This window comes from Arthrobacter pascens (assembly GCF_017052465.1).
In the GTDB taxonomy this organism is placed as follows: Bacteria; Actinomycetota; Actinomycetes; order Actinomycetales; family Micrococcaceae; genus Arthrobacter; species Arthrobacter pascens.
Genome location: NZ_JAFHKT010000128.1, coordinates 57,672 through 114,032, shown reverse-complemented (window position 1 = coordinate 114,032; position 56,361 = coordinate 57,672). Strand labels below are relative to the sequence as shown.

At 64.5% G+C, this 56,361-nt stretch carries 56 protein-coding genes and 1 tRNA gene (2 of these 57 running past the window's edge); 43 read left to right on the top strand and 14 right to left on the bottom strand.

The window, feature by feature from the left end:
• From JYA52_RS08910 to JYA52_RS08895, 4 genes are all read right to left on the bottom strand, one after another.
• Window positions 1-872 carry the 5' portion of an NUDIX hydrolase gene (locus tag JYA52_RS08910; RefSeq protein ID WP_205652824.1) on the bottom strand. It extends 100 nt beyond the left edge of the window, so the window shows 872 of its 972 coding nt (coding positions 1-872); its start codon is at window positions 870-872; its stop codon lies off the left edge, out of view.
• 9 nt (window positions 873-881) lie between these two features.
• Window positions 882-3,131 (bottom strand): RNA degradosome polyphosphate kinase, encoded by a 2,250-nt coding sequence (locus tag JYA52_RS08905; protein ID WP_205652823.1) that lies wholly within the window; start codon window positions 3,129-3,131, stop codon window positions 882-884.
• 104 nt (window positions 3,132-3,235) lie between these two features.
• Window positions 3,236-4,207 carry a mycothiol synthase gene (gene mshD, locus JYA52_RS08900; RefSeq protein WP_205652822.1) on the bottom strand — a complete coding sequence of 324 codons (972 nt, stop codon included), beginning with the start codon at window positions 4,205-4,207 and terminating at the stop codon, window positions 3,236-3,238.
• Window positions 4,208-4,442: 235 nt separating this feature from the next.
• Window positions 4,443-5,144 carry a winged helix-turn-helix transcriptional regulator gene (locus JYA52_RS08895; protein WP_205652821.1) on the bottom strand — a complete coding sequence of 234 codons (702 nt, stop codon included), beginning with the start codon at window positions 5,142-5,144 and terminating at the stop codon, window positions 4,443-4,445.
• 382 nt (window positions 5,145-5,526) lie between these two features.
• Here JYA52_RS08895 and JYA52_RS08890 point away from each other — a divergent pair, with 382 nt between their 5' ends.
• The 6 genes from JYA52_RS08890 to JYA52_RS08865 all read left to right on the top strand — a co-directional run bounded on the left by JYA52_RS08890 (window position 5,527) and on the right by JYA52_RS08865 (window position 10,964).
• Window positions 5,527-6,306: a permease gene (locus JYA52_RS08890; protein WP_240460115.1), complete on the top strand. Its 780-nt coding sequence runs from the start codon at window positions 5,527-5,529 to the stop codon at window positions 6,304-6,306.
• A 169-nt stretch (window positions 6,307-6,475) separates the two neighbouring features.
• Entirely contained in the window at window positions 6,476-7,105 is a 630-nt protein-coding gene (locus JYA52_RS08885) for a nitrobindin family protein (protein ID WP_205652820.1), read from the top strand.
• 12 nt (window positions 7,106-7,117) lie between these two features.
• On the top strand, window positions 7,118-7,840 hold the full coding sequence (locus JYA52_RS08880) for a flavodoxin family protein (RefSeq protein WP_205652819.1): 723 nt from the start codon (window positions 7,118-7,120) through the stop codon (window positions 7,838-7,840).
• Between the two features lie 85 nt (window positions 7,841-7,925).
• Window positions 7,926-9,011 carry a CAF17-like 4Fe-4S cluster assembly/insertion protein YgfZ gene (gene ygfZ / locus JYA52_RS08875; RefSeq protein ID WP_205652818.1) on the top strand — a complete coding sequence of 362 codons (1,086 nt, stop codon included), beginning with the start codon at window positions 7,926-7,928 and terminating at the stop codon, window positions 9,009-9,011.
• Window positions 9,008-9,430 carry an ankyrin repeat domain-containing protein gene (locus JYA52_RS08870; protein WP_205652817.1) on the top strand — a complete coding sequence of 141 codons (423 nt, stop codon included), beginning with the start codon at window positions 9,008-9,010 and terminating at the stop codon, window positions 9,428-9,430. The genes ygfZ and JYA52_RS08870 overlap by 4 nt, the downstream gene beginning before the upstream one ends.
• A gap of 4 nt (window positions 9,431-9,434) precedes the next feature.
• Window positions 9,435-10,964: a DHA2 family efflux MFS transporter permease subunit gene (locus JYA52_RS08865; RefSeq protein ID WP_205652816.1), complete on the top strand. Its 1,530-nt coding sequence runs from the start codon at window positions 9,435-9,437 to the stop codon at window positions 10,962-10,964.
• Window positions 10,965-10,974: 10 nt separating this feature from the next.
• Here JYA52_RS08865 and JYA52_RS08860 read toward each other — a convergent pair whose 3' ends face one another.
• From JYA52_RS08860 to JYA52_RS08840, 5 genes are all read right to left on the bottom strand, one after another.
• The gene (locus JYA52_RS08860) at window positions 10,975-11,691 is read right to left on the bottom strand and encodes a GNAT family N-acetyltransferase (protein WP_205652815.1); all 717 of its coding nucleotides are present in this window, start codon (window positions 11,689-11,691) and stop codon (window positions 10,975-10,977) included.
• A 140-nt stretch (window positions 11,692-11,831) separates the two neighbouring features.
• Complete coding sequence (locus JYA52_RS08855; protein ID WP_205652814.1) at window positions 11,832-12,857, bottom strand: 6-phosphofructokinase; 1,026 nt, start codon at window positions 12,855-12,857, stop codon at window positions 11,832-11,834.
• 194 nt (window positions 12,858-13,051) lie between these two features.
• Window positions 13,052-13,306 (bottom strand): PspC domain-containing protein, encoded by a 255-nt coding sequence (locus JYA52_RS08850; protein ID WP_205652813.1) that lies wholly within the window; start codon window positions 13,304-13,306, stop codon window positions 13,052-13,054.
• A gap of 3 nt (window positions 13,307-13,309) precedes the next feature.
• A complete protein-coding gene (locus JYA52_RS08845; RefSeq protein ID WP_240460114.1) occupies window positions 13,310-13,612 on the bottom strand; it encodes a hypothetical protein in 303 nt (100 codons plus the stop codon).
• A 1-nt stretch (window position 13,613) separates the two neighbouring features.
• Window positions 13,614-15,209, bottom strand: a complete 1,596-nt coding sequence (locus JYA52_RS08840; protein ID WP_205652812.1) for a PspC domain-containing protein — start codon at window positions 15,207-15,209, stop codon at window positions 13,614-13,616.
• A gap of 124 nt (window positions 15,210-15,333) precedes the next feature.
• Between JYA52_RS08840 and JYA52_RS08835 the strand changes: the two genes are divergently transcribed.
• Window positions 15,334-16,797, top strand: coding sequence for an ATP-binding protein (locus tag JYA52_RS08835; protein WP_205652811.1), 1,464 nt, complete (start codon window positions 15,334-15,336; stop codon window positions 16,795-16,797).
• Window positions 16,794-17,483, top strand: a complete 690-nt coding sequence (locus tag JYA52_RS08830; protein WP_205652810.1) for a LuxR C-terminal-related transcriptional regulator — start codon at window positions 16,794-16,796, stop codon at window positions 17,481-17,483. Before JYA52_RS08835 ends, JYA52_RS08830 begins: the two co-directional genes overlap by 4 nt.
• 204 nt (window positions 17,484-17,687) lie before the next feature.
• On the opposite strand, the gene JYA52_RS08825 is transcribed toward JYA52_RS08830, so the two are convergent.
• The gene (locus JYA52_RS08825) at window positions 17,688-18,905 is read right to left on the bottom strand and encodes a pyridoxal phosphate-dependent aminotransferase (RefSeq protein WP_205652809.1); all 1,218 of its coding nucleotides are present in this window, start codon (window positions 18,903-18,905) and stop codon (window positions 17,688-17,690) included.
• Between the two features lie 295 nt (window positions 18,906-19,200).
• On the opposite strand from JYA52_RS08825, the gene JYA52_RS08820 reads away from it, so the two are divergent.
• The 5 genes from JYA52_RS08820 to rplA all read left to right on the top strand — a co-directional run bounded on the left by JYA52_RS08820 (window position 19,201) and on the right by rplA (window position 22,074).
• Window positions 19,201-19,273, top strand: a tRNA-Trp gene (locus JYA52_RS08820).
• Window positions 19,274-19,353: 80 nt separating this feature from the next.
• Complete coding sequence (secE, locus tag JYA52_RS08815) at window positions 19,354-19,638, top strand: preprotein translocase subunit SecE (RefSeq protein ID WP_205652808.1); 285 nt, start codon at window positions 19,354-19,356, stop codon at window positions 19,636-19,638.
• Window positions 19,639-19,751: 113 nt separating this feature from the next.
• Entirely contained in the window at window positions 19,752-20,612 is an 861-nt protein-coding gene (gene nusG / locus JYA52_RS08810) for a transcription termination/antitermination protein NusG (protein WP_205652807.1), read from the top strand.
• A 131-nt stretch (window positions 20,613-20,743) separates the two neighbouring features.
• Window positions 20,744-21,175 (top strand): 50S ribosomal protein L11, encoded by a 432-nt coding sequence (gene rplK / locus JYA52_RS08805; RefSeq protein ID WP_003803853.1) that lies wholly within the window; start codon window positions 20,744-20,746, stop codon window positions 21,173-21,175.
• A gap of 191 nt (window positions 21,176-21,366) precedes the next feature.
• Window positions 21,367-22,074 carry a 50S ribosomal protein L1 gene (gene rplA, locus JYA52_RS08800; RefSeq protein WP_205652806.1) on the top strand — a complete coding sequence of 236 codons (708 nt, stop codon included), beginning with the start codon at window positions 21,367-21,369 and terminating at the stop codon, window positions 22,072-22,074.
• Between the two features lie 497 nt (window positions 22,075-22,571).
• On the opposite strand, the gene JYA52_RS08795 is transcribed toward rplA, so the two are convergent.
• A complete protein-coding gene (locus JYA52_RS08795; protein WP_205652805.1) occupies window positions 22,572-22,997 on the bottom strand; it encodes a hypothetical protein in 426 nt (141 codons plus the stop codon).
• Window positions 22,998-23,091: 94 nt separating this feature from the next.
• Between JYA52_RS08795 and JYA52_RS08790 the strand changes: the two genes are divergently transcribed.
• The 4 genes from JYA52_RS08790 (at window position 23,092) to rplL (ending at window position 26,748) form a co-directional block, all read left to right on the top strand.
• Complete coding sequence (locus JYA52_RS08790) at window positions 23,092-24,174, top strand: GNAT family N-acetyltransferase (protein WP_240460127.1); 1,083 nt, start codon at window positions 23,092-23,094, stop codon at window positions 24,172-24,174.
• Window positions 24,175-24,264: 90 nt separating this feature from the next.
• Complete coding sequence (locus JYA52_RS08785) at window positions 24,265-25,380, top strand: GNAT family N-acetyltransferase (protein WP_205652803.1); 1,116 nt, start codon at window positions 24,265-24,267, stop codon at window positions 25,378-25,380.
• A 324-nt stretch (window positions 25,381-25,704) separates the two neighbouring features.
• A complete protein-coding gene (gene rplJ / locus JYA52_RS08780; protein WP_205652802.1) occupies window positions 25,705-26,292 on the top strand; it encodes a 50S ribosomal protein L10 in 588 nt (195 codons plus the stop codon).
• Window positions 26,293-26,370: 78 nt separating this feature from the next.
• On the top strand, window positions 26,371-26,748 hold the full coding sequence (gene rplL, locus JYA52_RS08775; RefSeq protein WP_091251969.1) for a 50S ribosomal protein L7/L12: 378 nt from the start codon (window positions 26,371-26,373) through the stop codon (window positions 26,746-26,748).
• Between the two features lie 137 nt (window positions 26,749-26,885).
• Here rplL and JYA52_RS08770 read toward each other — a convergent pair whose 3' ends face one another.
• On the bottom strand, window positions 26,886-27,398 hold the full coding sequence (locus tag JYA52_RS08770) for an aminoacyl-tRNA deacylase (RefSeq protein WP_205652801.1): 513 nt from the start codon (window positions 27,396-27,398) through the stop codon (window positions 26,886-26,888).
• Between the two features lie 14 nt (window positions 27,399-27,412).
• Window positions 27,413-28,612, bottom strand: coding sequence for an acetyl-CoA C-acetyltransferase (locus JYA52_RS08765; RefSeq protein ID WP_205652800.1), 1,200 nt, complete (start codon window positions 28,610-28,612; stop codon window positions 27,413-27,415).
• Window positions 28,613-29,022: 410 nt separating this feature from the next.
• Between JYA52_RS08765 and rpoB the strand changes: the two genes are divergently transcribed.
• The 8 genes from rpoB to JYA52_RS22790 all read left to right on the top strand — a co-directional run bounded on the left by rpoB (window position 29,023) and on the right by JYA52_RS22790 (window position 46,009).
• Window positions 29,023-32,529 (top strand): DNA-directed RNA polymerase subunit beta, encoded by a 3,507-nt coding sequence (gene rpoB, locus JYA52_RS08760; RefSeq protein WP_205652799.1) that lies wholly within the window; start codon window positions 29,023-29,025, stop codon window positions 32,527-32,529.
• A 106-nt stretch (window positions 32,530-32,635) separates the two neighbouring features.
• On the top strand, window positions 32,636-36,535 hold the full coding sequence (locus JYA52_RS08755) for a DNA-directed RNA polymerase subunit beta' (RefSeq protein ID WP_205652798.1): 3,900 nt from the start codon (window positions 32,636-32,638) through the stop codon (window positions 36,533-36,535).
• Window positions 36,536-36,945: 410 nt separating this feature from the next.
• The gene (gene rpsL, locus JYA52_RS08750; RefSeq protein WP_003803830.1) at window positions 36,946-37,320 is read left to right on the top strand and encodes a 30S ribosomal protein S12; all 375 of its coding nucleotides are present in this window, start codon (window positions 36,946-36,948) and stop codon (window positions 37,318-37,320) included.
• A gap of 1 nt (window position 37,321) precedes the next feature.
• Window positions 37,322-37,792 (top strand): 30S ribosomal protein S7, encoded by a 471-nt coding sequence (gene rpsG, locus JYA52_RS08745; RefSeq protein ID WP_011692813.1) that lies wholly within the window; start codon window positions 37,322-37,324, stop codon window positions 37,790-37,792.
• Window positions 37,793-37,861: 69 nt separating this feature from the next.
• Window positions 37,862-39,976, top strand: coding sequence for an elongation factor G (gene fusA, locus JYA52_RS08740; protein WP_205652797.1), 2,115 nt, complete (start codon window positions 37,862-37,864; stop codon window positions 39,974-39,976).
• Window positions 39,977-40,241: 265 nt separating this feature from the next.
• Window positions 40,242-41,432, top strand: a complete 1,191-nt coding sequence (tuf, locus tag JYA52_RS08735; RefSeq protein WP_102973690.1) for an elongation factor Tu — start codon at window positions 40,242-40,244, stop codon at window positions 41,430-41,432.
• A gap of 163 nt (window positions 41,433-41,595) precedes the next feature.
• Window positions 41,596-45,819 carry a hypothetical protein gene (locus JYA52_RS08730; protein WP_205652796.1) on the top strand — a complete coding sequence of 1,408 codons (4,224 nt, stop codon included), beginning with the start codon at window positions 41,596-41,598 and terminating at the stop codon, window positions 45,817-45,819.
• A gap of 64 nt (window positions 45,820-45,883) precedes the next feature.
• Window positions 45,884-46,009 carry a hypothetical protein gene (locus JYA52_RS22790; protein WP_276208554.1) on the top strand — a complete coding sequence of 42 codons (126 nt, stop codon included), beginning with the start codon at window positions 45,884-45,886 and terminating at the stop codon, window positions 46,007-46,009.
• 11 nt (window positions 46,010-46,020) lie between these two features.
• Here the strand turns inward: JYA52_RS22790 and JYA52_RS08725 are convergent, their stop codons facing one another.
• Window positions 46,021-47,469 carry a GH1 family beta-glucosidase gene (locus JYA52_RS08725; protein ID WP_205652795.1) on the bottom strand — a complete coding sequence of 483 codons (1,449 nt, stop codon included), beginning with the start codon at window positions 47,467-47,469 and terminating at the stop codon, window positions 46,021-46,023.
• 389 nt (window positions 47,470-47,858) lie between these two features.
• Between JYA52_RS08725 and rpsJ the strand changes: the two genes are divergently transcribed.
• From rpsJ to rpsE, 18 genes are all read left to right on the top strand, one after another.
• Complete coding sequence (gene rpsJ / locus JYA52_RS08720; protein ID WP_003803825.1) at window positions 47,859-48,167, top strand: 30S ribosomal protein S10; 309 nt, start codon at window positions 47,859-47,861, stop codon at window positions 48,165-48,167.
• Window positions 48,168-48,184: 17 nt separating this feature from the next.
• Window positions 48,185-48,835, top strand: coding sequence for a 50S ribosomal protein L3 (gene rplC, locus JYA52_RS08715; RefSeq protein ID WP_056626643.1), 651 nt, complete (start codon window positions 48,185-48,187; stop codon window positions 48,833-48,835).
• A gap of 4 nt (window positions 48,836-48,839) precedes the next feature.
• Window positions 48,840-49,460, top strand: a complete 621-nt coding sequence (gene rplD, locus JYA52_RS08710; protein WP_205652794.1) for a 50S ribosomal protein L4 — start codon at window positions 48,840-48,842, stop codon at window positions 49,458-49,460.
• Window positions 49,457-49,762 (top strand): 50S ribosomal protein L23, encoded by a 306-nt coding sequence (rplW, locus tag JYA52_RS08705; protein WP_011692807.1) that lies wholly within the window; start codon window positions 49,457-49,459, stop codon window positions 49,760-49,762. Before rplD ends, rplW begins: the two co-directional genes overlap by 4 nt.
• A gap of 29 nt (window positions 49,763-49,791) precedes the next feature.
• Window positions 49,792-50,631: a 50S ribosomal protein L2 gene (rplB, locus tag JYA52_RS08700; RefSeq protein ID WP_205652793.1), complete on the top strand. Its 840-nt coding sequence runs from the start codon at window positions 49,792-49,794 to the stop codon at window positions 50,629-50,631.
• A gap of 12 nt (window positions 50,632-50,643) precedes the next feature.
• Window positions 50,644-50,925: a 30S ribosomal protein S19 gene (gene rpsS, locus JYA52_RS08695; RefSeq protein ID WP_011692805.1), complete on the top strand. Its 282-nt coding sequence runs from the start codon at window positions 50,644-50,646 to the stop codon at window positions 50,923-50,925.
• 38 nt (window positions 50,926-50,963) lie between these two features.
• Complete coding sequence (gene rplV, locus JYA52_RS08690; RefSeq protein ID WP_003803798.1) at window positions 50,964-51,329, top strand: 50S ribosomal protein L22; 366 nt, start codon at window positions 50,964-50,966, stop codon at window positions 51,327-51,329.
• A complete protein-coding gene (gene rpsC / locus JYA52_RS08685) occupies window positions 51,330-52,172 on the top strand; it encodes a 30S ribosomal protein S3 (protein ID WP_205652792.1) in 843 nt (280 codons plus the stop codon).
• On the top strand, window positions 52,173-52,589 hold the full coding sequence (gene rplP / locus JYA52_RS08680; protein WP_003803795.1) for a 50S ribosomal protein L16: 417 nt from the start codon (window positions 52,173-52,175) through the stop codon (window positions 52,587-52,589). It begins immediately after the preceding gene.
• A gap of 2 nt (window positions 52,590-52,591) precedes the next feature.
• A complete protein-coding gene (gene rpmC, locus JYA52_RS22785; protein WP_205652791.1) occupies window positions 52,592-52,927 on the top strand; it encodes a 50S ribosomal protein L29 in 336 nt (111 codons plus the stop codon).
• Window positions 52,924-53,232: a 30S ribosomal protein S17 gene (rpsQ, locus tag JYA52_RS08670; protein WP_205652790.1), complete on the top strand. Its 309-nt coding sequence runs from the start codon at window positions 52,924-52,926 to the stop codon at window positions 53,230-53,232. Before rpmC ends, rpsQ begins: the two co-directional genes overlap by 4 nt.
• A gap of 386 nt (window positions 53,233-53,618) precedes the next feature.
• The gene (gene rplN, locus JYA52_RS08665; protein WP_003803789.1) at window positions 53,619-53,987 is read left to right on the top strand and encodes a 50S ribosomal protein L14; all 369 of its coding nucleotides are present in this window, start codon (window positions 53,619-53,621) and stop codon (window positions 53,985-53,987) included.
• 3 nt (window positions 53,988-53,990) lie between these two features.
• Entirely contained in the window at window positions 53,991-54,350 is a 360-nt protein-coding gene (rplX, locus tag JYA52_RS08660) for a 50S ribosomal protein L24 (protein WP_205652789.1), read from the top strand.
• The gene (gene rplE / locus JYA52_RS08655) at window positions 54,350-54,931 is read left to right on the top strand and encodes a 50S ribosomal protein L5 (RefSeq protein ID WP_205652788.1); all 582 of its coding nucleotides are present in this window, start codon (window positions 54,350-54,352) and stop codon (window positions 54,929-54,931) included. The genes rplX and rplE overlap by 1 nt, the downstream gene beginning before the upstream one ends.
• A gap of 82 nt (window positions 54,932-55,013) precedes the next feature.
• Window positions 55,014-55,412: a 30S ribosomal protein S8 gene (gene rpsH, locus JYA52_RS08650; RefSeq protein WP_056626622.1), complete on the top strand. Its 399-nt coding sequence runs from the start codon at window positions 55,014-55,016 to the stop codon at window positions 55,410-55,412.
• Window positions 55,413-55,430: 18 nt separating this feature from the next.
• The gene (gene rplF, locus JYA52_RS08645; RefSeq protein ID WP_028269576.1) at window positions 55,431-55,967 is read left to right on the top strand and encodes a 50S ribosomal protein L6; all 537 of its coding nucleotides are present in this window, start codon (window positions 55,431-55,433) and stop codon (window positions 55,965-55,967) included.
• 2 nt (window positions 55,968-55,969) lie between these two features.
• A complete protein-coding gene (gene rplR, locus JYA52_RS08640; RefSeq protein WP_091251989.1) occupies window positions 55,970-56,353 on the top strand; it encodes a 50S ribosomal protein L18 in 384 nt (127 codons plus the stop codon).
• Window positions 56,350-56,361, top strand: partial view of a 30S ribosomal protein S5 gene (rpsE, locus tag JYA52_RS08635; protein WP_205652787.1) — the beginning only. It continues 717 nt past the right edge of the window; only the first 12 of its 729 coding nucleotides appear in the window; its start codon is at window positions 56,350-56,352; its stop codon lies off the right edge, out of view. Before rplR ends, rpsE begins: the two co-directional genes overlap by 4 nt.

The window sequence follows — 56,361 nt, the reverse complement described above, 5'->3', positions numbered from 1 at the left end:
TCGGCCACGGGGAGCACGCCCTTCAGCCTTGCGCTCATGGAGTCACTGAGCTGCTTCAGGACGGTGGGCAGCGCCGGACGGTGCGTGCACAGCACCACGGCCCGCTGCTTGTCGAACAGCGCCTCAACGGCCGCCGCCGTCTTCTTCGGGTTCCGCGCGTGCCGGTGCTCGGTCAGGGCGTCCACGAGCTTCACCTTCGCGTCGTAGGCCTTGGCATAGGGCGCGATGGTGGAGACGCACCGCCGCCACGGGCTGCTGACCACACGCATCGGCTTCCAGGCCCGCAGGAGCCTGCGGACGGCCTGGGCCTGCCGGACGCCCGTGGCAGCGAGGGGACGTTCGCCTTCCGCCTTGGTCCAGGAGGACCGCGGCTTGGCCTTGGCGTGGCGGACGATGACCAGCGGCCAGGTGTGCAGCTCTTTCCTCGCATGCGCAGCGGCCAGGAACTCAAGGGGCACAACGTCGGTTGGATTGGACAGCAGGGACGCCGCCCTCTCGGGGCTGCACCACATGACGCTGTCCACCTCCTTGCCGTCAGGGAGGAGGTGGGCTCCGTTGACGACTTCCACCGCCCAGTAATGGACCACCTTCAGTCCTGCGCTCACGTGATAGTGGATCGGCGGGAGCGGAATGCCCAGCGGGGCCTGCAGCCCGATCTCCTCCTCGACTTCCCGGACGGCACACTCGGGGACTGTCTCGCCGGCGTCGAGCTTGCCTTTCGGCCACGACCAGTCGTCGTACCTGGGCCGGTGGATCAGCAGGACTTCCAGCTGTTCGTTCTTGACGCGCCACGGGATGGCGCCGGCCGCGGTAACGGCAATGGGCTCGCCGGGGTGGTCAGTCTGGTCGGCTACCGGTGAATCGCTCTTCAAACCCGGGTCCTACCGCCGGGCAACGGCGCGTTGGCGGGACCGGGAGGCCAGGAGCCAGGACTGGACGTCGTCGAGTTCCCTGCCGTCCTCGTCAAGGTGGTGCCGGGTCCAGTCCCCGCTGCTGTCCAGGTGCCAGCTTGCCGTTTCGGGGTCCATGTAGCGGCGCAGCATGTCCAGGACATACGTGGTGTCCTCGCCGCCGGAGAGCTGGACGAGCGCCTCAACGCGGCGGTCCAGGTTGCGGTGCATCATGTCGGCCGATCCGATGTAAACCACGGGATCACTCCCGTTGGCGAAGGCGAAGACGCGTGAATGCTCGAGGAAACGGCCCAGGACGGAACGCACCGTGATGTTCTCGCTCAGCCCGGGGATACCCGGCCGGAGCGAGCAAATACCGCGCACAATGACGTCGACCTTCACGCCTGCCTGGGATGCCCTGTACAGGGAGTCGATGATGGCCTCGTCCACCATGGAGTTGACCTTGATCTGCACGCGGGCCGGAATTCCTGCGCGGGCGTTGCGGATCTCGGTCTCGATCCTGTCGATGAGGCCGGAGCGCACCGAGCGCGGTGCCACGAGGAGCCGTTTGAACGTTGACTTCGGGGCGTAGCCGGAGAGCTGGTTGAAGAGCTTGGACAGGTCTTCGCCCACCTGCTCGTTGGCGGTCAGGAGGCCAAGGTCCTCGTAGTAGCGTGCCGTCCGTGGGTGGTAGTTGCCCGTTCCGATATGGCAGTAGCGGCGCAGCCCGTCCACCTCCTGGCGGACCACCAGCGACAGCTTGCAGTGCGTCTTCAGGCCCACGATGCCGTACACCACATGCACGCCGGCCTGTTCGAGCTTGCGCGCCCAGGAGATGTTGGCCTGTTCATCAAAACGGGCCTTGATCTCCACCAGGGCCAGCACCTGCTTGCCTGCTTCTGCGGCATCGATAAGGGCATCCACGATGGGCGAGTCGCCGGAGGTGCGGTACAGGGTCTGCTTGATGGCCTGCACCTTGGGGTCGGCGGCCGCCTGCTCCAGGAACGCCTGCACCGAGGTGGAGAAGGAGTCATACGGGTGGTGCAGCAGGATGTCGCGACGGCGCATGGCTGCGAAGACGTTCGCCGCCTTGGACGTTTCGGATTCGTTCAGGTAGCGGGACGTGTGCGGCACGTGCTTCGGGTAGTGCAGGTCTGCCCGGTCAATCCCCGCAATGACGGACAGCCCGCGGAGGTCCAGCGGGGCGGGTACCGAGTAGACCTCGGATTCCTCCACTCCCAGCTCCCGGATCAGCAGGGCCCGGATGTTGGGGTTGATGTCGTGGGTAACTTCGAGGCGGACGGGAGGGCCAAACCGCCGGCGCAGGAGTTCCTTCTCGAGGGCCTGCAGGAGGTTCTCGGCGTCGTCTTCTTCCACTTCCACGTCCTCGTTGCGCGTGACGCGGAAGGTGTGGTGCTCCAGGACCTCCATGCCGGCGAAGAGCTGGTCGAGGTGGACGGCAATGACTTCCTCGAGGGCGATGAACCGGGCAACGCGCCCCGGCACGGACCCTGCGCGGGGGCCGTCGATGGAGATCAGCCGCGGCAGCTGGTCCGGCACCTTGACACGTGCGAACAGCTCCTTGTCGCTGACAGGGTTGCGGACCACCACGGCCAGATTGAGGGAGAGCCCCGAAATGTAGGGGAAGGGGTGGGCAGGATCCACCGCCAGCGGCGTGAGGATGGGGAAGACCTTTTCCGCGAACATGACGCTGAGGCGGTGCTTGGCTTCGTCGTCGAGCTCGTCCCAGTGCATGAGGTGGATGTGCTCATACGCCAGCGCGGGCCGGATCTGCTCGGCGTAGACCTTGGCGTGGCGTTCCTGCAGCCTGTGCGCCGCGTCGCCGATCTGCTCGAGGACCTGGACGGGGCTGAGCCCGGCGGGGGATGGCACCGCGAGTCCGGTGGCGATCCGTCGCTTCAGGCCGGCCACCCGGACCATGAAGAACTCGTCGAGGTTGGAGGCGAAGATCGACAGGAAGCTGACCCGCTCGAGCAGGTAGAGGTTGGGGTCTTCGGCCAGTTCAAGGACCCGGGCGTTGAAGGCAAGCCAGCTCAGTTCCCGGTCCAGGAACCGGTCCGGGCTGATTTCGCCTTCGGGTTCCAGGATGGCGGCGAATTCCGGGATGTCGATGCGGTCCTGCGTGGCGCGGGACGCGGGCACTTCGGAGGAGCCGAAACGGGCACGCACGGGGGCCGCCTTGATTTCGGTCGTGGCTGATCCGGCGGATTCCGGTTGCATGCTCTCTCCTTGGTGCTGGGGGATTTAGCTTCAACCTTACAATCATCCGCCCCCGCGGGACCCGCAGATTTCGGCCGGACCTGGGTCAGCGCCGAATGATTGGATTAATGCCCGTCCAAGGGGCCGTACATGACGTCCACATCCCACCGGGTGAAACCCAGGCGGCGGTACAGCGCGACGGCCGGAGCATTGTCCGCATCCACGTAAAGCATGACGGCGTGCAGGCCCTGCTTCTGGAGGTGCCGGATGCCTGCGACTGTCAGCGCCTTGCCCAGGCCCATGCCCTGGGCGGCGGGCGCCACGCCCACCGCGTAGACCTCGCCGATCGCGGGGTGGTCGCCGTGCCGCGGGTGCACCTTGGTCCAGTGGAAGCCGAGCAACCGCCCCTTCCCGTCCTCGGCCAGCAGGAAGCCTGCCGGATCGAACCACGGCTCCGCCATCCGCGCGTCAAGGTCTGCCCTGCTCATGGAACCCTGTTCCGGGTGGTGGGCGAACGCCGCGCGGTTGGCCGCCAGCCAGGCGTCCTCGTCCCTGCCCGGCACGAAGGCGCGGAGCACCACACCGTCCGGAAGGCCGACGTCGGGCAGTTCGGCGGCCGCTGTGGCGAGCCGCATCTTCCACAGTTCCCGGACGGGGCCGAAGCCGTAGCGGGAGGCCAGCTCCGCGGCAGCTTCATGGTTGCCGTGGGACCAGGCCTTCAGCCCGTCGAATCCGCGGACGGACTTCAGCGTGCTCACGAGCCGGTCCGCCACGCCCTGGTTCCGGTAGCTCGGGTGCACGGCGATTTCCAGGACCCCGCTGGCGTCCTCCTCCTCGACCACGACGGCGAACCCCGCCAGGTCCTGGGCCGTGGCAGGATCGGAATCCTCATCCGGCGCGTAGAGGGCAAGGGTCAGCAGCGAGTGGGGGCCGGCGTCCGCGGCGCGCAGCGTGACCAGTGTCTGTTCCGAGATCGAAGGGTTGCCGTCCGACTCCTCTGCCGCTGACAGCAGGGTCCTGATGTCACGCAGCAGCTGTTCGTCCACACCGCCCTTGACGACGGTGACGGGCCAGTTCTCCGGATGGGCGAGACTCATGCTGTCAAGGCTATACGCACTGACGCCAGGTGTCCGATTTGGAGCCGCCGGGATGGCCCGGTATAGTCGATATCTCGTTCGGCTTCTGGAGCTGAATGTGAGGGGGATCCACCACTGGGGTGGCCTCGATACGTTCGACCCGTATGTCCTCCACTGAAGCAAGGCAAAAGGCCCGGACTCGAAAGAGTCCGGGCCTTTGTGTTTGCTTGGGATGTTGCATGAAATGGTGGGCCGGTCAGGCCTCGGCGAGTTCCTCGTCCTCCTGCTGGCGCACCAGCGTGAGCCGGTACCCGACGTTGCGGACGGTGCTGATCAGGTTCTCGTGGTCGGCGCCGAGCTTGGCGCGCAGCCGCCGGACGTGAACGTCGACCGTGCGCGTGCCGCCGTAGTAGTCGTAGCCCCACACCTCGGTGAGCAACTGCTGGCGCGTGAACACGCGGCCGGGGTGCTGCGCGAGGTACTTCAGGAGCTCGAATTCCTTGAACGTCAGGTTAAGCGCCGCGCCGTTGACGCGCGCCGTGTAGCTCGCCTCGTCGATGACGACGCCGGCGGCACGGATCTCGGACGGAGTGTCCTCCGCGTCCGGCACGGCCCGCGCCACTGAGAGGCGGATCCTGGCCTCCACCTCGGCCGGACCCGCGGAATCCAGGACGATGTCATCAACCGCCCAGGCGGACGACACGGCTGCCATGCCGCCTTCGGTGAGGATCAGCACCAGCGGTGCGCTGAGGCCTGTTGCCTTAAGGAGCTGAGTGAGGGACCGGGCCCCGACGAGGTCTTTGCGGGCGTCCAGCAGGACGATGTCGCAGGGGTCCGTTTCCAGCAGGGCAGTCGGTTCCGCCGGGAGGATGTGAACCCGGTGGTTCAGGAGCTCCAAGGCAGGCAAAATGTCCACCGAGGATCCGGTGCTGTTGGTCAGTAACAGGATGTGCGACATTGTTCCTCCAAGGGGCCGTCCGCGCATCATTGGGCGACTGAACCGGGCTTTCACCGGTTGGTACTGTGCTGCCGCAAGAAGCTCGGACACCCTGGCGGGCCAGTGTCTCCATTCCCCCTGCGGGAAGCGTAGCTGAGCTTTGAGTATACCCAACGGCTCTCCGGCAGGCACTGAATCGGGCCGGCAACGCGCCTCATTTGCGACATACGGCAGTCATATAGGGCAGGATTGAACCGTCAGGGCGCCAGCCCTGCCCGCCAAAGGCACAGGCCGCTAAAGACCAGGCCGCTAAAGACACAGGCCGCCAACGGGACAGCCCGTCAAGGGCACAGGCAGATGAGGACGCAGCGAACTTGAGTGCAGAGTCAAAGAGGAGTACGCCATGGCCGCGCCTGAGGTGAGCGCCGCCGCGCCTTCCGGGGCCGCCGTGGAGTCCTGGAGCATCGGGGTCATCGGCCTGGCGGGCCTGGCCGTCATCATCGCCAGTATTTACCGGACTTCGGATGTCCTTCTGGCTGTGGCGGTGCTCATTGCCCTGACCGTTGGCGTGGGCTGGCCGCACTACCTCGGCATACCGGCCAAGAAGACACTGGCGGCCGTGATCGGTCTTTCGGGTGCCGGTTCGGCCGTGGCTGCGGCCACCGTTCCCGCGCCCGGCTACCTGGACTGGACGCCCGGATTCATCGCCTTGGGCGTCATCTCCGTGTTCCTCGTCCAGCTCGTGCGCGGGACGGGCCAGGCGCAGCGGCTGGAATCAACCCTGGGCTGCTGCGTGGGCGTCCTCCTGTCCTGCCTGGGCGCAGGGTGGATCGCCGGGGCCCGGTTCAACGGCGTCAAGGAAATGATGCTCGTGGCCGGGGTGAGCGCTGCCGTTGCCCTGCTGGCCGGCCTGATCCGCTGGCCCGACAGCATCGTCGCCCCGTTGGGAACCATCCTGGCCGGACTTGCCGGACCGCTGGCCGGGCTCGTGCTCTCGGACGTTGCCGTGCTGCCCGCCGCGGTTTTCGGCGTCGTAGTGGGGGCGGTGCTGGTCAGCTTCCGGCGGCTCGTGACGTTGCGCGGTACCCCCCTGAACTTTCCGGCCGCCCTGGGGATGGGGCTGGCGCCTGTTTCGGCGGTTGGTTCACTTGCTTACTTCATAGACAAACTACTCATCTTCTGACGCGTTAGGATGGCACCATGTCCGTACTTGCATATGAAATTTTCTTCCTTGTCCTGCTCGGCCTCGCCAGCGTTTCCATGGCCTGGTTTGCCGGCTTTGTGGTCTATCGGCTGTTCAAGGGCCAGAAGTAGAACCGCTTCCCTGATAGCTGCTTCACGAGGTAACAGCTGTGCCTATTGAGATACCCACGGACCTGACTCCCGAACTGGTCCCGCTGTCCTGGCTCATTGGTGAGTGGGAGGGCCGCGGACGGCTTGGATCCGGCGACGAAGAATCTGAGCACTTCCTGCAGCACGTTTCGTTCACCCACAACGGGCTGCCGTACCTGCAGTACCGCGCGGAAAGCTGGCTGACCGACGAGGACGGCACCAAGCTCCGGCCCCTCACGGTCGAGACCGGTTTTTGGGCACTCGAGCGCAAACAGCTGGATGCCGACGGCGGTCCCGGCCTTATTCCCGCCGATATCGTGCCGGCGCTGAAGAGCGCCGACGAGGTGGAGGCACTGCGGAACAAGGACGGCGGGTTCGACATTTCGGTATCCATCTCGCATCCGGGCGGGATTTCCGAGCTGTACTACGGCCAGATCAAGGGGCCGCAGATCCAGCTGAGCACCGACATGGTGATGCGGGGCAGCCACTCCAAGGACTACAGCGCCGCCACCCGGATCTTCGGGCTGGTGGACGGGAACCTGCTGTGGCGGTGGGATGTGGCCGCAGGCGGTGCGTCCACGGCCTCGTCGTCTGCCCCGGGCAACGGCCTGGAAGCGCACGCCTCCGCGTTCCTGAAACGCGTCTCCTGAAAGCACCCGCCCATGGATGAAGCCCCAGTCCCCGCTGACTACAGCGACCTCAAGGCGCTGTTCTTCAACGGCACCCTCAAACGCTCTCCACAAAAGAGCAACACCGAGGGGCTGATCCGACTCAGCCGCCTCATCATGGAAAAGCAGGGTGTGGCCACCCGCGTCATCCGGACCGTGGACCATGACATCGCCAGCGGCGTCTACCCCGACATGCGGGAGTACGGCTGGGAGACCGATGAATGGCCCGAGCTGTATCCTGCGGTGCAGGAGGCCGACATCGTGGTTGTCGCCGGGCCCATCTGGCTCGGAGACAACTCGTCCCAGACCAAGAAGCTCATCGAGCGTCTCTACGCACACTCCGGGGAGCTCAATGCCAAGGGCCAGTGGGCGTTCTACCCGAAGGTGGGCGGCTGCCTGATCACCGGGAACGAGGACGGCATCAAGCACTGCTCCATGAATGTCCTCTACAGCCTGCAGCACATCGGGTTCACCATTCCGCCGCAGGCGGACGCCGGCTGGATCGGGCCCGTTGGCCCGGGCCCCAGCTATCTCGATGAGGGATCTGGCGGACCGGAGAGTGACTTTACCAACAGAAACACCACCTTCATGACGTGGAATCTCCTGCATCTGGCCAGGATGCTCAAGGATGCCGGCGGGATTCCCGCGTACGGCAACCTTCCGGAAGAATGGAAGGCCGGATCCAAGTTCGGTTTCGAAAACCCGGAATACCGCTGAGCTGTCCGGGAAGCCGGGCATGACAGAACCGGTGCGCGGACTCGCTGCACCGGAATACCCGCCAAGCCAAGGACGTTCCCTTCATATGACTATCAAGAGCCCTCTGTTGTCGCGCCCTGGCGCCGTCGAAGCGGCCGGCGCCGATGCCGGCGTCGCGTCCCATTACGGTGAGCCGCTGCGGGAGCAGCGCGCGCTCGCCGCGGGCACCGCCGTCGTCGACCTTTCCCACCGCGGCGTGGTGACCGTCAGCGGGCCCGACCGCCTGAGCTGGCTCAATACGCTGTCCTCCCAGCAGGTCACCAACTTGCAGCCCGGCGAATCCAGCGAACTGCTGCTGCTGAGCGTGCAGGGCCGCATTGAATTCGACGCCCGGGTAGTGGACGACGGCGGGACCACGTGGCTGATTGTGGAAGCCGCGGAGGCCGCCCCGCTGGCGGAGTGGCTGAACAGGATGAAGTTCATGCTGCGCGTGGAAATCGCAGACGTCTCGGAGGACTGGGCCGTGATCGGATCCACCAGGGCCGTCCCGGAGTGGTCCGCCTTGAAGGTCTGGCAGGACCCCTGGCCGCACGTCGCCGCCGGCGGGTACGCATATTCGGTGGTGGGCGAGGACGCCCACCCCGGCGCCGAGCGTCCCTGGTTCGAATACCTGGTCCCGGCCGCGGAGCTCGAAGCAACAGTGGCGGACCGGCCGCTGGCCGGCGTCTCGGCAGCCGAAGCGCTCCGCGTGGCGGCCTGGCGGCCCCGGCTCGGCGCCGAAACGGACGACAAGACCATCCCGCATGAGCTGGACCTGCTCCGGACCGCCGTCCACCTGGCCAAGGGCTGCTACAAGGGCCAGGAGACCATCGCACGCGTACACAACCTGGGCCATCCGCCGCGCCGGCTCGTGTTCCTGCAGCTCGACGGCTCCCAGCACACCATGCCGGAAGCCGGGAGCCCCGTGCTGCTGGGGGAGCGCAAGGTGGGAACCGTCACCTCCGTGGCCCAGCACTACGAGATGGGTCCCATCGCGCTGGCGGTCATAAAGCGTTCTGTCGGGCCGGATGAAATACTGACAGTCATGGACGGTGAAGAGCCGTACACAGCCGCGCAGGAAGTGATCGTGGCTCCCGACGCCGGGCAGGTGGTTGGCCGGCAGACCGGATTCCTGAGGGGGACCCACAAATGACAGACCAGACCGACCCGAACGCCGCGGGCGGCACCGCTGCCGGGATGGACGAAGAGACGCTCGAACTGGCGCACCGGCTCTTCGATGCCGCACGCAACGGGGAAACGGAGATGCTCCGCAGCTACCTCAACGCCGGTGCCCCGGCGACGCTCACCAACTCCGCCGGGGACTCGCTGCTCATGCTCGCCGCCTATCACGGCCATGCCGAGACCGTTCAGCTGGTCCTGTACCACGGCGGCGACGTGAACCAGGCCAACGGGCGCGGACAGACGCCCCTGGCGGGCGCGGTCTTCAAGGGCTACACGGACGTTGCCCGGGTGCTGCTCGACGCCGGCGCCGATCCCGACGCCGGAACCCCCTCGGCGCGCGCCGCCGCCGAGATGTTCGCCCGCCGGGACATCCAGGACCTGCTGGGCTAAGTCCTTGGAAAACGTCAGCAGGCCGTGGCCTGCCCTCTGGTCGATGGTCATCGGCTTCTTCATGATCCTGATCGACACCACCATTGTGTCCGTGGCCAATCCGAGGATCATGGCGGGGCTGGAGACGGACATCAATGCCGTCATCTGGGTGACGAGCGCCTACCTGCTGGCGTATGCCGTGCCGCTGCTCATCACCGGAAGGCTGGGTGACCGCTTCGGACCCAAGCGGCTCTACCTGGCGGGACTCGTCGTTTTCACCTTGGCCTCGCTGTGGTGCGGGCTGTCCGGCAGTATCGAGATGCTGATCGCGGCCCGCGTGCTTCAGGGCCTCGGTGCCGCCCTCATGACGCCGCAGACCATGGCCGTGATCACCCGGATCTTTCCGCCGGACCGGCGTGGAGCGGCCATGGGACTGTGGGGTGCCACCGCCGGCATGGCAACGCTGGTGGGTCCGATCCTCGGTGGCCTGCTGGTGGACGGGCTGGGCTGGGAGTGGATCTTCTTCATCAATGTCCCCATCGGGATCGTGGGGTTCGTCCTCGCCTGGCGTTTCGTGCCGTCCCTGACCACCCATCCGCACAGGTTCGACGTCCCCGGCGTGGTGCTCAGCGCCGTCGGGCTTTTCCTGCTGGTGTTCGGCATCCAGGAGGGCGAGACCTACAACTGGGGGACCATTTCCGGACCCGTGACGGTCTGGGGACTGATCATCAGCGGAATCGTGGTGCTGGCGCTTTTCGTCGGCTGGCAGGCCGTCAACAAAGGCGAACCGCTCCTGCCGCTGGGCCTCTTTAGGGACCGCAATTTCTCGCTCGCCAACATCGGGATCACCACGGTCGGCTTCACCGTCACGGCGTTCGGCCTGCCGCTGGTCTTCTACTACCAGATGGTGCGTGGCATGACGCCCACGCAGTCGGCTCTGATGATGGTGCCGATGGCGCTGATTTCCGGCGGCCTCGCCCCGGTGGTCGGCAGGATCATCGACCGGGTGAACCCGAAGTACCTCACCTCCGCCGGGCTGCTGCTCATGGCCGTGGCGCTGTTCTGGAACTCGGCCCTCATGCATCCGGACACCCCCGTGTGGCTGTTCCTGCTGCCGAGTGCCCTGCTTGGCTTCGCGAACGCGGGCATCTGGGCTCCGCTGAGTTCCACGGCCACCCGCAACCTGCCGCCGCGGCAGGCGGGGGCCGGGGCCGGCGTGTACAACACCACCCGGCAGATCGGCGCCGTCCTCGGCAGCGCGGCCATAGCCGTCCTAATGCAGGCCCGGCTCGCGGCGGAGCTTCCGGCCGCCGGCGCGCCGGGGGAACCCGGCGCGGGCGGGCCGGCCGGAGAGGCAGTCAGCTTCGGGGGCCTGCTTCCCGAGGCGCTGCACCAGGGATTCTCGACGGCGATGGGCCAGTCGATCATGCTGCCTGCGGCCGTGATCGTGCTCGGCGCCGCGGTGGCCCTCTTCTTCGCCCGGCCGAACCCGGTCCACGGCTGGGCCGGGCAGCAGGCGGCGGATGCAGAAAGCGCAGCAGCCAAGGCGCCCTAGCCGCCCCGCCTCAGCCCAGCAGCACGCTGGTCTCGATGCCGCCCGTGGCGAAGCCCAGGCTCCGCGCAATCGCCAGCGACCCCTTGTTGCTGACGTCGCTGCGCCACTGCAGCGTCAGCCCCGACGCGAGGGCCTCGTGGGCCGCGACCGACGCCGCCAGCGACCCCACTCCGCGGCGGCGCCACCGGGGTGCCACGAGCACGCCCATGTGGGCCAGGATCCCTTCCCACTCGGAGTACGCGCCGCAGGCCACAGGCACCCTGCGGCCATCCTCTTCGTGCAGGATCGTGTAGCGGTTTTCGAGGTCCGAAAGCCCCACTTCATTGACGTCGTCCGGCGGGCAGAGGCCCTCGAGTTCGATGGCCGCCGGGTTTCCGTGGGAGACGGTCAGCTCCCCGGAGGGCTGCAGCAGTGGCAGGTCGTCGGCGAAGAACAGTGCGGCGGAGCCCTGGCCGTGGCCGCCGTGCTGCCGTGTGATGGTCAGCAGGGTTACGTGCTGCGCCATTTCCTCGTCGGCGATTCCGGCGGCGGCGTCCAGTGCCCACTGCGGGCCCACGAGTGCGGAGCTGCCGAACAGGCGGACGAACTCCACGGCGCGGGCCGAATCGTCCGCCCTGGTGATACGCTCGCCGGTTTCCAAAGCGCTGGCGAAGGCGCCGTCGTCGAGCCCCAGCCGGCGTGCCCAGGCCAGCTGAATGATCGCGGCGGAATGGGACTCAAGGGTCATGCCTCCAGCCTACCGACCCGCGCGCCCAAGAGCCCCGGTCCCACACGGCTCCCTCCAGAAAGCGCGAACTGGCAGATAATGCCCTCAAAAAAGCAAAAACAGGGCATTATCTGCCAGTTCGCGGGGGCGAAGCGGCAGGCTTATCCGAAGAGGACCGCGGCTTCGTCGTAGCGGTGCTGCGGGACGGTCTTCAGCTTGCCGAGGGCCGCTTCGAAGCCCACGTGGTCAATGTCCGTGCCGTTCAGTGACACCATGGTGCCCCAGCGGCCTTCGACCACGGAGTCGACGGCGGCCATGCCCAGGCGGGTGGCCAGCACCCGGTCGAAAGCAGACGGAACGCCGCCGCGCTGGATGTGGCCCAGGATGGTGGCGCGGGTCTCGATGCCGGTCCTGGCTTCGATCTCCGGCGCGAGCTGGTCGGCGATGCCGCCCAGGCGGGGCCGGCCAAAGGTGTCCAGGCCGCGTTCGGAGTGCGGGGACTCCATGTGCTCCGGCACGAAGCCCTCGGCAACCACCACGAGCGGCGCACGGCCACGGTCATGGGCCTCGTTCACCCATTTGGTGATCTGCTCGATGCTGACCTTCTGCTCCGGAATCAGAATGGCGTGTGCACCGGAGGCCATGCCCGCGTGCAATGCGATCCATCCAACGTGGCGGCCCATGACCTCGGCGATCATGCAGCGGTGGTGCGACTCGCCGGTGGTCCGCAGCCGGTCGATGGCCTCGGTGGCGATCTGGACCGCGGTGTCGAAACCGAACGTGTAGTCCGTCGCGTCCAGGTCGTTGTCCACGGTCTTGGGGACGCCCACGATCTTCAGCCCTGCGTCTGTGAGCCGCTTGGCGGCCGCGAGGGTGCCTTCGCCGCCGATGGCGATGATGGCATCAATGCCGAGCCGTTCCATGTGGGCCTTGATGACGTCCGGTCCGCCGCCGTTCTCGAACGGGTTGGTGCGGGAGGTGCCGAGGATGGTGCCGCCCTGCTTGGCGATGCCCCGGACCAGCGTGCGGGGGATCGGGATGATGTCTCCCTCGACCACGCCGCGCCATCCGTCGAGGAACCCCACGAATTCGTGGCCGTGGATGGCGATGCCCTTCAGGACCGCGCCGCGGATCACGGCATTCAGTCCGGGGCAGTCGCCGCCGCTGGTAAGGATTCCAATTTTCATTATTTCGGCTCAAATCCTGGTTGAAGGTATACAGGCAGAGCGCCACGCTGAGCTCACATAGAGTCTAGTGGGCAGTGTGGGGAAGGACACAAACGGTTACATGCCGAGCCTCTTAAGCAGGGATGCCCCTGCTCCGTGGAGCAGGGGCACTGAACCCGTTTGGCCGCCACCGGCCGGAGAACCGCAATCGCCCGTCAGGGGCGGTTGCCGCGCTTCTCGAGGAAGGACTCCAGGGCGATGGCGTTGTTCTGGTCCGGCAGTACCAGCCATGCCGCCAGGTAAAACACCACGGCCGGACCGGGCAGGAGGCAGAAGATGAGAAAACCGATCCGGACGTAGGCGACGTCCACATTGAACTTGTCTGCGATCCCGCCGCAGACTCCGCCGAGCCAGCGCTGCGGACCGCGTTTCAGGCCGAGGCCCCTGACGATGCTGTAGAACTTTTCCATGTCTCAAGCCTTCCCGGTTGTGGGGCCGTTGTCACGTCGGCGGGCGGAAAGTAGTCCGCCGATGACCAGTGCGGCGCCGGCCCCGATCATGAGGCCGATCAGGACGTACGTGCCGTTCAGGACCACGATTCCCAGCTGGGAGATGATGATCAGGACGGCCAGCGCGAGGACCACGAGCCCCCAGACGATGGTCCCGACGCGTGCCGAGGCCGGGGCTGGCTCGCCGGACAAGGTCTTCAGCGGATCCGGAGCCTTGGAGGTGTCCGGCGTGGAGGAGGATTCCGGTGCGGGGTCGAAGCTGCTCATGTCAGTTTCCTTCCTGGATGGTGATGTTGCTGACCGTTCCGTCGATCTGCAGGATCAGCCGTGCGCCGGGCCTGTCTGTGTTGTAGCTGCTCTGCCTTGAGGTGATGCCGCCGCGCTGGTTCGTGCCTTCGTGGAGGTTTCCCAGCGTCATGTCGGCCCGGACGTCCACCGGCACGGTGCTCGGCAGGATGACCGTGACGTTGCTGGCGGTCACGTCCATGGGGACTACGACGTCGCTGGGCAGCGGCGCGGTCGCGTTCAGTCCGGTGAGGTCAACAGTTCCCCGGCCGCCCGTGATCTGGAACCCGTCGCGGGCCTGCTCGATGCTGGCGGGGTTCCAGTCTGCGTCCTGGAAGCGGAACCGTTCACCGTTCGGAACTGCGTTGAAGACGCCGCCGATGATTAGGGCGGCCACGGCGAAGAAGCCGAGTATCCCCGAGGTCCTGCCCCTGAGGCCCGCCAGCAGGATTCCCAGGCCAAGGACGGCGGCGCCGCTGGCCCAGACCACAGCGTTGGCGGAACTGCCCAGATCAATCACATTGCCGGCGTCGAGCGCCTTGAGGGAGCCTCCTACCAGCAGCGCCAGGCCGGCGGTGATGGCGACGGCAGGAGTGCCGGGTCCGGCCGGCTTTGATTTCGGTGCCGGAACGGGGGCGGGCACCGGGGCCGGTCCGCGGGGCGGCACGCTGCCAAAGCCGCCGCCGTACGGGGTGTTGGGGGCGTAGGGGTTATTGGGTGCGTACGGCGGGTTGGGTCCCGACGCCGGCCCGGCGCCGAAGGTGCTCGACGCGCCTGAAGCGCTGGAAGTGCCCGGCGAACCCGCAGCGAACGAGGCTGCAGAGCCGGTGGCGGGGGAGCCCTCCGCGGCTGTGTATCCATACGCGGAGCTGCTGTCCGCCGGTGTGTTGTTCATGGCTGCTCCAGTGCCCTTCCTGTCGCGCTGGGTGAGGAAATAGATGAGGTAAACAAGGCCGCCGATCCAGAACAGGGCCCAGAAGAAGCCGAAGCCGTCGCGGCCCCAGCCCCAGAAACCGCCGCCCAGGCCCGTGAAACCGATGACCGTGGTCACCAGGGCGCCTGTCATGCCGCTGGTCCAGCGGCCGGCGCCTGCCTCCTGCGTGTGGATCCGGCCGTCCGGTTCGGGCAGGAGTGCCCAGCCGATGCCGTAAAGCAGCACACCGATGCCGGCAAACAGGGTCAGCACGATGAAGACGCCCCGGACGATCAGTGGGTCGATGCCCATCCGCTCGGCGATGCCGCTCGAGACACCGCCGATCCAGCGGTCGCGTCCGCGGTTTATCCCGTGGCTGCGGATCCAGTCGAAGAAGTCCAGCTGCCGGGGCGGCTGGCCGTAGGCCGCGCCGAAGGCGGCACCGACGGAGCCGCCGGCCGCGCCGTGGTTTCCGGGCAGGCCGTGGGTGTAGAGCGGCGGAGGGAGCAGAGGCTCGGTCTGCGGGCCGGGCGCGGCGTCGTGCCGGGGTTCAGCGGGCCGGTCAGCCGAAGGCTCCGGCTGGGATGCTTCGGGGGAGTGCGCCTGGTCGTCAGACTTGTCGGCGGACTGCTGCCCATCAGAGGGGTTTGGGTTTTGCGAGTTCATACTTCGATACTGCCGTTCAGCGCTCTCCGTCTCTATTGGGGAGTACCCTGAGCCGCCCCTGACCTGACCCTGGTCCCGGCTGGAATGCGGTCCCCGGAACCCTGATCCGTGTTTGGATTGATGCATGACCACCGTTCCCGTCCGCCCGCCGCTGGTCCGCAGCAGCGACCGCATGATCGCCGGAGTCTGCTCCGGCCTGTCAGCCCACTTGGGCTGGCCGGTGCGCATGGTGCGGCTCGGCATGGCGGTGGCCGCGCTCGCCGGCGGCGCCGGGTTCGTCTTCTACGCGTGGCTCTGGATCATGGTTCCAACCGCAGACGAAGCCGCCCGGCGGAACGCCAGGCGGCCGGCGTCGCCGATTGCACCCGCGGTGAGCGGCCCAGCAGTGGACAGCCGCCCCGGGAGCAGCCCCCCGGTTGGCGGCCCCACGATTCCGTCCGCTACCGCCGACGCTCAACTTCAGCCGGCCACCTTCCCGTCCGCAATGTACGACGCCGGACCCTCCTTCCAGCCGACGGCGGCCGGCGCGGCACCCTTCACCGCCGGCGCGGCACCCGGCACCGCCAGTGCGTCCGCAGCGGGCACCGGCGCCTGGTTCCGGGTGCGCAGCATGCGCTACGGCAAGGAAATCCTGCTCGGTTCCGGATTGCTGCTCGTAGCCGGGATCCTGATTGCCAGGCTGCTTGGTGCGGACGTCCCGCTGGGGACGCTCATCCCCGCCGCCGCGATCCTCGGCGGTGCAGCCATCGCCTGGATGCAGCTTGATGAGACACGCCGCGCGGGCCTGGTGGACAAGACCAAGGCGGACCAGGCGGGCGGCTGGGCACGGCTGGCCGCCGGGCTGGCGCTCGTGGTGGCCGGCGTGCTGGTGATGGTGTCCGGCTCGGGCTCCTGGGAGCAGACCTGGCTGGCGCTGCTCGCGTCCGTGGCGGTGCTCGGCGGCGTGGCGCTGGTGCTGCTTCCCTGGGGCCTGAAGTTCTGGCGCGACCTCGAGACCGAACGAGCCGGCCGGGTGCGCGAGACCGAGCGCGCCGAGATCGCCGCCCACCTGCATGACTCGGTTCTGCAGACTCTTGCCCTGATCCAGCGCCGCGCCGGCAATGAGCACGACGTCGTGAGGCTGGCCCGGGCACAGGAGAGGGAACTGCGCGGCTGGCTCTTCAAGGACCCGGCCAAGGAGTCAGGTCAGCTCTCTGACAGGATCAAGGCCGCCGCTGCCGAGGTCGAAGACGGTCTCGGCAACGCGGTGGACGTGGTGAGCGTGGGCGACACCGTGATGACCGACCGGCACGAGGCCCTGGTCCAGGCCAGCCGCGAGGCCATGCTCAACGCCTCCCGCCACGGCGGCGGACCCGTGTCCGTGTACCTTGAGGTGTCCGACGGCGGCGTCGAAGTCTTCGTGAAGGACCGCGGAACAGGATTCGAACTGCACACGGTTCCGGAGGACAGGCTTGGTGTCCGGGAATCCATCATTGGCCGTATGAAACGGCACGGCGGCACCGCCGATATCAACAGCAGCCCGGATGGCACGGAGGTTCGCCTGAGGCTCCCTGCCGCCGCCGCTGAAAACGGGGAAGGAAAGCCATGAGCACGCCGGCACTGGACGGAACGCGGGCAGAAGGTCAGGGGGAAACCGTGAGGGTAGTGATCGTGGACGACCACGCAATCTTCCGTTCGGGCCTGAAAGCCGACCTGGATCCGCGGGTCATCGTCGTGGGTGAGGCGGGAACGGTGGAGCAGGCCATCGAGGTCATCGCCCGCACCCGTCCCGAGGTGGTGCTGCTGGACGTGCACCTCCCCGGCGGCCTGGGCGGCGGAGGGCGGGAGGTCATCGCCGGCTCGGCCGCGTTGCTGGGCGCCACCAAGTTCCTGGCGCTCAGCGTGTCGGACGCCGCCGAGGACGTCGTCGCTGTGATCCGTGCCGGCGCCCGTGGCTACGTGACCAAGACGATTTCCGGGACCGAGATCACGGACGCGGTCTTCCGGGTGGCCGGTGGCGACGCCGTGTTTTCGCCGCGGCTCGCCGGCTTCGTTCTGGACGCGTTCGGTACAGCCCCCGCCGACATTGCCGACGACGAATTGGACAAGCTCTCAGCCCGCGAACTCGAGGTCATGAGGCTCATCGCACGCGGCTACAGCTACAAGGAAGTGGCCAAGGAACTGTTTATCTCGATCAAGACCGTGGAGACGCACGTCTCGGCGGTGCTGAGGAAGCTGCAGCTCTCCAGCCGGCACGAACTCACCAAGTGGGCCGCGGAGCGCCGCCTCCTCTAGCCCACCCCAACGCTCCCTCACTTCCTGCCGCACAACCCCCGACGCTCCCTCACGTCCTGCCGCCCAAACGAAAACGCTCCCGCACCTTTTTGGTGCGGGAGCGTTTGAGTATTTCTTGCAGGATGTGAGGGAGCGCCCGTGTTTTTCCTGCAGGATGTGCGGGAGCGTTGGGGAAAGTTGCGGCGGGAAGTGAGGGAGCGTCTGCTACTGGGCTTTGCCAAGGAACTCCTGCAGGCGGGCAACGCCGGTGGCGAGGTCATCGTCACCGAGGGCGTAGGACAGCCGCAGGTAGCCGGAGGGGCCGAAGGCTTCGCCGGGAACTACGGCAACCTCAACCTCGTCCAGGATCAGCGCCGCGAGTTCGGCGGACGTCGCAGGCCGGACGGGACCGTTCGCCGTCGGGAACTCCTTGCCGAGCAGAGCGCGAACGTCCGCGTAGACATAAAAGGCGCCCTTCGGCGTCGGGCATTCAATGCCCTCGATGGCGTTGAGTCCGGCGACGATCGCCTTGCGCCGGCGGTCAAAGGCGACCTTCATCTCGTCGACAGCGGTCAGCGGCCCGGACACGGCAGCGAGGGCCGCGATCTGCGGGATGTTGGACACGTTGGACGTGGCATGGGACTGCAGGTTGGTGGCGGCCTTGATGACGTCGGCCGGGCCGATCATCCAGCCCACACGCCAGCCGGTCATGGCGTAGGTCTTGGCCACGCCGTTGAGGATGACAACTTTGTCGCCCAATTCGGGAACCGCCGTGGCGATCGAGGTGAAGGGGACGCCGTCGTAGGTCAGGTGCTCGTAGATCTCGTCGGTGACCACCCACAGGCCCTTGGCGGCAGCCCACTGGCCGATTTCCGCGACCTGTTCGGGGGAGTACACGGAACCGGTGGGGTTGGAGGGGGAGACAAAGAGCAGGATCTTGGTGCGGTCCGTGACCGCCGCTTCCAGCTGCTCCACGGTCACGAGGTAGTCCTGCTCGGGCCCGGCGAAAACCTCCACCGGCACACCGCCGGCCAGCCGGATGGCTTCCGGGTATGTGGTCCAGAACGGTGTGGGAACAATCACTTCGTCGCCCGGGTCCACGAGCGTGGCGAAGGTGTTGTACACGGCCTGCTTGCCGCCGTTGGTGACCAGCACCTGGGAGGGATCGGCCTTGTAGCCGGAGTCCCGGAAGGTCTTCTCGGCAATGGCCTTCTTCAGCTCCGGCAGGCCGCCGGCAGGGGAGTAGCGGTGGTACTTCGGCTGGCTGGCGGCTTCGATGGCGGCCTTGACGATGTAGTCCGGCGTGGGGAAGTCGGGCTCGCCTGCGCCGAAGCCAATCACGGGCCGGCCGGCCGCCTTCAGCGCTTTGGCCTTGGCGTCGACAGCCAGGGTGGCGGATTCGGCAATGGCGGAAATGCGCTGGGAAACGCGGGCGGCAGACATGGCGGGTCCGTTCTTCGATTGCAGCTCGATAGCTGAATGGTGGAATTCGACGGAATCTACTCTATGCTGTTCACCGGATCGTTCGAGGTGGGGCGCGGATATGTGACCGAATCCCGGTCAGGTTTCCTCCTCCGCCGCGGCAGTCCGAAATGAGCTGGTTCGACGTAAGCGAAGTTGTTGCGTAGACTAGTTCTCCGGTGTTGAAAACACGATGATGGCGTGCGCCTCAGGGAAGTCTGTGGGTCAAGCGCGGCGTGTATCAGTTTTCAATCCACAGGGATCAGTGTTGGTCCATAGGGTAGTGGCGCAATTGGTAGCGCAGCGGTCTCCAAAACCGCAGGTTGCAGGTTCGAGTCCTGTCTGCCCTGCGCAAGCTGTTCCGGCGGAAGCCGGAGCAAGCGCAGCAACCATGGTTCAGTTCAGAGCCGGGTAATCCGACATTGCGAGGATGAGTGAGGACCAGGTGACCGAAACAGCTGCAAGCAGCTCCAAGGGCCGCCCCGCAAAGAAAGCCGCCAAGGCAGGCTTCTTCGCTCGAATCGCACTCTTCGTCCGCCAGGTAATCGGCGAACTGAAGAAGGTCGTTGCACCGACCCGCAAGGAACTGATCAACTACACGCTCGTGGTGCTGGTATTCGTGGCCATCATGATGGTCATCGTCACCTTGCTGGACCTGGGCTTCGGCACCGCGGTGAGCTGGGTCTTCGGCGGTACGGCCCCCCAGGACCGCTAAGGCGATCGGTCCGCAGACTGCGTGGACTCTTCCGATTTTCGGAAGAGCTGCGAAGTGTGCGGAATTGAGCCATTTAAATAGGCAAGTTAGGCAATGAGGAAGCAGGAGACCAAGTGTCTGAGCACAAGCTCGAGGTAACTGAGACTGAGCTGGATGGGCCCGCGGACAGCGCGGCCGACGCCGCGGCTGAGCCCGTCGAAGGGTCTGAGGTTGAGTCTGCTGCGCCCGATTCCGACTCTGATGCCGCTGCTGAAGCTGGCGACGAATCAGACGTAGACGCCGAGTCTGACTCCGAGGACGAAACAGACGAGGCCGAAGGCGAAGAAGGCGACGAAGACTCGGACGCCCTCGCCGCCGCTGCCGCCAAGGCCGCCGTCGATCCAGCCGAAGAGTTCAAGGCCAAGCTGCGCCGCCAGGAGGGTGACTGGTACGTCATCCACTCCTACGCCGGTTACGAAAACCGCGTGAAGGCCAACCTTGAGACCCGCATCCAGACCCTGGACATGGAAGATTACATCTTCGAAATCCAGGTGCCGATGGAAGAAGTCGTTGAGATCAAGAACGCCCAGCGCAAGGTCATCAACCGCGTTCGCATCCCCGGATACGTTCTGGTCCGCATGGACCTGACCGACGCCTCCTGGGGCGCCGTCCGCCACACACCGGGTGTCACCGGCTTCGTGGGCAACGCCCACAACCCCGTGCCGCTGCGCCTCGACGAGGTCTTCTCCATGCTCGCCCCGGTCTTCGAGGAAGAGCAGGCCGAGAAGGGCAAGCCGGTCAAGCACGCCGCCACTCCCGTGGACGTCGACTTCGAAGTCGGCGAGTCCGTCATCGTCAAGGAAGGTCCGTTCGAGACCCTCCCCGCCACGATCTCCGAGATCAAGATCGAATCCCAGACCCTTGTGGTGCTGGTTTCCATCTTCGAACGCGAGACCCCGGTCACGCTGGCCTTCAACCAGGTCTCCAAGATCTAGCAACACCCACAGATTTCGTCCCGGACTGCCCGCTTTAGCAGTTCCAGGACGGCAGGCCGCCTCGCCATGGCGGTCAACCACCTGAGGCACGCTCCTGTGTCCCAGGACGTATTTGAGAGAAGGACCCTACATTGGCTCCCAAGAAGAAGGTCACCGGCCTCATCAAGCTGCAGATCCAGGCAGGTGCCGCCAACCCGGCCCCGCCGATCGGTCCTGCGCTTGGCCAGCACGGTGTCAACATCATGGAATTCTGCAAGGCGTACAACGCTGCGACGGAAGCCCAGCGCGGAAACGTCATCCCCGTTGAAATCACGGTCTACGAAGACCGTTCTTTCACGTTCATCACCAAGACCCCGCCGGCTGCAGAGCTCATCAAGAAGGCTGCAGGCGTCGCCAAGGGTTCAGCTACCCCGCACACCGTCAAGGTTGCCAAGCTGACCCAGGCCCAGGTCAACGAGATCGCCTCCACCAAGATGGAAGACCTCAACGCCACGAGCCTCGAAGGCGCAGCGAAGATCATCGCCGGCACCGCCCGCTCCATGGGCATCACCGTCGAGGGTTAATTCCCTCACCGCTGATACGGCGCCGGGATCGGGAAACCGACGACGACGACGGGCAGCACCGCCGGGAAACCGGCACCATTGAAACATTTGAATGTCGGAAATCCGGTTCGGATAAAAACAGCCGGACTACCGACTGTGGCAGGGCCCAGCGCGGTCCGCAGACCACAACTGCACAAGGAGAAATAAGCAGCATGGCAAAGCGCAGCAAAGCATATGAGGCAGCCGTAGCCAAGATCGAGGCAGACAAGGTCTACGCCCCGTTCGAGGCCATCAGCCTGGCGAAGGAATCCAACCCTTCCAAGTTCGACGCGACCGTTGAGGTTGCTTTCCGCCTGGGCGTTGACCCGCGTAAGGCTGACCAGATGGTCCGTGGCACCGTCAACCTGCCGCACGGCACCGGTAAGACCGCCCGCGTTCTCGTTTTCGCAACCGGCGACAAGGCTGAGGCAGCAATCGCTGCCGGCGCCGACTTCGTTGGCTCCGACGACCTGATCGAAAAGATCTCCGGCGGCTGGACCGACTTCGACGCAGCCGTTGCCACCCCTGACCTCATGGGCAAGGTTGGCCGCCTCGGTAAGGTCCTCGGTCCGCGTAACCTGATGCCGAACCCGAAGACCGGCACCGTGACGGCTGACGTCACCAAGGCTGTCAACGACATCAAGGGTGGAAAGATCGACTTCCGCGTCGACAAGCACTCCAACCTGCACTTCATCATCGGCAAGGTTTCGTTCGACGCCGTCAAGCTGGCTGAGAACTACGCAGCGGCTCTGGAAGAGGTGCTTCGTCTGAAGCCGTCGGCTTCCAAGGGCCGTTACATCCAGAAGGCCACGGTTGCCACCACGTTCGGTCCCGGCATCACCGTTGACCCCAACGTCACCAAGGTGCTGACCGAGGCTTAATCCTCGCGAACCGCCCGCCGGTATTCCGGCAGACACTAAAGGACCGCCCGGCACTGCGCCGGGCGGTCCTTTTGTTTTCGCGGATTCGCTGCAGGGATTCGGCATACGGGCCACCGGGTCACGAGAGCCGATCGCGGAGCCAGCGGATGACGGCCTCGGCCTGTCGGCGCTGGAATGTCGGCAGGGTGGGCAGTCCCGGCGGGGACGGCAGGCGGGCGGCATCGGTGAAGTAGGCGCCCAAACCTGACCGATGCAAGCCCACGGCCAGTCCACGAGGACCGCCCCGCAGCCGGGCGTAATCAGGATGTTGTCCGCCCGCACATCGGTGTGGACCAGCGAACCTCCCTTCAGGTCCTCCAGCCCGGATTCCGCAAGCTGTTCGAGCACGCCGAGATTCTCCAGAATCCACGGATCACAGCCTGCGGGCGGATTCCTGCGAATCCGGGCCCAGCCCCTGAAGCCCCCGCCCAACTCCTCCGCCAGCGTGGGCAAGTGCTTCAGGGCCGCAGGGACAGGCGTCCGTGACAGCACCAAGAGCGCGTCCAGGACGGCCGCCAGTCCCCGGCGCGCCAGGGGACGTGCGGATGCCGGCCGTCCACATCGCTGAGGACCAGCGCCACCCAGTCACCGTCGTCGAAGGTTCCGAGCAATGCGGGCGCAGGCAGCGTGTCCGGCAGGGCCGCAGTGATTGCCGCTTCCCGCCGGTGGAGCGCCGGTGAGTGCTCATTCAGATGGGGGCCGACGGCCTTGACGAACGCCCGCCGGCCCGAAACCGTGCGCACCCTGTCGGCGGTCCCCGGGGAAAACCCGCCCTGTTGGGCTGCCGTCTGCACGACAGGCTCGCCCGGGATCTGTTCGACTCCGGTTTGAACGTGGTTGGGCAGATCAGGCCAGCTGATGCGGGGACTCCACTCCGGTTGCATGAAGACAACCTACCGGCTACCCAGGTTTCCACGGAGTCAAGGCCCACCTCTGGAGCGTGCGGGGCCACAAAGCTAGGCTGAACCGGTGACGACGATGTCTTACCGCATCGAGCCTCTGGTTCTCCCGGCCTCCCTCGAAGCGGCGGGCGCTGCCGACTTCCTGGAATACAGCGAGCTCAGCGACGCCCTGGTACTGGAAACGTGGGGCAACCTTGACCGCGCAGCTCCCCGCGAAGCCCGGCTCGAGGCGTGGAGGGACGACGACTACCAGCAGATGCGGCTTTTCTTCGTTCGCCTCGACGGACGCATGGCCGCCAGGTCGTGGATCAGGCTGCCGCTGAAAGAGAACCTCCAGGACGCCATGGTCCGGGTGGATGTGCTGAACGAGTTCACCGGCAGGGGCATCGGGCGCGCGCTGCTGCGGCACGCCGAGGATGTTGCCGCCGGCAGCGGGCGGACCACTCTGCAGAGCTTCACCGAGCATCCTCCCGAGTTCGATCCTGACGGGCCAGGGATCCTCAGGCCCGGCACCGGCACGGGCGGTGTTCCGGCGGAGTCCAGGGCCGTGCGGTTCGCCCGTGCTGCCGGCTACGCATTGGAGCAGGTGACGCGCTTCAGCGCCCTGGACATGCCGCCGTCGAACGGGATCCTGGACGCGCTCGAACAGGAAGCCGGATCAATCGCCGGGGACCGCTATGAGCTCATCAGCTGGACGGACCGCTGCCCCGATGAATATGTGGACCAGATGGCGGTGCTCATGTCCCGGATGAGCACCGACAGCCCCGCCGGGGCCCTCCACTACGATCCGGAAGCGTGGGATGCCAAACGGGTCCGGCACCTCGAGGATGAGTGGAAGGCAACGGGGCAGGAGTCCCTCGTTGCCGTGGCACGGCATACCGCCAGCGGTGAGCTCGCCGCCTATTCTGTCCTGCAGTACGCCGCCGCGAAGCCCTGGATCGCCGAACAGGATGACACCCTCGTGGCCGCCAAGCACCGGGGCAACCGGCTGGGCATGCTGGTCAAGATCCTCAATCTGAGGCGCTTGGCAGCGGAACATCCGTCGGTTGAGCGGATCCTCACGTTCAATGCCGCGGAGAACAGCCACATGCTTGCCATCAACGTTGCGCTGGGCTTCCGGCCCGCCGGGTACGACGGCGAGTGGCAGCGCCGCCGCTGACCGTCATATGCTGGCGGTGGATACTCCGCGTGGACATAAGCCCGTACCCTGAGAGGGCGAGAGGCAGAAACGGCTGGGAAGATGCCCCCTATGGCAAGTGAAGTGCGGATAGAGCAGTTGTTCATCCCAAATTCCATCGATGCGCCCGACGCTGCGGACTTTCTGGCCGCAGTGGAAGTGGGCCGCAAGGTCAGGATGCAGACCTGGGGGAGTGACGACCTCGCGTACGCCCCGCTGGAGAAGCTCCTTGAGCTCGACGATCCCTACGAGCGGCAGGTCATCCTGGTTGCCAAGATCGACGGCGAGATCGTGGGCACCGTGGACATCGCCCTGCCCCTGACCGACAACCTGGACCTGGCGGAGTTCACGCTGGACATCCTGCCCGAATACCAGGGCCAGGGCGTCGGCCGGCAGCTGCTGGAGGCCGCGGAGGGTTTTGCCCGCGATGAGGGCCGGACCATGATCCTGATCGACACGAACCACCCCGGGGCGTCGCTGCATGAGTTTGCGTCCGAGCAGTTGGTGCCGGGCTCCGGGCAGGGTTTCGTGCCCCTCGGGAGCAGGGAAGTCGACTTTGCCCGCCGTACCGGCTACACGCTCCAGCACATCGAGCAGTTCAGTTCCTGTGCCCTGCCGCTGGACACCAAGCTCGTGGCCGAACTCGAGGCCGAAGCGGAGGAAACGAACAACGGCCGCTACCGCCTGCACCATTGGACCGACCGCTGCCCGGAGCGCTGGCTCGAAGCCGTCGCGGTCCTTGAGAACCAGGCCGGCGGGGATGCCTTGCCGGCCCTCGGAAGCGAGGACGACGGGATGGTGTTCGATGCCCGCATCCTGCGCGAGGCGGAGGAGGTGACCATCGCCCAGGGGCGGCGCACGGTGGTGACCGCCGTCGAGCACATTGCCACCGGAACGCTGGTGGGGCTAACCACCATCAGTGTGCTGGCGCAGCGGCAGGACGTGGTCTTCCAGGACGACACCGTGGTGCTGCAGGAACACCGCGGCAACAAGCTGGGACTGCTGATCAAGGTGGCCAACATGGAACGGCTCACGGAACAGTTCCCCGACGCACGCGTCATCTACACCTGGAACGCCCCGGAAAACCGGTACCTCCTGACGGTCAACCGCCAGTTGGGATTCACGACGGCGGGCGTTACCGGGATCTGGCAGAAGGAACTTCCGGATCGGCGGCCCAGCAAAAGCTGAGCTGCACCGGTCGAAGCCTGCCGGCGGACCGCCGATTTGGCGGTCCGGTGCGGTGTCCCGTAGGCTTGAACTACCAAAGACCGTCGGTTGTTGGAAATCCACTCTTTCGAGCTCAGCTCAACTCTGCAGTTGTGTGCGGGAGAGCCAGTGGGTTTCCGGACGAAGGACCCTGAACATAGGGCGGCCAGCGCAGGTGAACGAAGCAAAGCTCCGCGGTTCTGAACCGCGTTGAGCCAAGCCCCGTGCATCTGCGCGGGGCGTTTTTAGTTTTAGCTCACCTGAGCGGGGACCCGGAATACCGGCACTATCCCCGGAAGGAGGGTTATGGCAACGCCTAACAAGGTTTCAGCAGTAGCTGAGATCACTAACGATTTCAAGGAATCGAACGCCGCTGTCCTGACCGAATACCGTGGGCTCACCGTTGCACAGCTCAAGCAGCTGCGTGTTTCTCTCGGCCAGGACACCAAGTTCGCGGTCGTCAAGAACACCCTGACCGCCATTGCAGCCAAGGAAGCCGGTGTCGAAGCATTCGACGGCCAGCTCGCCGGCCCCACTGCAATCGCGTTCATCAAGGGTGACGCAGTTGCAGCTGCCAAGAGCCTGACGGATTTTGCCAAGACCAACAAGCAGCTGGTCATCAAGACCGGTTACTTCGAGGGCAAGGCACTGAACGCCAGCGAAGTTGCTGCCCTGGCAGCACTCGAGTCCCGCGAGCTGCAGCTCGCCAAGGTTGCAGGCATCCTCAAGGCCCCTGCTGCCGCTGCTGCACGCATCATCGACGCACTGCGCCTCAAGCTTGAAGAAGAGAACGGTGCTCCGGCTGAAGCCGCAGCTCCCGCCGCTGAAGAAGCACCCGCCGCAGAAGCAGCAGAGGCCGAAGCTCCGGCTGAAGCCGCCGCAGAAGAGAACTAGTTCTCTTTTCAAACCAGACTCCGGTGTGAGGGCACGGCATGTCGCCGCCCGATCACCACTATAGGAAGGACGCCGACCATGGCGAAGCTCACCAACGAAGAGCTCATTGAAGCTTTCAAGGAACTGACCATCATCGAGCTCTCCGAGTTCGTCAAGCTCTTCGAAGAGACCTTCGAAGTTACTGCTGCTGCTGTTGCTGTTGCTGGCCCCGCCGGCGGCGCCGCTGCAGAAGAAGCTGAAGAGAAGACCGACTTCGACGTCGTTCTCGAAGCTGCTGGCGACAAGAAGATCGCAGTGATCAAGGAAGTTCGCGCCATCACCTCCCTCGGCCTCAAGGAAGCCAAGGACCTGGTTGACAGCGCCCCCAAGGCTGTTCTCGAAGGCGCCACCAAGGAAGCTGCCGAGAAGGCAAAGGAGCAGCTCGAGGCTGCCGGTGCCACCGTTACCCTCAAGTAACGACTGCTTTGAAGGAATCCCCGTCCACTCCGGTGGGCGGGGATTCCTGCGTTTATCCCCACCCGCACCCTCGCCTCGCAAGCTCGGCCAGGGAACCCTGCGGGTGTGGGCCCACCAGGTAGCAGCTCAAGTGCTACCTAGTTGGGATCGCTGATGTCCGCCACCACGGCGCCGAGCGCGGCCACCAGGGCATCGGCGTCGACGAAGGCGCTGTAGCCGTGCTGGCCGGCGCCCATCGAGATGCGGCGGCCGGCAATGGTCCGGTCTGCGTAGACAGGCCAGGCCCTGGTGCTGCCCAGCGGGGTGATGGTCCCGCGCTCGTAGCCCGTGGCTTCGAGGGCAACGTCCGCCGCGGGCATGGACAGCTTGTTGACGCCCACGAGGTTCCGCAGCTTGGGCCAGGAGATCTGGCGGTCGCCCGGAATGAGGGCAAACAGGAAGCTGCCGTCCTTGTGTTTCACCACGAGCGACTTCACGATATCGGCCGGCGTGATCCCGAGGATTTGCGCAGCCTCCTCAAGGCTGTGGGCGGCGAGCCGCTCCACGATTTCGACGTCCAGGCCGCGGGCCGCGGCGTCGGCCAGGAAGCGCTCCCGTCCGGGGCCGGCGGCTCCCGAGCCATCGGCCCCCGCGGCTGACAAGGCCTCCATTGACGGGGCCCCCATCAGTCGCGGTACAGCAGGAGGGCTTCGCCCTGGCCGCCGCCGCCGCACAGGGAAACAGCCGCCTTGCCCTGACCGCGCCGCTTCAGCTCGTGCGCCGCATGGAGGGCGAGCCGGGCACCCGAGGCGCCGATGGGGTGGCCCAGGGCGATGGCTCCGCCGTGGATGTTGCACTGCTCCAGCGGGTAGTCGAGGTCCTTGAGGGACTGCACGGCCACCGATCCGAACGCCTCATTGATTTCGATGAAGTCCAGGTCCGCCAGGGCCCAGCCGGCGTGGTCCAGTGCGTTGTGGATTGCGTTGGACGGCTGGGAGTGCAGGGAGTTGTCGGGACCGGCCACCTGGCCCGGCTTGCCCACCACGGCGAGGTAGTCCAGGCCGTTGTCCTCCGCAAACTTGCGGGACGTCAGGACCAGGGCGGAGGCGCCGTCGGACAGGGGAGAGGAGTTCCCCGCGGTGATGGTGCCGTCCGTGACAAACGCGGCGCGGAGGCCCGCCAGCGATTCGACGGACGTGTTGGGGCGGACGCCTTCGTCGGTGGCTACCACCACCGGGTCGCCCTTGCGCTGCTTGACGCTGATGGGTGCGATCTCGTCGTCGAAGATCCCGTTCTTCGCGGCGACGGCAGCCCGCTGGTGCGACTGGGCAGCGACGTTGTCCTGCGACGTGCGGTCAATGCCGAGCATAAGGTTCTTGCTTTCAGTCGAGAGGCCCATCGACTGCCCGTCGAACGCGTCAGTCAGGCCGTCATGCGCGGCGACGTCGAGTGCCTGGATGGCGCCATAGGTCCAGCCCTGGCGCGAACCGGGAAGGAGGTGCGGTGCCCGCGTCATGGACTCTTGGCCGCCGGCGACAACGACGGCGGCATCGCCGCTGCGGATCATCCTCGCCGCATCGATCACGGCGGTCAGCCCGGAGAGGCACACCTTGTTGATGGTCACCGTGGGCACGTTCCACCCGATACCTGCGCCGATAGCGCTCTGCCGGGCCGGGTTCTGGCCGGCCCCCGCCTGCAGCACCTGGCCCATGATGACCGCGTCCACTTGGTCGGCCCGGAGGCCGCTGGCTGCCATGGCCGCCTTGATGGCGTGTGCCCCGAGTTCGACGGCGGTGAAGCTCGCCAGCTGTCCGTTGAGACGGCCCTGCGGGGTCCGTGCGCCGGACAGGATGACAACATCATTATTGTCTGCGGAGTTGCTCATGGTTGTCTCTTCCGATCTGTGGCGATATAGGCCTAGGTTAGCGTGAGCAGGATCACCTATCCATTCAAACGCTGCATGGCGGGGCTGAATTCCGGGCGCGGCAGCCTGCCTGCCCAGATAGGTGCCTCCGGCAACGGTGCTTGCAATACGAACCGAAGTGGGGTAGACACGCGTGGTGTTTTGCCGTATCGTAGATATTTGCGTCTTCCCTGTTTACCTTCAGCCTTCATATAGCGGTGGGCTTCTCCTGGCAGCTGCTCCATCAATGTGCCGTATACAACGTCACCAGCATGGGCAGACCAGGTCCGGGTCATATAGCGGAACCGGATGGTAGCGCTGCGGAGTCACTTTCGCAGGGTACATAGCGGGGGAGATCTGAAAACGCCTGAAGGTCTGTGGAAGGATCCCTCTTGGTCGCCTCGAGCACCTCTAATAACGAAACCGCTAACACGGCAAGCACCGATGGTGCCACTCGCCGACTCTCATTCGCAAAGATTCACGAACCTCTTGACGTTCCGAATCTGCTTGCCCTCCAGACGGACAGCTTCGACTGGCTGGTTGGAAACGAACGCTGGCAGGCACGCGTAGCGAAGGCCGTCGAAGAAGGCGACCTCAGCGTCGCCACCACCTCCGGTCTTTCCGACATCTTCGAAGAGATCTCCCCGATTGAGGACTTCCAGGGCACCATGTCCCTGAGCTTCTCCGATCCGGAGTTCGCTGACCCGAAGTACACCATGGCTGAATGCAAGGACCGGGACGCAACGTACTCGGCACCGCTGTACGTCAAGGCCGAATTCATGAACAACAACACGGGCGAAATCAAGCAGCAGACCGTGTTCATGGGTGACTTCCCGCTGATGACCGAGAAGGGCACCTTCGTCGTCAACGGCACCGAGCGTGTCGTCGTCTCCCAGCTGGTCCGTTCGCCGGGCGCCTACTTCGAGCGCACCGCCGACAAGACCAGCGACAAGGACATCTTCACAGCAAAGATCATCCCGTCCCGCGGTGCATGGTTCGAGCTCGAGATCGACAAGCGCGACCAGGTCGGCGTGCGCCTCGACCGCAAGCGCAAGCAGTCCGTCACCGTGCTGCTGAAGGCCCTCGGCTGGACCGAAGGCCAGATCCTCGAAGAGTTCGGCCAGTACGACTCCATGCGCGCCACGCTGGAGAAGGACGCCACCGAAACCCGCGAAGACGCCCTGCTGGACATCTACCGCAAGCTGCGTCCGGGCGAGCCGCCCACCGTCGAGGCTGCCCAGTCCCTGCTGGACAACCTGTACTTCAACTCCAAGCGCTACGATCTGGCCAAGGTCGGCCGTTACAAGATCAACCGCAAGCTTGGCATCGACCGCTCCCTTGGCGACAAGGAAGCCTCGGTCCTGCACGTTGAAGACATCGTCGCCATGATCAAGTTCCTGGTGGCGCTGCACGCCGGCGAGAAGACCCTCATGGGCAAGCGCGACGGCGAAGACCACGAGCTGCGCGTCGAAATCGACGACATCGACCACTTCGGCAACCGCCGGATCCGCGCCGTCGGCGAGCTCATCGAGAACCAGGTCCGCACCGGCCTGTCCCGCATGGAGCGCGTCGTCCGCGAGCGTATGACCACCCAGGACGTCGAAGCGATCACGCCGCAGACCCTGATTAACATCCGCCCGGTGGTGGCAGCCATCAAGGAGTTCTTCGGAACCTCCCAGCTGTCCCAGTTCATGGACCAGAACAACCCGCTGTCGGGTCTGACCCACAAGCGCCGCCTGTCCGCGCTTGGCCCGGGCGGTCTGTCCCGTGACCGTGCAGGCATGGAAGTCCGAGACGTTCACCCGTCCCACTACGGACGTATGTGCCCGATCGAAACGCCTGAAGGCCCGAACATTGGTCTGATCGGTTCGCTGGCGTCCTACGGCCGCATCAACCCGTTCGGCTTCATCGAAACCCCGTACCGCCTGGTGAAGGACGGCGTCGTTTCCGACGACGTCCAGTACCTCACGGCCGATGACGAAGCCGAGGTCCTGATCGCACAGGCCAACGCTCCGCTTGACAGCAACAAGAAGTTCGCTGAAGAGACCGTCCTGGTCCGTGCCCGCGGTGGTGGAGGCGAGCCCGTGCTCGTGCCCGCCGACGACGTGCAGTTCATGGACGTTTCCCCGCGCCAGATGGTGTCCGTAGCAACGGCCCTGATCCCGTTCCTCGAGCATGACGATGCCAACCGTGCACTCATGGGTGCCAACATGCAGCGCCAGGCTGTGCCGCTGGTCCGCTCCGAGGCGCCCTTCGTCGGCACCGGCATGGAGCGCGCAGCTGCTGTCGACGCCGGTGACGTTGTCATCGCGAAGAAGGCAGGTGTGGTTACCGAGGTCTCCGCTGAGCTGGTCATCATGCTCAACGACGACGGTACGGAAACCAACTACCGGATCAACAAGTTCGCCCGCTCCAACCAGGGCAACTGCTACAACCACCGCGTTCTGGTGAGCGAAGGCCAGCGCCTCGAGGTCGGCGGCATCATCGCTGACGGCCCGGCAACGGACCAGGGCGAACTCGCCCTCGGTAAGAACCTGCTCGTGGCATTCATGTCGTGGGAAGGCCACAACTTCGAGGACGCCATCATCCTCTCGCAGCGCATTGTTGCCGAGGACGTTCTTTCCTCCATCCACATCGAGGAGCACGAGATCGATGCCCGCGACACCAAGCTTGGTGCCGAGGAAATCACCCGTGACATCCCCAACGTGTCCGAGGAAGTCCTGGCGGGCCTGGACGAGCGCGGCATCATCCACATCGGTGCCGAGGTCGAAGCCGGCGACATCCTGGTCGGAAAGGTCACCCCGAAGGGTGAAACCGAACTGACGCCGGAAGAGCGCCTGCTGCGTGCCATCTTCGGTGAGAAGTCCCGCGAAGTGCGTGACACCTCCCTGAAGGTGCCCCACGGCGAGTCGGGCACCGTCATCGGCGTCCGCGTCTTCGACCGCGACAACGACGACGAGCTGCCCCCGGGCGTGAACCAGCTGGTCCGCGTCTACGTCGCTGCCAAGCGCAAGATCACCGACGGTGACAAGCTCGCCGGCCGCCACGGCAACAAGGGTGTTATCTCCAAGATCCTTCCGGTCGAGGACATGCCCTTCCTTGCCGACGGTACCCCCGTCGACATCGTCCTGAACCCGCTGGGTGTCCCGGGTCGTATGAACGTCGGCCAGGTGCTGGAAACGCACCTCGGCTGGGTTGCCAAGACCGGCTGGAAGATCGAAGGCGAGCCCGAGTGGGCCAAGCAGCTGCCGAACCTGCCGCGCGAGAGTGGCCAGACCACTGTTGCAACGCCGGTCTTCGACGGTGCCCGCGAAGAGGAAATCACGGGCCTGCTGGACTCCACCAACCTGACCCGCGACGGCGACCGCCTGATCAACTCCTCGGGCAAGACCCGCCTGTTCGACGGCCGCTCCGGCGAGCCGTTCCCGGATCCGATCTCGGTCGGCTACATGTACATCCTGAAGCTCCACCACCTGGTGGACGACAAGATCCACGCCCGCTCCACCGGCCCGTACTCCATGATCACGCAGCAGCCGCTGGGTGGTAAGGCACAGTTCGGTGGCCAGCGCTTCGGTGAAATGGAAGTGTGGGCGCTCGAAGCTTACGGCGCCGCCTACACGCTCCAGGAGCTCCTGACGATCAAGTCGGATGACATCCACGGTCGTGTGAAGGTCTACGAAGCCATCGTCAAGGGCGAGAACATCCCGGAGCCGGGCGTTCCTGAGTCCTTCAAGGTCTTGATCAAGGAAATGCAGTCGCTGTGCCTGAACGTGGAAGTGCTTTCCACGGACGGAACCACAATTGAAATGCGTGACTCTGATGACGCAGTCTTCACGGCTGCGGAAGAACTGGGCATCGATCTGTCTCGTGCAGAGCCCAGTTCCGTAGAAGAGGTTTAGCAGGTTGATGTCCGACGGCGGGTGACCACCCGCCGTCGGACATCACCTCCCTCTTCCCGTAACCCAAGACTTCAGAATTTAGAGAACAAGAGAGAACAGGGACCATATGTCCAGCGAATCCTCCTTCGGCCTCATGCAGATCGGCCTCGCCACCGCGGAAGACATCCGCGGCTGGTCTTACGGCGAGGTTAAGAAGCCGGAAACCATTAACTACCGCACGCTCAAGCCCGAGAAGGACGGCCTCTTCTGCGAGAAGATCTTCGGCCCGTCCCGTGACTGGGAATGCTACTGCGGCAAGTACAAGCGCGTGCGCTTCAAGGGCATCATCTGTGAGCGGTGTGGCGTTGAGGTCACCCGTGCCAAGGTGCGCCGTGAGCGCATGGGCCACATCGAGCTGGCTGCGCCTGTAACCCACATCTGGTATTTCAAGGGTGTTCCCTCCCGTCTGGGCTACCTCCTTGACCTGGCACCGAAGGACCTCGAGAAGGTCATCTACTTCGCCGCCTACATGATCACCAGCGTCGATGAGGAAAGCCGCCACGCGGAACTGCCCAACCTTCAGGTTGAGCACGACATCGAGAAGAAGCAGCTGATCGACAACCGCGACTCCGACATCGCGACGATCGCCCGTGACCTGGAGAACGAGCTTGCCCGTCTCGAGGGCGAAGGCGCCAAGGCTGCCGACAAGAAGAAGGCCCGCGACTCCGCTGACCGCCAGATGGCGAACGTCCGCAAGCGCGCCGACGCCGAGATCGAGCGCCTCGAGCAGGTCTGGGACCGCTTCAAGAACCTGAAGGTCGCAGACCTCGAAGGCGACGAAGGCCTGTACCGCGAACTGCGCGACCGCTACGGCATCTACTTCGAAGGCTCAATGGGTGCCGAAGCCATCAAGAAGCGTCTTGAGAGCTTCGACATGCAGGCCGAGTCGGACTCACTGCGCGACGTCATCGCCAACGGCAAGGGCCAGCGCAAGACCCGCGCCCTGAAGCGCCTGAAGGTTGTCAACGCGTTCCTGACCACCAACAACAGCCCGCTCGGCATGGTGCTGGACGCTGTCCCGGTGATCCCGCCGGAACTGCGCCCGATGGTCCAGCTGGACGGCGGCCGCTTCGCGACCTCCGACCTCAACGACCTCTACCGCCGCGTGATCAACCGCAACAACCGCCTCAAGCGACTGCTTGACCTGGGTGCTCCGGAGATCATCGTCAACAACGAGAAGCGCATGCTTCAGGAAGCTGTTGACAGCCTCTTCGACAACGGCCGCCGCGGCCGTCCGGTCACCGGACCGGGCAACCGTCCGCTGAAGTCCCTGAGCGACATGCTCAAGGGCAAGCAGGGCCGTTTCCGCCAGAACCTCCTCGGCAAGCGCGTTGACTACTCCGGCCGTTCGGTCATCGTCGTCGGCCCGCAGCTGAAGCTGCACCAGTGCGGCCTGCCCAAGCAGATGGCTCTGGAGCTCTTCAAGCCGTTCGTGATGAAGCGCCTGGTTGACCTCAACCACGCCCAGAACATCAAGTCGGCCAAGCGCATGGTTGAGCGTTACCGTCCGCAGGTCTGGGACGTCCTCGAAGAGATCATCACCGAGCACCCCGTGCTGCTGAACCGTGCACCCACCCTGCACCGCCTCGGCATCCAGGCGTTCGAACCGCAGCTTGTTGAAGGCAAGGCCATCCAGCTTCACCCGCTGGTCTGTGGCGCCTTCAACGCTGACTTCGACGGCGACCAGATGGCAGTCCACCTGCCGCTGAGCCCCGAAGCCCAGGCTGAGGCACGCATCCTGATGCTCTCCTCGAACAACATCCTGAAGCCGTCCGACGGCCGTCCGGTGACCCTGCCTTCGCAGGATATGATCATCGGCCTCTACCACCTGACCACCAAGCGTGTCGGTTCAGCGGGCGAGGGCCGGATCTTCGGTTCGGTTTCGGAAGCCATCATGGCGTTCGATGCACACGAGCTGCACCTGAACTCCCAGGTCAAGATCCGGCTTGAGGGCTTCGTGCCCTACGCCGGCTGGGAAGCTCCGGAAGGCTGGGAGCAGGGTCAGCCCGCACTGGTTGAAACCTCCCTGGGACAGGTCCTCTTCAACGAGACCCTGCCCGAGGACTACCCGTGGGTTGAGGCTGTTGCCGACAAGGGCGAACTGTCCCGCATCGTCAACGACCTCGCCGAGCGCTACCCGAAGGTTGTTACCGCGGCAACGCTGGACAACCTGAAGGATGCCGGTTTCTACTGGGCCACCCGCTCGGGCGTCACCGTTGCCATCTCCGACATCGAGGTTCCGGCCTCCAAGCCGGAGATCCTCGCCGGCTACGAGGAGCGCGCCGCCAAGATCCAGGGCCAGTACGACAAGGGCCTGATCGACGACGACGAGCGTCGCCAGGAACTGATCGAAATCTGGAACAAGGCGACCAACGAGATTGCCCAGGCAATGCGCGACAGCCTCTCGCCGATGAACACCATCAACCGCATGGTGTCCTCCGGTGCACGTGGTAACTGGATGCAGGTCCGTCAGATCGCGGGTATCCGTGGTCTGGTGGCCAACCCGAAGGGTGAAATCATCCCGCGTCCGATCAAGTCCTCCTACCGCGAGGGCCTGTCGGTGCTGGAATACTTCATCGCCACGCACGGTGCCCGTAAGGGTCTTGCTGACACCGCACTGCGTACCGCCAACTCGGGTTACCTGACCCGTCGTCTGGTGGACGTCTCGCAGGACGTCATCGTCCGTGAAGAGGACTGCGGCACCGAGCGCGGCCTCGTCACCCCGATTGCCGTGGCGGATGCCAACGGCGAGCTGGTGCTGGACGAGAACGTCGAGAACAGCGCCTACGCCCGTACGCTGGCCGTGGATGTCGTTGACTCCAAGGGCAACGTCCTGGCAGCCGGCGGCACCGACTGCGGCGACGTCGTGATCGCCGAACTGTTCGCAGCCGGCATCACCGAGGTCAAGGTCCGCTCCGTGCTCACCTGTGAGTCCAGCGTCGGAACCTGCGCCCTGTGCTACGGCCGTTCGCTGGCCACGGGCAAGACCGTCGACATTGGTGAGGCTGTGGGCATCATCGCCGCACAGTCCATCGGTGAGCCGGGCACCCAGCTGACCATGCGTACGTTCCACACCGGTGGTGCTGTTTCCGCCAGCGGTGGAGACGACATCACCCAGGGTCTGCCCCGTATCCAGGAGCTCTTCGAAGCCCGTACCCCGAAGGGTGTGGCGCCGATTGCAGAAGCAGCCGGCCGCATCACCATCGAGGAGTCCGAGCGCCAGATGCGTCTGGTCATCACTCCGGACGACGGTTCCGAAGAGATCGCGTACCCGGTTCTGCGCCGTTCACGCCTCCTGATCGAGGACGGCCAGCACGTCACGGTGGGCCAGAAGCTCATCAACGGTCCGGTCGACCCGAAGCAGGTCCTGCGCATCATGGGCCCGCGTGCAGCACAGAAGTTCCTCGTGGACGAAGTGCAGGGCGTGTACCGCAGCCAGGGCATCGGCATCCACGACAAGCACGTGGAAGTCATCGTCCGCCAGATGCTGCGCCGCGTCACGGTCATCGAGTCCGGCGAATCCGACCTGCTCCCCGGTGAGCTGGCCGAGCGCAGCCGCTTCGAGGATGCCAACCGCCGCGTTGTGTCCGAGGGCAAGACTCCGGCTTCCGGACGTCCTGAGCTCATGGGCATCACCAAGGCCTCCCTGGCCACCGAGTCCTGGCTGTCCGCAGCTTCCTTCCAGGAGACCACCCGCGTCCTGACGCAGGCGGCCATGGAAGGCAAGAGCGATCCGCTGCTCGGCCTCAAGGAGAACGTCATCATCGGTAAGCTGATTCCGGCCGGCACGGGTCTCCCGCGCTACACCGAGGTCACAGTGGAGCCGACTGAAGAAGCAAAGGCCAACCTGTTCACCGGCCCGAGCGCATTCAGCGACTTCTCCTACGACTCCCTGGGCGGCGACGGAGCTCCTGAGTTCCACGCCATCCCGCTGGATGACTACGACCTGGGCAACGACTTCCGGTAAACGGAACGCCTGGCGAAAGGCCCCGTTCGCGCTCTGCTTTGACCGGCGGAGCGGGGGCGGGGCCTTTCCCGTCCCGGCCGGACCCGGTCCAATTAAGGGCTGGGAACCCGTCCGTGTTAGACTGAGTACCAATTGTTATTGTGGCAGTGGATGAGTGCGCCGGTTCAGCTGAAAGGCAGAACCAGAGCGACGTTTCCGGTTTGCAGGGTTCTTGTGCAACGTATGCCACATTTTTGCATGCCTAGGGACCTTTGAAGACGAAAAGTCAGGTCATTCCCCATGTGTGCGATCCGACTATTAAGGCTTCGCCTCAGCTGCTCTGGAGACTTCTTCAAAGCTCGGGCGGCGAGGCAAAGCAAAAAAGAGAGCGGCTGCAAGAGGCCGCTCCGGATAAAACGGAGAACACGAAAGTGCCTACGATTAACCAGCTGGTCCGCAAGGGCCGCACGCCGAAGGTCTCAAAGACCAAGGCTCCCGCGCTTAAGGGCAGCCCGATGCGCCGTGGTGTTTGCACCCGCGTTTACACCACCACCCCGAAGAAGCCGAACTCGGCTCTGCGTAAGGTTGCACGTGTGCGCCTTAACGGTGGCATTGAAGTCACCGCCTACATCCCCGGTGTAGGCCACAACCTCCAGGAGCACTCCATTGTGCTCGTTCGTGGTGGTCGTGTGAAGGACCTCCCCGGTGTCCGCTACAAGATCGTCCGCGGCGCCCTCGATACCCAGGGTGTCAAGAACCGTAAGCAGGCCCGCAGCCGCTACGGCGCAAAGATGGAGAAGAAGTAATATGCCTCGCAAGGGTCCGGCCCCCAAGCGGCCGCTCGTACTAGATCCCGTTTACGGCTCCCCGCTGGTCACCCAGCTGATCAACAAGGTGCTGGTTGACGGCAAGAAGTCCACTGCAGAGCGCATCGTTTACGGTGCCCTCGAGGGTGCACGTGCCAAGTCCGGCGGCGACCCCGTTGCGGCCCTCAAGAAGGCCATGGAGAACGTCAAGCCTTCCCTCGAGGTCCGCTCCCGCCGTGTCGGTGGCGCCACCTACCAGGTTCCGGTTGAGGTCAAGCCCGGCCGTTCCACCGCCCTCGCGCTGCGTTGGCTGGTCGGCTACTCCAAGGCCCGCCGCGAAAAGACGATGACCGAGCGCCTCCAGAACGAAATCCTGGATGCCTCCAACGGTCTCGGTGCCGCTGTGAAGCGCCGCGAAGACACCCACAAGATGGCCGAGTCGAACAAGGCCTTCGCACACTACCGCTGGTAAAACTTCCCGGACGCCGCCGGCTCAGACGAGCCGGCGGCGAACGCGTAGTCCATCCGAAAGGGAGACACCGTGGCACAGGACGTGCTTACAGACCTTAGTAAGGTCCGCAACATCGGCATCATGGCCCACATTGATGCTGGCAAGACCACCACCACCGAGCGCATTCTGTTCTACACAGGTGTGAACCACAAGATCGGCGAAACGCACGACGGCGCGTCGACCACCGACTGGATGGAACAGGAGAAGGAACGCGGCATCACCATCACGTCTGCCGCCGTGACCTGCTTCTGGGAAAACAACCAGATCAACATCATCGACACCCCCGGCCACGTGGACTTCACCGTTGAGGTTGAGCGCTCCCTGCGCGTCCTCGACGGTGCCGTTGCCGTCTTTGACGGCAAGGAAGGCGTTGAGCCGCAGTCTGAGACCGTTTGGCGTCAGGCTGACAAGTACAACGTTCCGCGTATCTGCTTCGTCAACAAGATGGACAAGCTCGGTGCTGACTTCTACTTCACCGTGGACACCATCATCAGCCGCCTCGGCGCCAAGCCGCTGGTCATGCAGCTGCCCATCGGTGCCGAGAACGACTTCATCGGCGTCGTGGACCTGCTCTACATGCGCGCACTGGTGTGGCCCGGCGATGCCAAGGGTGACGTCACCATGGGTGCCAAGTACGAGATCCGCGAAATCCCGGCAGACCTCCAGGCCAAGGCCGAGGAATACCGCGCGAACCTGGTCGAGGCCGTTGCTGAGGCCTCCGAGGAACTCATGGAGAAGTACCTCGAAGGTGAAGAAATCAGCATCGACGAGCTCAAGGCCGGCATCCGCAAGATGACGATCAACTCCGAGATCTACCCGGTCTTCTGTGGTTCCGCCTTCAAGAACCGCGGCGTTCAGCCGATGCTGGATGCCGTCGTCGACTACCTGCCGAACCCGCTCGACGTCCCCCCGATGATCGGTCACGATCCTCGCGACGAAGAGAAGGAACTGACCCGTGCACCTTCTTCGGAAGAGCCGTTCTCGGCTCTTGCGTTCAAGATCGCGGCTCACCCGTTCTTCGGCCAGCTGACCTTCATCCGCGTGTACTCCGGTCACGTGGAAGCAGGCGCACAGGTGGTCAACTCCACCAAGGGCAAGAAGGAACGTATCGGCAAGCTGTTCCAGATGCACGCCAACAAGGAAATGCCTGTTGAGGGCGCTACCGCCGGCCACATCTACGCAGCCATCGGTCTGAAGGACACCACCACGGGTGACACCCTGTGCGACTCCAGCAACCAGATCGTCCTCGAGTCCATGAGCTTCCCGGAGCCCGTGATCTCGGTTGCCATCGAGCCCAACACCAAGGGTGACCAGGAGAAGCTCTCCACGGCCATCCAGAAGCTCTCCGCTGAGGATCCGACCTTCCAGGTCTCCCTCAACGAAGACACCGGCCAGACCATCATCGCCGGCATGGGCGAGCTCCACCTGGACATCCTGGTGGACCGCATGCGCCGCGAATTCAAGGTCGAGGCAAACGTCGGCAAGCCGCAGGTTGCTTACCGCGAAACCATCAAGCGTGTTGTAGAGCGTCACGACTACACGCACAAGAAGCAGACCGGTGGTTCCGGCCAGTTCGCGAAGATCCAGATCGCGATCGAGCCGCTGGATACCGCTGAAGGCGAGCTGTACGAGTTCGAGAACAAGGTCACTGGTGGCCGCGTTCCTCGCGAGTACATTCCGTCTGTCGACGCCGGTATCCAGGATGCGCTGAACGATGGCGTCCTGGCAGGCTACCCGGTTGTTGGCATCAAGGCCACGCTGATTGACGGCGCGTACCACGATGTTGACTCCTCGGAAATGGCGTTCAAGATCGCCGGCCGTATGGCTTTCAAGGAAGCCGCGCGTAAGGCGAACCCTGTTCTGCTCGAACCGCTGATGGATGTTGAGGTCCGCACCCCTGAGGAATACATGGGTGAAGTTATCGGTGACCTCAACTCCCGCCGTGGCCAGATGCAGTCCATGGAGGATGCTCAGGGCGTCAAGGTCATCCGTGCGCACGTCCCGCTGTCCGGCATGTTCGGCTACATCGGTGACCTGCGTTCGAAGACCCAGGGCCGTGCTGTTTACTCCATGACGTTCAACAGCTACGCCGAGGTCCCGAAGGCAGTTGCCGACGAGATCATCCAGAAGACCCGCGGCGAATAGTCTTCGGACTGTTTCATGCGAACAACTCGGGCGCGTTTCCGGTAACGGAAGCCCGCCTGGTGCAGGCGGCCGGCCTCCGGTCAGTGCCATCCGGTCAAGCCGGTGCCGGCCGTCTGCGCGAACAGGCTCTAGGGACTGGACTAGTATTAGTTCCTGAATCTGCAATTTCACCAATCCAAAGCCCCCAAGTAGACTTACTGGAGTTTCTGCCGCGACAAGCGCGGTCGAAGGGTAAGTCATTTGAAAAACGTTCTAGGAGGAACCTGTGGCAAAGGCAAAGTTCGAGCGGACTAAGCCGCACGTTAACATCGGTACCATTGGTCACGTTGACCACGGTAAGACGACGTTGACGGCCGCCATTTCCAAGGTGCTGTACGACAAGTACCCGACTCTCAACGAGAAGCGTGACTTCGCGTCGATTGACTCTGCTCCCGAAGAGCGTCAGCGCGGCATTACCATCAACATCTCCCACGTTGAGTACCAGACCGAAAAGCGCCACTACGCACACGTAGACGCTCCGGGTCACGCTGACTACATCAAGAACATGATCACCGGCGCTGCTCAGATGGACGGTGCAATCCTCGTGGTTGCCGCCACTGACGGTCCGATGGCCCAGACCCGCGAGCACGTTCTGCTTGCCCGCCAGGTTGGCGTTCCCTACCTGCTGGTCGCGCTGAACAAGGCAGACATGGTTGACGATGAGGAACTCCTTGACCTCGTCGAAATGGAAGTTCGTGAGCTCCTGAGCTCGCAGGGCTTCGACGGCGACGAAGCTCCGGTTGTCCGCGTTTCCGGCCTGAAGGCCCTGGAAGGCGACCCCGAGTGGGTCAAGTCCGTTGAGGACCTGATGGCTGCTGTCGACGAGTCCGTTCCGGACCCCGTACGTGACCGCGACAAGCCGTTCCTGATGCCGATCGAAGACGTCTTCACGATCACCGGCCGTGGCACCGTTGTTACGGGCCGCGCCGAGCGTGGAACCCTCGCGATCAACTCCGAGGTCGAGATCGTCGGCATCCGCCCGGTCCAGAAGACCACGGTTACCGGTATCGAGATGTTCCACAAGCAGCTCGACGAAGCATGGGCCGGCGAGAACTGTGGCCTCCTGCTCCGCGGTCTGAAGCGCGATGACGTAGAGCGTGGCCAGGTTGTCGTCAAGCCGGGTTCCATCACCCCGCACACCGACTTCGAGGCAAACGTCTACATCCTCTCCAAGGACGAAGGCGGACGTCACAACCCGTTCTACTCGAACTACCGCCCGCAGTTCTACTTCCGTACGACGGACGTCACCGGCGTTATCACCCTGCCGGAAGGCACGGAAATGGTTATGCCCGGCGACAACACTGAGATGACCGTTGCGCTCATCCAGCCGATCGCTATGGAAGAGGGCCTCGGCTTCGCTATCCGCGAAGGCGGCCGCACCGTTGGTTCGGGACGCGTCACCAAGATCAACAAGTAGTAACTTGCTGATCATGGATCGGAAGGCCTGAGGGCCGGACGGATCTTCTAAAACAGCCCCGCTGCTAGTGCAGCGGGGCTGTTTTTTGGCTACTCTTAATCCATTCATTGGATTAATTGCTTCCGGGATCTGGTGCCGTCGGCAATAGTCGGAAGGCGACGGCATGTGGAGCTCCACCGATGAGGCATACAACGCCGGCTACCGGGCCGGACACCTCCAGGGTTGGGTGGACGCGCTGGCCCACTCGGCAGGCGCGGCACAGCCCGCAGCTGCGGCGCCCCGGGCACCGGAGTTTCCCGCTCCCGTAACCCCGGCGCCTGCCACTGAACCTCCGGCCGCTGAACCGCCGGCCGCTGAACGCCCGGAAACTCGCCCTGCAGCGCCGGCACCGCGGCGGCTGGCACCGCAACGGCCCCCATTCGATTCGGCGGGGCCGGCTGCGCCGACATATCCGTCGTCCCTTCCAGCGCGTTCAGACGCCGACCTTCGTGCGGAGCGTGAGCGGGAACGGGCCGAGCGCGAGCTTACACGGGCCAAGCGCGAGCAGCAGAGCATCAACATCACTCTCTACGTTGCCAGCCTGCTCCTCGTCGCGGCGGGGTCACTCTTTATCGGCACCGGGCTTCCCGCGCCGTTGCGGTTCGCGGGCGTCTGCACCATCACGGCGCTGTTCTATCTGGCAGGCCTGGTCCTGTACGGGCGCGCACCGCGGCTGAAGCCGGCCGCCGTGGCCTTCTCCGGAACGGGGCTCGCGCTGATACCGGTGGCCGGTCTGGCCATGGACACGCTTGTCCTGGAGAACGCGCCGCTCGCCTGGCTGACCACGTCGGCTGTCGGGACGGCGGCCTACGCCGTAGCGGCCGTTCGCCTCGAGAGCCGGGTGCTCGTCTATCTGTCGCTGTCCTTCCTCGCAACCACTGCCTGCTCCGGGGTTGCGGTCCTTGGCGGGGCGCTGGTCTGGTACTTCACAGCGCTCATCGGGGTGGCGGCGTCTTTCACCGTCCTTGCCATCCTGCAGCCTCGATGGCTGCCGCCGCTGTATCTTAGGCCGCTGGCCCAGCTGAATCCCTTCATCGTTCCTGCAGTGGCAATCGGCGCCACGATCGTTCCGCTGGTGCTCGGACGGGGGGATTATGCACGCGTCATGGCAATGTGCGGGTGCTACTTCGCCGTCACGTCCCTGGCGCCCGGGACACAGGCCCGCACACTCCAGTTCCTCGCGGCCAGGCTAAGCCTGACGGTGGCGGTTTCCGTCGCGGTATGGGACCTGACAAACCGGGGGAGTGCCGCCCTCGCCGCGGCGGCCGTGCTGCTGGCCGTCCAAGCAGTGGCAGCCGTCGTGCGTGCCGGCGGCTTGGGAAGGGGCCCCTTCCAGGACCTGGTCACCGGCGTCATACGCCACAGCCGATGGCAGACGGACGTGCTCGCCACCTTTGCTTGTCAGCTGCTGGTGACCGTTGCCTTCGCGGTCGTGGAGCCGGGGGATCCCCTGATGAGACTGGCGGGCTCCGCTGAAGAGTGGCCCTTGGCGGCCCTGACTGGGATCGCGCTCCTGACGGGCATGGTGCTGGCCGCCAGGCAGCGCGGAGCTGCGGAGTGGGCCCCGGCCGGGGCCCTTGGCATGGCCATACTCCTGGCTGGCCCGCTGGGTGCCTGGACGCTGGCAGGAGCGCTCGTGGCCGGAGCGATCTACTGGATTCTGCGTTCCGTTCCGGCCGCCGCGCCGCTGAGGCTCCATTTTTTCCTGGCTGCCCGGCTGGCACTCACCCTGGCGGCACCCGTTGTGACGGCGGCCGCCGTCGGTGACAGTGACGCCCGTTTCCAGTCCGCACTCCTGGCGCTGTGCCTTGTCCTGGTCATTCAGCAGCTGGCAACGGCCGTCCTGCTCCGCCGCGGTATCCGCGCCCTGGCACCGCAGCTCAGCCTGGGGCTGTTCACCGCCGCAGGCGCAGGGGCCACGACAATGCTGGCGCTCATTGAGCAGGAGTCCTTACTGTTTCCGGAGGTGGAGCACGTTGGGGGTATTGCCCTCGGAGCCCAGCTCGTGGCGTCGCTTGCCGTGGGCGTGATGCTGTTTCCGCGGCAGGAAGACAAGGGCAGCTGGCGCCTCTCCATCGCCGAGGCTGTTCCGCTGCTGGTCTCCGCGGCGGCCGTGCCCCTGGCCTTCGAAACCCTCACACTTCCGCTGGGTAATGCAGCGCTGGCCCTCGCCACGGGCTACCTTGCGCTGACCGCCGCCCGCGCCGGGAAGGACGCTGCCGGCGGAGGAACGCCGGCTGTGCGGACGGGCGGGACGCCGCGCGGGCGGTGCTACTGGTGGCTCGCCCGTGCTGCCGCGACGGCTCTGGTGCTGACCCTCTTCCACCAGCTCGACCGTGACACCGGCCCCCTGCTGCTGGGAGGGGAGGAGCTTGCCCCCGCCACTGTCCTCGCCGTCGCGCTGTTCCTTCAGCTGGCCGTTCCGTTGCGTGCGGCTCTCCGCGGGACAGCCAAACGCCACGACCTGGCAGATGCCGCCGTCCTTCTCGTGCTGCAGGCAGCAGCCATCGTGGCCGTGGATGGCGGTGGGTCGGGCTTCGAACCGGAGACGCTGCCGCCGCATGCCGCGTTCACCACGGTGCTCCTCTCGACCGGTGCCGCAGCAGCCGGCTACCTGCTCCGCCTGCAGCGATGGTCCGCGGTGTTCGCCCCGGCAACCTTCGCCCTCCTGCTGTTGCTGCGCGGGGAGAGCCTTCCTGCCGTTGAAATTCTGCTGGGCATCTTCGCGGTCTTCAGCGCGGCCATGGTGGTTGCCGTGAAGGAGCGCATGTGGAAGGGCTGGTACTTCGCAGCGGCCCGCATCCTGGCAGCTGCGCTGGCCGTGGTGCTCAGCTACGATGTCTCGGCCTCACCCACCGTCGTTGCCGTGGCCTTCGCGCTGGTGTTCGCTGCCCAGCACATCATCCGCTGGGCCATGCGTCACCGCATGACCGACGTCCCGTTCCAGCAGGCGGCAGTCTGGATTACCCTGGCCGGCCAGGCGCTGCTGCCGCTCGTGTATCTTGCCCAGCCGTTCCGGACGGGTCCTGCCGCGGACTACGGCGGCCGCTGGGTGGTGCTGTTGTCCCTGCTTCTGCTGCTGCTCTCCGCCGTTGCGGCCAGCCGGATATTTGCCGCCCGCGGAGCTGTCTACCTGGCCGTCTACACTGCCGCCTTCGCCGTGATCGCGTTGGGGCCGCTCCTGCCGTTCCCTCAGGCTTCCTCGAACACAGTGCTCCTGGCAGCCCCCGTGTTGACCGCTGCTGGCGTCGCCTCGGCTTTGCTGGGGCTGTCCCTGGCGGCCACGGCAGGCGGGGTGGTGCTGCGGCGCAGGCCAGGCGAGGGAGTTGACCGCTGGCTGTGGCTGGCGGCTGCCCTCACGTTCGGGGCTGCATCGGCCGCGCTGGCGCCGGCGTCCGCTGCGTGGATTTCCGGCCTGGCCGTGCTGTCGCTTTCGTCGGCGTGTTTCGCGGCAGCCCACGTTGAACAGTTGCCCGTTTTCTACCCGCCGGCAGTTCTGGCGGCCCTGGCAGGGGCGGGAATGGTGGCAGAAGAAGCACTGGGAGAGGTGCCAGGACCCTGGGGCTTTTACCTGCCGTGGCTGGCTGGGGTCGGTGCGGCGTCCATGGCTCTCTACGCGGCGGGCAGGCTCCGCAGGCTGCGCCTGCAGGGTCAGGGACGGTTGGCAGGCGGCTCGCCGGAGGCAGGCAGCCGCTACAGCGACATCCCCTACCTCTCCCTGGTTGGAGCCGCCATCCTGGGCTTCTCGGCCGCGGGGTTCACGGGGTTGCTGTACAGCGCAACGTCGTGGACCGGGGCAGCGCTGGTGGCCACGACCGCCGTCGTCGTCTGGCTGGAGGTGCCGGCAGCGATGCGGAGGCCTGCCGCGGAGCTGGGGTCCCTTGCGGTGACCGCCGCGGTTCAGCGCGCGGCGCTGTTTGCCGAGCCCGGGCTGCCGGGTCCGTTCCGGGACGACCCCTTCTGGCCTGACCCGTTCTGGACAGCCCAGTGGTACGTGGTGCTGGCCGCGGTCCTCGGCGTGCTGCGCTACCGGTCCGGTCATGACGCTGCCGGCAGGCTTTACGTCGGCCTTGCCGCTGGGCTGCTCTCGCTGGGCGGGCTTCTGGTGATCCTGGGAGGCGACGGTGCCCAGCAACTCTGGGTGCTGGCATGCTTCGCCGTGCTGATCGTGGCGGGGCTGGGCTACGGCGAACGGCTTTTTGTGTGGTGGGGTGCGGCGGGTGTGGCACTTTGCATCATGTGGGCCATGCGCCAGTACACGTATGTGCTGCTCGCCCTGATTGCAGCCGGCCTCATCGCACTCGCCCTCTGGAGGCTCAGCCGCGGCAAGCCGGCGGGAACAGACTGAGCAGCACCCGTCAATGCGGCACGGCCGTGCCCTGATATCGTTGCCCCAAGAGAGGGGGCACATCATGGAATTTCTGATTTTCCTGATTGTGGCTGCAGCCGTTGTGGCGGGTGTTTTCTGGGCCAAGAAGCATTTCCGCAATGAGATTGACCGCGCCAAGCGCATCAACCGGGCCAACAAGAACAAATAGCGGCGGGTTCCTCAGGCGCGTGCCTTCCTGGCACGGCTGAGGGCCTGCAGCCAGTAGAAGGACGTCTTGGGCGTGCGCTTCAGCGTGTCAAAGTCCACATGCACCAGGCCGAAACGCTGCGAATACCCGGCCGCCCATTCGAAGTTATCCATCAGCGTCCAGACGTAGTAGCCCAGCAGTTCCACGTCGTGCGCGATGCCGCCTGGCGCGGTGGACGCCATCGCCTGCTGAAGGTGGTGGGCCAGATAGTCGATGCGGCGGGCGTCCGCGATGGGCCCGGCAACGTGCTCCGGCTCCGGGAAGCTTGCGCCGCTCTCCGTGATGTACAGCGGAGGCAGGGCGGCCCCATACCTGTCCTTGAGTTCACGGAGCAGGATTCCCAGATGTTCGGGTGCCACCGGCCAGCCGAACCCCGTGGTGTCGTATTCCGGAAACGCCGCCAGATGGAACGGCATGCGCGTCATGGTCTCGGTCCTGCCCGCGGGACTCTCGGCCGGGCCGCGCCCGGTGGCCACTTTCACCGGGTAGTAGTAGTTCACCCCGTAGAAGTCCAGGGGCTGGCTGATGAGGCGGAGGTCGTCGTCGGACGCTTTGGTGAGGTACCTGAACCAGGGGCGGGCAGCGACGGGAGGCTTCGGATAGCGGCCCAGCAGGATGGGATCGGCGTAAATCCTGTTCAGGACCAGGTCAAAGACTTTGGCCAGCAGGCGGTCGGTGAACCTCCGCGAGGCCGGGCGTACGGGCGAGTGAAGGTTGGTCACACCGATGCCGCCGGCAACACCGGCGGCCCGCAGCGCCTGGACGGCAAGCCCGTGGGCCAGCAGCTGGTGATGCACCGAGGGCAGGGCCTTGAACAGCAGATCCCGGCCGGGCGCGTGCACGCCGAGCGCATAGCCGTTCAGCGTTACGGAGACGGGTTCGTTGAGCGTGACCCACTGCGCCACACGGTCGCCGAGCCGTTTGCCGGCGGCCGCGGCGTACGCCGCGAAGTGCTCCGCCGTGGCGCGGTTCATCCAGCCGCCGCTGCGTTCGAGGGGGAGCGGTGTGTCCCAGTGGTAGAGGGTCACCATGGGGGAGATGCCCGCTGCGAGCAGTTGGTCGATGAGCCTGTCGTAGAAATCCAGGCCCTGGGAGTTGAAGGGACCGCGGCCGTCCGGCTGGATCCGCGGCCAGGACAGCGAGAACCGGTAGGAGTCGATCCCCAGTTCCCGGATGAGTGCAATGTCCTCGGGAACCCGGTTGTAATGGTCGCAGGCCACCGCGGGGGAGTGCCCATTCAGTATCTTGCCGGGTTTTTCGGCGAACGCGTCCCAGCCTGACGGGCCCCGGCCGTCGGCGGCGAGGGCGCCCTCGATCTGGAATGCCGCAGCCGCCACGCCCAAGGTGAAACCGGGCCTGAGCCGACCGGCGAGGTCCTGCACGGAGGAGTTGTTTACGGCGTCAGCATTCTGCACGGCCATTCATCTATCATCCATTCGAAGATTTCCGAAGGCAATGACCCGGGCCCGTGCCCGGCTCGCAGCGGGCTGATTCGCATCCCCGGGCAAAATCCGGCATACTAGATGAGTTGTTCAAGCGCTTCTTCGCGTCCCGATCCGGATAATGCCGGGTGCCAGGGTCCAGGTCGAAGTCCAAACATAACCCACTCCCCATGGAACTGCGGGCTCGCACGCTTCGAAGGTGCGACACGCCCGACCGCGGGGGTCGGTTACGTCGGCAGGTTGAGGAACCCGGATTCATCCGGATTCAGCTTGTGCGGCGGGTGGTAGTTCAAACTTCAAATGCTTCGGCAGCCACATACAACAGGTAAGTAAACAGAGCAGCATTTACTGAAAGAGAGTCAGGCGACATGGCGGGACAAAAAATCCGCATCCGGCTGAAGTCATACGACCACGAGGTCATTGACGTTTCAGCACGGAAGATCGTTGAGACGGTCACGCGCGCAGGCGCAACGGTAGTGGGCCCCGTGCCGCTGCCGACGGAGAAGAACGTGTACTGCGTTATCCGCTCTCCCCACAAGTACAAGGACAGCCGCGAGCACTTTGAAATGCGCACGCACAAGCGTCTGATCGACATCATCGACCCCACGCCGAAGGCAGTTGACTCGCTTATGCGCCTCGACCTGCCCGCCGACGTGAACATCGAAATCAAGCTGTAGGGAGGTGCTGAGAGACTATGACCGCAACCCGTAACGTAAAGGGCCTGCTGGGCACGAAGCTCGGCATGACCCAGGTCTGGGACGAGAACAACAAGCTCATCCCCGTCACTGTTGTCCAGGCTGACTCGAACGTCATCACCCAGCTGCGCAACGCAGAGACTGATGGCTACGTCGCCGTTCAGATCGGCTACGGCCAGATCGATCCCCGCAAGGTCACCAAGCCGCTGGCTGGTCACTTTGAGAAGGCAGGCGTCACGCCTCGCCGCCACGTCGTCGAACTGCGCACCGCAGATGCTGACTCTTACGAGCTGGGCCAGGAGCTTTCTGTAGAGCTCTTCGAAGCCGGCCAGAAGATCGACGTCATCGGCACCACCAAGGGTAAGGGCTTCGCCGGTGTTATGAAGCGTCACGGCTTCCACGGCGTTGGAGCTTCCCACGGTGCCCACAAGAACCACCGTAAGCCCGGTTCAATCGGTGGCGCATCCACCCCGAGCCGCGTCTTCAAGGGCATGAAAATGGCCGGCCGCATGGGCGCCGTTCGTCACACCACGCTGAACCTCACCGTTCATGCGGTTGACGTCGAGAAGTCGCTGCTCCTGATCAAGGGTGCCGTCCCCGGCGCCCGCGGCCAGGTCGTACTCGTACGCACCGCCGTGAAGGGAGCCTAGTCCAATGGCTAACACTGTCAAGGTTGACCTGCCTGCAGAGATCTTCGACGTTCAGACCAACGTGCCGCTGCTGCACCAGGTCGTCGTTGCGCAGCTCGCTGCTGCTCGCCAGGGTACCCACAAGACCAAGACCCGCGCCGAAGTTTCCGGTGCAGGCCGCAAGCCGTTCAAGCAGAAGGGTACCGGCCGCGCCCGTCAGGGTTCGATCCGTGCTCCTCACATGACCGGTGGTGGCGTTGTCCACGGTCCCACCCCGCGTGACTACAGCCAGCGCACCCCCAAGAAGATGATTGCTGCTGCACTCCGCGGCGCACTGTCTGACCGCGCCCGTAACGGACGCATCCACGTCGTTGCTGACCTGGTTGCCGGCGAGAAGCCGTCCTCCAAGGAAGCACTGGCAACGCTGCGCGGCGTCTCCGAGCGCAAGAACCTGCTCGTTGTCATTGAGCGCGCCAACGATGTTGCTGCACTGTCCGTGCGCAACCTCGAGGAAGTTCACGTTCTGTACGCAGACCAGCTGAACACCTACGACGTTCTCGTTTCTGACGACGTAGTCTTCACCAAGGCTGCCTATGAAGCATTCGTTGCTGACAAGGCTGCAAAGAACGAGGAGGATGCCAAGTGAGCGCAGCCACCATCAAAGACCCCCGCGACGTCGTGCTTGCACCCGTCGTGTCGGAAAAAAGCTACGGCCTGATCGACGAGGGCAAGTACACCTTCCTGGTGGACCCCCGCTCGAACAAGACCGAGATCAAGCTGGCCGTGGAGAAGATTTTCTCCGTCAAGGTCGAATCGATCAACACCATCAACCGTGCCGGTAAGCGCAAGCGCACCAAATTCGGATGGGGTACCCGCAAGAACACCAAGCGTGCAATTGTGACCCTCAAAGAAGGCACTATCGACATCTTCGGCGGTCCGCTCGCGTAGCGGAGACCACTTTAACGAGGAAATGACTTATGGGAATCCGTAAATACAAGCCGACTACCCCGGGCCGTCGCGGCTCGAGCGTAGCGGACTTCACTGAAATCACACGGTCGACGCCGGAAAAGTCGTTGGTACGTCCGTTGCCCAAAAAGGGTGGCCGTAACAACACCGGTAAGATCACGACCCGTCACAAGGGTGGTGGACACAAGCGTCAGTACCGTCTGATCGACTTCCGTCGCCACGACAAGGACGGCGTCAACGCCCGCGTTGCCGAAATCGAGTACGATCCGAACCGCACGGCTCGCATCGCCCTCCTGCACTACGTTGATGGCACCAAGCGTTACATCATCGCCCCGAACAAGCTCTCCCAGGGTGACTTCGTGGAGGCCGGCGCCAACGCTGACATCAAGCCTGGCAACAACCTGCCCCTGCGCAACATCCCCGTCGGTACCGTTATCCACGCAGTTGAACTGCGCCCGGGTGGCGGCGCCAAGATGGCACGTTCCGCTGGAGCTTCTGTTCAGCTCGTCGCCAAGGAAGGCCGTTTCGCCCAGCTGCGTCTGCCCTCCGGCGAAATCCGCAACGTTGATGTGCGCTGCCGCGCAACCATCGGCGAGGTCGGCAACGCTGAGCAGTCGAACATCAACTGGGGTAAGGCCGGCCGTATGCGGTGGAAGGGCGTTCGCCCGACCGTCCGTGGTGTTGCCATGAACCCGGTCGATCACCCGCACGGTGGTGGTGAAGGTAAGACCTCCGGTGGACGTCACCCGGTCAACCCGAATGGTAAGGCTGAAGGCCGTACCCGCCGTCCCAACAAAGAGAGCGACAAGCTTATTGTTCGTCGCCGTCGTACTGGCAAGAACAAGCGATAGGAGCCTGGACACATGCCACGCAGCCTGAAAAAAGGTCCTTTCGTTGACCAGCACCTCTTTGTGAAGGTGGACAGGGAAAACGAAAAGGGCACCAAGAACGTCATCAAGACCTGGTCCCGCCGCTCGATGATCATCCCCGACATGCTCGGGCACACGATCGCCGTGCACGACGGACGCAAGCACATCCCGGTGTTTGTCACCGAGTCGATGGTCGGGCACAAGCTCGGCGAATTCGCTCCGACGCGGACATTCCGCGGCCATGTCAAGGACGACCGTAAGGGCAAGCGCCGCTAGGCGCCTGCACTTACGTCAAAGACGAGAGAAGGAAAGCAATGGAAGCCAAGGCAATTGCGCGTCACATCCGCGTAACGCCTATGAAGGCCCGGCGCGTCGTCAACCTTGTTCGTGGTAAGCAAGCGAACGAGGCTCTGGCAATTCTGAAGTTTGCCCCCCAGGCAGCTTCTGAGCCGGTATTCAAGGTAGTTCAGTCGGCAATCTCCAACGCCCGGGTCCTCGCGGACCGCGACGGCGTTGCGTTTGACGAAGGTGACCTCATCATCAGCGAAGCGTTTGTTGATGAAGGCCCGACCATGAAGCGGTTCCAGCCGCGTGCTCAGGGTCGTGCATTTCAGATCAAGAAGCGCACCAGCCACATCACCGTGGTAGTCGCTACCCCGGAGAAAGAGGAGGCTCGCTAAGTGGGACAGAAAGTAAACCCGCACGGGTTCCGACTCGGCATCACCACCGATCACGTATCGCACTGGTTCGCTGACAGCACCAAGTCCGGTCAGCGGTACAAGGACTTCGTTCGCGAAGACATCCGTATCCGCCAGCTCATGTCCACGGGCATGGAGCGCGCCGGCATCGCCAAGGTAGAGATCGAGCGCACCCGTGACCGCGTCCGCGTGGACATCCACACGGCACGTCCGGGCATCGTTATCGGCCGCCGCGGCGCAGAAGCAGACCGCATCCGCGGCGAGCTCGAAAAGCTCACCGGCAAGCAGGTTCAGCTGAACATCCTCGAGGTCAAGAACCCCGAGATGGAAGCCCAGCTTGTTGCCCAGGGCGTTGCTGAGCAGCTGACTTCCCGCGTGGCTTTCCGCCGTGCGATGAAGAAGGCCATGCAGTCCGCGCAGCGTGCCGGTGCCAAGGGTATCCGTATCGCGTGCTCCGGCCGTCTGGGTGGCGCAGAAATGTCCCGCTCGGAGTTCTACCGCGAAGGCCGTGTGCCCCTGCACACCCTCCGCGCGAACATCGACTACGGCTTCTACGAAGCCAAGACCACCTTCGGCCGCATCGGCGTGAAGGTCTGGATCTACAAGGGTGACGTCACCTCCAAGGAACTGGCCCAGCAGGCAGCTGCTGCTCCGTCCCGCGGACGCACCGGCGACCGTCCGGGCCGCCCGGGTGGCGCCGACCGTGGTGACCGCCGCCGTCGTACCGACCGTCCGGCAGCCGACGCAGCACCTGCTGCTGCAGCTCCGGCAGCCGAGGCAGCTCCTGCCGCACCGGCACAGGCAGCAGAAGGAGGACAGGCTTAAATGCTTATCCCACGTCGAGTCAAGCACCGTAAGCAGCACCACCCGGGTCGTTCCGGCGCTGCTACGGGCGGCACCAAGGTCTCCTTCGGTGAGTACGGCATCCAGGCCCTGAGCCCGGCTTACGTCACGAACCGTCAGATCGAATCTGCCCGTATCGCGATGACCCGCCACATCAAGCGTGGCGGTAAGGTCTGGATCAACATCTACCCGGACCGTCCGCTGACGAAGAAGCCGGCCGAAACCCGCATGGGTTCCGGTAAGGGTTCTCCGGAATGGTGGGTCGCTAACGTCAAGCCGGGCCGGGTTCTGTTCGAACTCTCCGGTGTCAATGAAGAGGTAGCTCGCGAGGCCCTGCGCCTGGCAATCCACAAGCTCCCGTTGAAGGCACGCATTGTGCGTCGCGAAGGTGGTGAATAGAAATGGCAGTAGGGTCGAAGGATCTCGCACCCGCACAGCTGGACGGTTTCGACAACGAGCGTCTCGTTGAAGAACTCCGCAAGTCCAAGGAAGAGCTGTTCAACCTGCGTTTCCAGTCCGCCACCGGACAGCTGGAGAACCACGGTCGTCTGCGCGCGGTAAAGAAGGACATCGCACGCATCTACACCGTTCTCCGTGAGCGCGAGCTGGGCATTCGTGCCGAGGTTGCCGCACCGGTTGCGGAAGCCAAGGAAGAAAAGAAGTCCAAGAAGTCCGCAGCCAAGGCTGAGAAGGCTGAAAAGCCGGCCGAGGCTGAGACTGAGGAGGACGCCAAGTGAGTGAAAAGGACGAGAACGTGACGGAAACTGTTTCCGCAACGGCTACGGCTGGCGAGCGCGGTTACCGTAAGACGAAGCGCGGCTATGTAGTCTCGGACAAGATGGAAAAGACCATCGTTGTCCAGGTTGAAGACCGCGTGAAGCACGCCCTCTACGGCAAGGTCATCCGCCGCACCTCGAAGATCAAGGCTCACGACGAAGAGAACACCGCCGGCATCGGCGACCTCGTTCTCCTCGCCGAGACCCGCCCGCTCTCCGCTACCAAGCGGTGGCGCCTGGTGGAGATCCTCGAAAAGGCCAAGTAACACCTGCAGCTTCGCCTTTCCCGGCGCGGCGCCGGAAACCCCCGTTCCCTGTGGGAGCGGGGGTTTCCTTGTTAAGCAGCGTTTAGCGGAGCCCCGGCTGCTGTGATATGGGGCTGGGCCCGAACTGTGCTAAGATTTTGAGTTTGTATGGCGCCTTTTGTGTGCCGTCAGCAAACCTCGTAAACAATCGTGCCACGGCATAGTGCCCCCCTGCGCTTGGACTGCGTCCAAATCCGCCTGGGAAGCAAATGTTTTTGGCACGGGCGTTTAGGCCTGGTCTGGCAAAATCCAGGCAGGTCAAGAGACACCCCGATCAACCGTTCCGCAAGGCTCATTCCGTAGGAAGATTTTCGGTCTGAGAACCGGCGCGACGCAAGGAGTAAATAGTGATTCAGCAGGAGTCGCGACTCAAGGTCGCCGACAACACGGGTGCTAAGGAAATCCTTACCATTCGCGTTCTCGGTGGATCTGGCCGTCGCTACGCAGGCATCGGCGACGTCATCGTCGCTACCGTCAAGGACGCAATCCCGGGCGGCAACGTAAAGAAGGGCGATGTCGTCAAGGCTGTCATCGTCCGTACCAAGAAGGAACGCCGCCGTGCGGATGGTTCCTACATCAAGTTTGACGAGAACGCAGCTGTGATCCTGAAGAACGACGGTGACCCCCGCGGCACCCGTATCTTCGGACCGGTTGGTCGTGAACTCCGTGACAAGAAGTTCATGAAGATCGTTTCTCTGGCTCCGGAGGTGCTCTAGTCCATGGCTAAGATCAAGAAGGGTGACCTGGTTCAGGTCATCACTGGCGCCAAGGCTGAGCGCGGCGGCGACCGTGGCAAGCAGGGCAAGGTTCTGCGCGTCTTCCCGGACACCAACCGCGTGTTGGTTGAAGGCATTAACCGCGTAACCAAGCACACCAAGGTCGGTCAGTCGCAGCGCGGCACCAAGACCGGTGGCATCGAGGTCGTCGAGGCACCGATCCACATCTCCAACGTGGCCTTGGTTGACCCGTCCACCAAGAAGCCCACGCGCGTTGGCTTCCGCACCGAGACCGTGGAGCGCAATGGCGTGAAGCGCGAAGTGCGCGTACGCGTGGCCAAGAGCTCCGGGAAGGACATCTAATGACTGAGACTCTCGAGACTCCGGCAACGAAGATCGTTCCTCGTCTGAAGACCAAGTACGCAGAATCCATCAAGGCTACGCTCCAGGATGAATTCAAGTACCAGAACGTTAACCAGGTTCCCCGCCTGGTCAAGGTTGTTGTGAACATGGGTGTTGGAGATGCCGCCAAGGACTCCAAGCTGATCGACGGCGCTGTCCGCGACCTCACCCTGATCACCGGCCAGAAGCCGCAGGTAACCAAGGCCCGCAAGTCGATCGCCCAGTTCAAGCTGCGCGAAGGCATGCCCATCGGTGCACACGCTACCCTGCGTGGTGACCGCATGTGGGAATTCGTGGACCGTCTGGTCACGCTGGCTCTGCCGCGTATCCGTGACTTCCGCGGCCTCAGCGGCAAGCAGTTCGATGGCAACGGCAACTACACCTTCGGTCTGACCGAGCAGGTTATGTTCCACGAGATCGACCAGGATTCCATCGACCGCGTTCGCGGTATGGACATCACGGTTGTGACCACCGCCAAGACCGACGACGAAGGCCGCGCGCTGCTCAAGGCGCTTGGTTTCCCGTTCAAGACCGAAGCTTAATTAGCTACGTAAAAGGTCCGGCTGCTCTGATCCCTAAGGGTCAGCACAGCGGAAACCGTTACGAGGAAGGGCAAGAGCCCAAATGACAATGACAGATCCTGTCGCAGACATGCTTACGCGTCTGCGCAACGCAAACTCGGCATACCACGATTCCGTGTCTATGCCGTACAGCAAGCTCAAGGCACGCGTTGCCGACATCCTGAAGGCTGAAGGTTACATCGCCTCCTGGAAAGAAGAAGACGCAGAGGTCGGCAAGAAGCTGACCATCGAGCTCAAGTTCGGTCCGAACCGCGAGCGTTCAATCGCCGGTGTTCGTCGTATTTCCAAGCCGGGACTCCGCGTTTACGCGAAGTCCACCAACCTGCCGCACGTGCTCGGTGGCCTGGGTGTCGCAATCCTGTCCACCTCTTCCGGCCTCTTGACTGACAAGCAGGCCGGCAAGAAGGGCGTGGGCGGCGAAGTCCTCGCTTACGTCTGGTAACGGGAAAGGAAGAGAATAATGTCACGTATTGGACGTCTCCCCATCACCGTTCCTGCCGGCGTTGAGGTCAAGGTTGACGGCTCTGTCGTCAGCGTCAAGGGTTCCAAAGGCGAGCTGAGCCACACTGTGGCCAGCCCGATCGAGGTCACCCTGGAAGATGGCACCCTGACTGTCGCCCGCCCGAACGACGAGCGCGCCTCACGTTCGCTGCACGGCCTGACCCGCACCCTGATCGCCAACATGATCCAGGGTGTCACCGCAGGCTACGAGAAGAAGCTTGAGATTGTCGGTACTGGTTACCGCGTCCAGGCCAAGGGTTCTGACCTGGAGTTCGCTCTGGGCTACAGCCACCCGGTCAATGTCTCGGCACCGAACGGCATCACCTTTGCAGTTGAGACCCCGACCAAGCTCTCTGTTTCAGGTATCTCCAAGCAGCAGGTCGGCGAGGTTGCTGCCAACATTCGCAAGCTGCGGAAGCCGGACCCCTACAAGGGCAAGGGCATCCGTTACGCAGGCGAAGTCATCCGCCGCAAGGTCGGAAAGGCTGGTAAGTAACCATGGCGATCGCAATTAACAAGAAGCGTACGAACAAGAGCAAGTCTGCCCAGCGCAGCCGCCGCCAGCTTCGTATCCGCAAGCGCATCTCCGGTACGGCTGTACGCCCTCGTCTGGTCGTCAACCGCTCCGCACGCCACGTATTCGTCCAGGTTGTCGATGACACCAAGGGCCTGACCGTGGCAAGCGCCTCCACACTGGAAGCCGACCTTCGTGCATTCGATGGTGACAAGACCGCCAAGGCTAAGCGCGTTGGCGAACTGGTCGCCGAGCGTGCCAAGGCTGCCGGTATCGAAGCTGTTGTCTTCGACCGCGGTGGTAACAAGTACCACGGCCGGATCGCCGCCGTCGCTGACGGTGCACGTGAAGGTGGGCTGTCACTGTGACGGAAGCA

Coding starts and splice junctions, on each gene's coding strand:
- JYA52_RS08905 (WP_205652823.1), bottom strand. CDS start 3,131: ATGCAACCGGAATCCGCCGGATCAGCCACGACCGAAATCAAGGCGGCC.
- mshD (WP_205652822.1), bottom strand. CDS start 4,207: ATGAGTCTCGCCCATCCGGAGAACTGGCCCGTCACCGTCGTCAAGGGC.
- JYA52_RS08895 (WP_205652821.1), bottom strand. CDS start 5,144: ATGTCGCACATCCTGTTACTGACCAACAGCACCGGATCCTCGGTGGAC.
- JYA52_RS08890 (WP_240460115.1), top strand. CDS start 5,527: ATGGCCGCGCCTGAGGTGAGCGCCGCCGCGCCTTCCGGGGCCGCCGTG.
- JYA52_RS08880 (WP_205652819.1), top strand. CDS start 7,118: ATGGATGAAGCCCCAGTCCCCGCTGACTACAGCGACCTCAAGGCGCTG.
- ygfZ (WP_205652818.1), top strand. CDS start 7,926: ATGACTATCAAGAGCCCTCTGTTGTCGCGCCCTGGCGCCGTCGAAGCG.
- JYA52_RS08870 (WP_205652817.1), top strand. CDS start 9,008: ATGACAGACCAGACCGACCCGAACGCCGCGGGCGGCACCGCTGCCGGG.
- JYA52_RS08860 (WP_205652815.1), bottom strand. CDS start 11,691: ATGACCCTTGAGTCCCATTCCGCCGCGATCATTCAGCTGGCCTGGGCA.
- JYA52_RS08855 (WP_205652814.1), bottom strand. CDS start 12,857: ATGAAAATTGGAATCCTTACCAGCGGCGGCGACTGCCCCGGACTGAAT.
- JYA52_RS08850 (WP_205652813.1), bottom strand. CDS start 13,306: ATGGAAAAGTTCTACAGCATCGTCAGGGGCCTCGGCCTGAAACGCGGT.
- JYA52_RS08845 (WP_240460114.1), bottom strand. CDS start 13,612: ATGAGCAGCTTCGACCCCGCACCGGAATCCTCCTCCACGCCGGACACC.
- JYA52_RS08840 (WP_205652812.1), bottom strand. CDS start 15,209: ATGAACTCGCAAAACCCAAACCCCTCTGATGGGCAGCAGTCCGCCGAC.
- JYA52_RS08835 (WP_205652811.1), top strand. CDS start 15,334: ATGACCACCGTTCCCGTCCGCCCGCCGCTGGTCCGCAGCAGCGACCGC.
- JYA52_RS08830 (WP_205652810.1), top strand. CDS start 16,794: ATGAGCACGCCGGCACTGGACGGAACGCGGGCAGAAGGTCAGGGGGAA.
- JYA52_RS08825 (WP_205652809.1), bottom strand. CDS start 18,905: ATGTCTGCCGCCCGCGTTTCCCAGCGCATTTCCGCCATTGCCGAATCC.
- secE (WP_205652808.1), top strand. CDS start 19,354: ATGAGTGAGGACCAGGTGACCGAAACAGCTGCAAGCAGCTCCAAGGGC.
- rplA (WP_205652806.1), top strand. CDS start 21,367: ATGGCAAAGCGCAGCAAAGCATATGAGGCAGCCGTAGCCAAGATCGAG.
- JYA52_RS08795 (WP_205652805.1), bottom strand. CDS start 22,997: ATGCAACCGGAGTGGAGTCCCCGCATCAGCTGGCCTGATCTGCCCAAC.
- JYA52_RS08790 (WP_240460127.1), top strand. CDS start 23,092: ATGTCTTACCGCATCGAGCCTCTGGTTCTCCCGGCCTCCCTCGAAGCG.
- JYA52_RS08785 (WP_205652803.1), top strand. CDS start 24,265: ATGGCAAGTGAAGTGCGGATAGAGCAGTTGTTCATCCCAAATTCCATC.
- rplJ (WP_205652802.1), top strand. CDS start 25,705: ATGGCAACGCCTAACAAGGTTTCAGCAGTAGCTGAGATCACTAACGAT.
- rplL (WP_091251969.1), top strand. CDS start 26,371: ATGGCGAAGCTCACCAACGAAGAGCTCATTGAAGCTTTCAAGGAACTG.
- JYA52_RS08770 (WP_205652801.1), bottom strand. CDS start 27,398: ATGGAGGCCTTGTCAGCCGCGGGGGCCGATGGCTCGGGAGCCGCCGGC.
- JYA52_RS08765 (WP_205652800.1), bottom strand. CDS start 28,612: ATGAGCAACTCCGCAGACAATAATGATGTTGTCATCCTGTCCGGCGCA.
- JYA52_RS08755 (WP_205652798.1), top strand. CDS start 32,636: ATGTCCAGCGAATCCTCCTTCGGCCTCATGCAGATCGGCCTCGCCACC.
- rpsG (WP_011692813.1), top strand. CDS start 37,322: ATGCCTCGCAAGGGTCCGGCCCCCAAGCGGCCGCTCGTACTAGATCCC.
- JYA52_RS08730 (WP_205652796.1), top strand. CDS start 41,596: ATGTGGAGCTCCACCGATGAGGCATACAACGCCGGCTACCGGGCCGGA.
- JYA52_RS22790 (WP_276208554.1), top strand. CDS start 45,884: ATGGAATTTCTGATTTTCCTGATTGTGGCTGCAGCCGTTGTGGCGGGT.
- JYA52_RS08725 (WP_205652795.1), bottom strand. CDS start 47,469: ATGGCCGTGCAGAATGCTGACGCCGTAAACAACTCCTCCGTGCAGGAC.
- rpsJ (WP_003803825.1), top strand. CDS start 47,859: ATGGCGGGACAAAAAATCCGCATCCGGCTGAAGTCATACGACCACGAG.
- rplC (WP_056626643.1), top strand. CDS start 48,185: ATGACCGCAACCCGTAACGTAAAGGGCCTGCTGGGCACGAAGCTCGGC.
- rplD (WP_205652794.1), top strand. CDS start 48,840: ATGGCTAACACTGTCAAGGTTGACCTGCCTGCAGAGATCTTCGACGTT.
- rplB (WP_205652793.1), top strand. CDS start 49,792: ATGGGAATCCGTAAATACAAGCCGACTACCCCGGGCCGTCGCGGCTCG.
- rpsS (WP_011692805.1), top strand. CDS start 50,644: ATGCCACGCAGCCTGAAAAAAGGTCCTTTCGTTGACCAGCACCTCTTT.
- rplV (WP_003803798.1), top strand. CDS start 50,964: ATGGAAGCCAAGGCAATTGCGCGTCACATCCGCGTAACGCCTATGAAG.
- rplP (WP_003803795.1), top strand. CDS start 52,173: ATGCTTATCCCACGTCGAGTCAAGCACCGTAAGCAGCACCACCCGGGT.
- rpmC (WP_205652791.1), top strand. CDS start 52,592: ATGGCAGTAGGGTCGAAGGATCTCGCACCCGCACAGCTGGACGGTTTC.
- rplX (WP_205652789.1), top strand. CDS start 53,991: ATGGCTAAGATCAAGAAGGGTGACCTGGTTCAGGTCATCACTGGCGCC.
- rplE (WP_205652788.1), top strand. CDS start 54,350: ATGACTGAGACTCTCGAGACTCCGGCAACGAAGATCGTTCCTCGTCTG.
- rpsH (WP_056626622.1), top strand. CDS start 55,014: ATGACAATGACAGATCCTGTCGCAGACATGCTTACGCGTCTGCGCAAC.
- rplF (WP_028269576.1), top strand. CDS start 55,431: ATGTCACGTATTGGACGTCTCCCCATCACCGTTCCTGCCGGCGTTGAG.
- rplR (WP_091251989.1), top strand. CDS start 55,970: ATGGCGATCGCAATTAACAAGAAGCGTACGAACAAGAGCAAGTCTGCC.